Genomic DNA, 57,671 nt, shown 5'->3' with positions numbered 1-57,671 from the left:
TGATGAATTTGATATAAATGTTATAGATTTAAATAGTCCTAACTTATGGAGTTTCAGCCCAGAATACCAAAAGTGCACTGAGGCCGTATATCACCTTAAAACATTAAAAGAAATTATGGAGAACTCTAAAAAAAGCATGTCTATCATATTAATGCCTGCGAACACAAAAGTATCACTGCTTCGTTCTGGAGGCTTAACTGCTCAAACTATTTTAATTAAAGATATTATCAAGCAAATTAATTATGAACTATGCGAATTAACCTTGTCTTATGCGCGGCTAAGATATGAAATAAGTACAACAACCATAGACGAACAGGATTTTTATTCGGATTTTGTATTTGACGATGTAGATTACGAAACTATCAAGCGGTCTAATGGTGGTAAAAGCACAATAATAAAATATAATGAAAGACTATATTCTACTACCCTTCTCATAAAAAATACAGCCAACGATTTAGGAATTTTAATATCATTTATTCTTTCTAGATTTAAAAAATCCGATATTCCTGATTGGTTTAACAGTTTGGAATACTTTGATGATGCTGCGTTAAAAAATAAGCGTAGTGAATTATTGGATATGTATCGGCAAATTAAAAATATAGATAGGCAAATTGATGAAAATAATAAATTCAAATCAATCCTATATTCAACAGGAGATGAGCTAGTTGGTGTAGTGAAGGAAATCTTAGTAGATATTTTCAAACTAACAGACAGTCATTTTACAGATGTGAAAAAAGAAGATTTTAGATTCGAATTTGAAGATGTTAACTTTATGGTAGAGATAAAGGGAATAAATACAAACATCAAAAATAGCAATATAGCACAGTGCAAGAAACATGTAGCTGATTTAATAGCCGAAGACGATACCAAGTCTCCTGGCAATGTAAAAGGCCTGCTAATAGTTAACCCTCAACGCGACATAGAGCCTGGCAAAAGGGAGCCGATACATGCCAATCAAATAAGCTATGCAAAAAGTGAAGGTATATTAATAATAACGACTTTAGAATTACTAAAATTATATCAAGCATACACTAAAGACGAAGTTGTTAGTAATAAATGTTTTGAGACGTTTAAAAATAACGTCGGAGAGTTTAAATTTGATTTATAAAAAGGGCGCAAAGTGCACCCGAATCACGCAAATTTAAGCCATAAATTCGACTCAAATTTGCGCGTAAATAAAATTAGTTTTTGCGACTGTTTGCGTCAGGCGTGAAAAGCGGCTTATCTAGCAGCTTAAAGTCGCCTATAAATTTCTGACCCTCTTCGCTTGTAGCCCATTTTATAAATTTCTCTGCATTTTCGATGTCAGTTTTAGGGCAGTGTTTTGGATTTACTGCGATTAGAGAGTAGAAGTTTTTAAGATCGTTGTCGCCCTCGTTGATGATGACCATCTCAGGCGCGCCTTTTTTGGTGTCCTCGTACTTGATGTAGGTGCCGCGGTCGGTGAACGTCACGCCCTTTTGCTCGGCTGCTGCGTTGATAGTAGCTAGCATACCTTGACCTGTTTGCATATACCAGCCGTCTTTTTCAGGCACTTCGCCGATGATTTTTTTCCAGATACCTTTTTCTTTGTTGTCGGTGCCTGATTTATCGCCGCGAGAGAAAAATTTGATATTCTCTTTTTTGATCAGCTCAAAGCTCTCTTTGATGTCTTTGCCTTTAAATTTATCGGCGATAGATTTATCGGCGATGACGACGAAGTCATTGTACATTACGGGTTTTCTCTCGACGCCAAAGCCCTTTTCTACAAATTCTTTCTCAACTTTTGGCGAATGTACGAAAAGTATGTCCGCATCGCAGTTTTCGCCTAGTTTTAAAGCTGCTCCCGTGCCTACGGCAGTCCATTTGATATCGACGCCCGTTTTTGCCTTATACGCAGGGTAGATCGCGTCTAGTAGCCCCGTGTTATCGGTGCTGGTGGTGGTAGCCATGATGAGTTCGCTATCGCCCGCAAACGCCAAAACGCTCGCGATTAGCGAGCCTAATATTACTTTTTTCATTTTTCTCCTTTTTTAAAAGTATGCTATTATAGCATATTAAATTAACCATATAAACATACGGAGAAATAATATTTGGACTTTCTACTAAACGGATTCTTAGAGGCCTTTAGGCTGCTTTTTAGCGGCGATGAGGAAACGTATTCGGCGATCAGGGCGACGCTTTACACTTCGAGCGTTTCGATATTTTTTACGATTTTAGTCGGTTTTCCGCTAGGCTTTACGCTGGGATTTTACGATTTTAAAGGGCGCAGGATTTTGAGACTGCTCAGCGATACGGCGCTTGCGATGCCCACCGTTGCGATCGGACTTATTTTGTATGCATTTATCACGCGAAACGGCCCGTTTGGCGAGTTTGGGCTGCTTTTTACGCTAAAGGCCGTGATGCTGGGGCAGTTTGTGCTAGCACTACCTATCATCATCTCGCTAAGCGCTAGCGTCGTGGAAAATATGGACAAAAAACACTATCTAACCATCCTAAATTTACGCCTGAGCGCGCCGCGGCTAGTGGGCTGCGTGCTTTACGAGCTGAGGTATGCTCTGATGGTGGTCGTAGCGACGGCGTACGGGCGTATCGTGGCCGAGGTCGGCGTGGCGATGATGATCGGCGGAAATATCAAATATTTTACCCGCACGATCACGACTGCAGTGTCGCTGGAGACGAACAAAGGCGAGTTTGCCATGGGTATCGCGCTGGCTTTGGTGCTCATCTTTATCGCGTTTGCCGTAAATTTGGCGATACACGCGCTAAAAAGGCTTGACCGATGAAATTTGACAAATTTGAAAAATTTACGCTCGCAAAAAGCGCGCTAGGCGCGTCAAACTTGAGTCTTTTCGTAAATTTAACGAGAAAGGCGCAAAGTGATAAACGTTAGAAATTTACGCCTAAACTACGGCGCGAGCGAGATTTTAAACATCCCGCGCCTTGATATCGACGTTACCAAAATCACTGCGCTAACGGGCAGCAACGGCAGCGGCAAAAGCACGCTGATGCGTGTGATGTCGTTTTTACAAAAGCCAACTAGCGGCGAGGTGCGGCTGTGGGGAAGCAGCGCGCCTAGTCTAAATTTACTGCGCGACGTTAGCGTTTTGTTGCCAGAACCGGCACTTTTAAAACGCTCCGTGAGGGAAAATTTTAGGGCCGTTTTAAAAAGCCGCGGAGTGCTGGGGGAATTTGACGAGCGAGCGAGCGAGGCGTTAAATTTGGTCGGGCTTGACGAGAGTTTTTTAAACAAGCGTCACTTTGAGCTTAGCTCCGGACAGACGCAGCGCGTTAGTTTTGCGTTAAATTTGGCGCTTAGATCGCGTCTTTATCTACTCGACGAGCCGACAAATAGCGTGGACATTGGCACGTCAAAGCTGTTTGGCAAGGCGGTGCTTTACATGCGGCAAAGATACGGCTGCGGCTTTGTGATCGCTAGCCACGACGACAAATGGCTAACCGCCATCGCCGAAGAAAACGTTTTTTTGCACAAGGGGCGTGTGTGCGAATTCGAATACAAAAATATATTCGACGCGCGGGACGGGGTTTTAAAATTTAACGAAAAAGCGGTCGTAAATTTGCCGTCAAATTTGTGTAGCGCCGCAAAGATTGCCGTAAACCCGAGTAAAATCACGCTAAGCAAAACGCTGATAGAAGGCTATCTTGAAGGTATCTTGCACTCGGTTTCGCTCTATCTTGGCAAAGAGCTTTTGGTGAAAATCAAAGTCGGCGACTTTTTGATAAAAACGCTGGCGGAGAATTCGCAAAATTTTAACATCGGCGAGAGGATTTATTTTAAATTTGACGAGGAAGCGTTTTTGGGGCTTGAGTGAGCCCTGAAATTTTGCAAATTTCGCTTCAAATTTTAAATTTAGACTCGTTTAACGCCCGTTAAAAGAGCCTAGTTAAAAGTAAATATCAAAATGAAGCGTAAATGCAATATATATGCGGAAATTTCATATTTATTTTATCCCCTAAAATTCGCCGTAAGTAATATGCAACTAAGGCATATTTAAGCATATATTAATTTTTTTAATTTATTTTTTTTTAAGTATAAGAAATAAGCCAAAAAGTAGTATAGTTTCACGATCGAGAAAAATATCAAAAAATAGACAAAAATGATAAAGGAAGGCAATGACTAGCAAGGGCGAATTTGCGGCGGGACGGGGGCTTTACTACTCGCTGTTTTCGCGTTTTTTCGTTTTTAGCCAAGACGCCGATAGATTTGCAGGCGTAAACGCGATGCTAGGTCTTGCCGCAGCGCACGCTCTAAACGAAGAATCGGCCGCTGCCATAATGCGCATACAGGCAAAATTCGACGAGAAAAATCCGCAAAATTTAGTGGATGAATTCGATGAAATTTTCCACGCTCCGCCAAGTCCGCTTAGAAACTCGCTGTCGTACTACGACGAGGGTTACGAGGTCGGGCATGCTTGCGCTAAAGTGCGTAAAATTTTAGCCAGCACCGACCTTAGGCGAGACGAGGCTAAATTTAAAGAAAACGAAGACAACGTAGGATTCGTGTTTGCTCTGATGAGCGAATTTATCGCGCGTGCGAACGAGCTGGAGTTATACGGAGAGCTTGAAGAGCGGCTTTTTAAAGAGATCGTAAATCCAAACATCGACGAGTTTATAGAGAGTCTTTTTAATCACGAAAGTAGCGAAATTTACAAAGACGTCGCGGTACTACTGCAAGGATTTATCGAGTTTGAGCGTGTAGTTTTAAGCGCGCCGCGTCCTATAAATCACGGCAAAAATAAAAAGACTTTGGACGGAGTTTCAAGATCTGAGGCTATAAGAAGACAAAAAAATCGAGTGAGAAAGCTAAAAGCTATGGAGGAAGAAAATGCAAAAAAATAGGCGAGAATTTTTAAAAAAGGCGGGGCTAGTCGGAGCTGTAGCGGCTACGGCCGGAGTAGCGACAGCAGCGGCGTCAAACCTAAAATACGGTAAAAGCAAAAAGACCGAGGTGCTTTATAAAAGAAGCAAAAACTGGGATCTATACTACGAACAAGCAAAATAATAAAATTTAAGAAAGGATAAATATGTCTGAGGCAAATTTACGTCTTATGCCCCACTCAAACGCAGTCGGGCGAAGATCATTTTTAAAAATGGCCGCGCTAGCGGGCGTAGCGGGCGGCATGAGTGGACTGGCCGCTAGCGGCGTAACCAGAAGTGCGACTCAAGAAGAGATGGCAAATCCGTTTCCTAACTCTAAAATCGTAAAAACTATTTGTACGGTTTGCTCCGTTGGATGCGGAGTGCGGGCCGAGGTAGAAAACGGCGTTTGGGTGCGCCAAGAGGTAGCCCAAGATCACCCGGTAAGCGCGGGCGGCCACTGTTGTAAGGGCAGCGACGTCATCGATATGGTGCGCTCTCACTGCCGCGTAAAATACCCGATGAAAAAAGCAGGCGGCAAATGGAAACGCATCAGCTACAAAGAGGCTCTCGACGAGATCGGCGCCAAACTAAAGGCGTATCGCGAAAAAAATCCGGAGCAAGTAATGTTTCTAGGCTCTGCAAAAGATTGCAACGAACAAAGCTATTATATAAGCAAATTCGTAGCGATGTTCGGGACTAATAACCTAGATCACCAAGCACGTCTTTGACACAGCTCTACAGTCGCCGGTGTGGCGAATACTTGGGGTTACGGAGCTATGACAAATCATCTTGGAGATATCCAAAACGCGAAGTCTATCTTTATAGTGGGCGCAAATCCGGCGGTAAATCACCCGGTCGGCTTTAGACATTTTCTAAAAGCGAAGGAAAATAACGGCGCAAAGCTAATCGTGGTCGATCCAAGATACACGAGAACTGCGGCTAAGGCTGATTATTTTGCTCAAATTCGTACCGGCACGGATATACCTTTTATGTACGGCATGATGAATATCATATTTCAAAACGGCTGGGAAGATAAGGAATTTATAAACGACCGCGTCTACGGCATGGATCTGATCCGCGAAGAGGCTGCCAAATGGACGCCTGAAGTCGTAGCAGATGTTTGCGGGATCAAAAAAGAGACGCTTCTTGAGATAACCGAAGTTTACGCTAAAAATCGCCCGGGATCGGTCGTTTGGGCGATGGGTCTAACTCAACACACCATAGGCAGCTCAAATACCCGTATCGCTCCGATCCTACAACTAGTGCTAGGAAATATGGGCGTTAGCGGCGGCGGCTGTAACATCCTTCGCGGCCACGACAACGTTCAAGGTGCGACGGATATGGCGAATTTGCCGACCGAGTTGCCCGGATACTATCCAAAAAACGAAGCCAACTGGAAATACTTCGCTAAGATGTGGAAGGTTGATTTTGAATGGCTCCAAAAGAATTTCGTTAAGCCTGAAATGATGTTTAAGCCCGGATTTACGCTATCAAAATGGTGGGCGGGCGTGCTTGACGGTAAAAACGGCAACGAAGCCGTAGATAATGCCGGCGACAGTATAAAAGCCTTAGTAGTAATCGGCAACGGTATCACCTCTACCGCGCAACAAGTAAAAGTAAAAGAGGGCCTAGATGCGCTTGAGCTTTTGGTTCTAGTAGATCCTTTCGTAAATGATGCCGGCGTGATAACGGACAAAAAAGACGATGTCTATATACTGCCTGCGGCGACGCAGTTTGAAACCAGCGGCACCGTCGTAGCCACAAACCGCAGCGGCCAGTGGAGAAGCCAGGTCGTAGAGCCGCTTTTTGAGAGTATGCCCGATCACGAAATTTTATTCGAGCTTGCCAAAAGGCTAGGATACTATGACGAACTAACGCGCACGATCAGAGACGCTGAAGGCAAGATTGAGTGGCCTGAAGTCGCTACTCGCGAGATCGCAAATATAGTTAAAACTATCGGCATGACGGGTTGGACTCCGGAAAGGCTCAAAAAGCACCAAGAAAACTGGGATAAATTTGACGAAAAAACAAGCCTAGGAAAACCGGGCACCGTAGTTGAAGGCGAGTACTACGGTCTGCCGTGGCCTTGCTGGACGGAGGATCATCCGGGCAGCCCGATACTTTACGATATAAACAAATCCGTTAGGCAAGGCGGTATGGGTTTTAGAAACCGCTTCGGCTTAGAGCATAACGGAGTTAGCCAATTAGCCGCAGACGGTAGTGCGCCCGTAGATTCGTTTGTCAAGGGCGGATATCCGGAGATCAAAAAAGATAACATCGAAAAGGTGCTAGGCATCACGCTAACCGAGGATGAAAAGGCTAAAATAGGCGGCAGCTGGATACATGACGATAGTAATATCATCGCTAAAAAATGCATGGAGAAAAACATCGCTCCGTACGGCAACGCGCGAGCTAGGACGATCGTTTGGACTTTTGCGGATCAAATTCCTCTTCACAGAGAGCCGCTGCATACGCCTAGATTCGATCTGGCGCAGAAGTATCCGAGCTTTGAGGATAAGAAACTTCAAAACCGCGTCGATACAAAATTTAAATCCGTCCAGCTAGCAAAGGACTACTCAAAAGAGTTTCCTATTATCCTCACGACGGCTCGCCTCGTAAATTTTAGCGGCGCGGGCATGGAGACGAGAGCTAGTATGTATCTAAGCCGTCTAACGCCTGAGATGTTTGCGGATATCCACCCTGAGCTTGCGGCTAAACACGGCATTAAAAACTGGGATTTCATCTGGGTTTATTCGCCTGAGGGCACTAAGGTTAAGGTGCGCGCTAGAGTAGTACCGTCCGTTAAACCCGACACTATCTTTATGCCGTTTCATTATGCGGGTTATATGCAAGGCACCGATATGACGGGCAATTTCCCGGAAGGCACAAAGCCTTATGCGGTAGGCGAGAGCGCAAATACCGTCACTAACTACGGATATGATATAAACACTCAGATTCCTGAAACCAAAAGCGGTCTATGCCGCATAGAAAAGGCGTAAAATGAGCGAATTTAACGATAACAATAGACTTAAATTTTACTGCGACGACGATAGATGCATCGACTGTAACGGCTGTGCGGTAGCTTGCGACGAGGCTCACGAGCTGCCTCTTGGCATCCGCCGCCGCCGCGTCATCACGCTAAACGAAGGCGTACCCGGCAAGGAAATATCGACCTCGATAGCTTGCATGCACTGCGAGGATGCGCCGTGCTCGCTGGTTTGCCCGGTCGATTGCTTTTACATCAGAGCCGACGGCGTAGTACTACACGACAAAGATATCTGCATCGGCTGCGGATACTGCCTATACGCGTGTCCGTTCGGTGCACCACAATTCCCTAAAGATGGTGTATTTGGCGCAAGAGGCGTTATGGATAAATGTACGATGTGTGCAGGTGGTCCAGAGCCTACAAATAGCGAGCTAGAGCGTGAAGAGTATGGCCAAAACAGAATTTCTGAAGGTAAAGTACCAGTTTGTGCGGCGATGTGCTCAACAAAGGCGCTGCTAGTAGGAGAATCTACAATGATAGAGAAAATCTACGGTGATAGGGTTAAGGCTCGCGGCTACGGCTTTAAAGACCTAAAACAAACTCCGACCTGGAAGCTTGCTTATTATGCTGGCGATAGGCTTAAGATAAAATCTTAAAATTTAGCTCGCTCTCGCCGAGATTGCAGGGGCGAGTAATCTCATCAAATTTGACGCGGTTTGGCTGCGTCAAATTTAACTCGCGCTTCTTTTCGCTTCATTAAATTTACATAGATAGTTCGTCAAATTTGAATGCGGATAAATTTGAAATCAATATGTAGATAAAATTTAAGTAGAAAAGGGCGGTCTCCCGCCCTAAATTTAAGCCCTAACAGGCGACAAATACGGATTTGCCGAGTGCATCGACATCTCGTTTTGCTCTCTAAATTTGATAAACTCATCTTCGCTTAGACGCCTAATATTTGCTATCGTCATCTTTAGCGGTGTGATGCCTGAGAGCGGATCTGGGTCGCCGGCGTTTGCTAGCTCGTTACCGTCGGCCTCGCTATAGTGGAAGGTCGTAAATATCGTGCCTTCTTTTAAATCCGGATTTACGCGCAGTTTTGCTGCGATCTGGCCGCGCTTGTTTTGCACGAGCGCGTAGCAGCCTTCCTCTAGCTCTCTCTCGCGAGCGATATCCGGGCTCACCTCGATGAGTGCGCCTTCTACGCCCGCGCCGTATTCAAGAGCCGGACACTCTCTAGTCATCGTGCCGGTATGGTAGTGAAAGACCTTGCGTCCGGTCGTAAATAGGCACGGATATACCTCGTCTGGTACTTCGCTAAGCGCGCCGCTACCGACCGGATAGCCGTCCGGGATATTCATCTTGGCTCTAAATTCGGCTTCAGCTTTTGCACGTTCATTTTTATCCTCTACGTAAAGCACCGGCGCAAATCGGAATGTACCGCCCGGTAGCATAGACTTGTGATCTGCGTAAAGCACGGGCGTACCTGGATGCTCCTCGTCTGGGCAAGGCCAGCTGATACCTCCTAGTTTGCCTAGTCTATAGTAGCTGATACCGCCGAAAAATTTAGGCATAAGCTCCCTTAGCTCGTTCCAAATTTGCTCAGGGCTCGCAAAATCAAACCCCTCTAGCCCCATGCGGTTTGCGATGTTGCAAACGACCTTCCAATCAGGCTCCACGCCGTTAACGGGCTCGCTAGCTTTGCGAGTGCGTTGGACGCGGCGAGAGGTATTGATAAAGGTTCCGTCCTTTTCGCCCCAGCCCGCGGCAGGTAGCACCACGTCGGCCTTGTGCGCGCTCTCGGTAAAGAAAAGATCCTGCACGATAAAGCAGTCTAGGTGATGTACGGCGTGGACGAAGTGCTCAGTCCAAGGATCGCTCATTACGGGGTTTTCGCCGTAGACGTAGAGGACTTTTAGCTCGCCGCTATCCATTTTATCCGGTGCTTGCGTTAGCTTAAAGCCCGGAACCGGATTTAGCTCAAAGTGCCATACTTTGCGCGCTTGCTCCTGCGCATAAGGGCTGTTTACCGCTCCTGCCGGGATGACGTTAGGCAGCGCGCCCATGTCGCATGCGCCTTGGACGTTGTTTTGACCGCGTAGAGGATTTACGCCCGCACCCTTTTTGCCTAAATTTCCCGTTAAAACGGCTAAATTTGATAGCGAAAAGACGTTTGACGTACCGTCGCTAAACTGCGTGATACCCATCGTGTAGCAAATCGCCGCCGCGCCTGCTTTAGCATACATTCTAGCTGCCTCTATGATGAGCTCTTTTTTTATACCGGTTTCTCGCTCGAAACGCTCAGGCGTAAAGTCCTTAACCACTTCTTTTAGATATTCAAATCCCTCGGAGTACTTCTCGATAAACTCGCTATCTTGCAAATTTTCGGCGATGATTACGTGCATCATCGTATTTAGCGTTTTGATATTCGCTCCGATCGGGATTTGCAGATAGATATCGGCTTTTTTGGCCATATCGGTGCGTTTTGGATCTACGACGATCATCTTTGCGCCGCGCTGAAGTCCGCGCTGCATCTGCATAGCGATGATCGGGTGGCACTCGCTCGTGTTGGTACCGATCAGTAAAAATACGTCCGTATCGGTCGCAAATTCGACCAAGTCGTTCGTCATCGTTCCGTTTCCTAGCGTGCTGGCAAGACCTGCCACTGTAGGAGCGTGTCAAAGACGAGCACAGTGATCGACGTTGTTGCTACCCTGAGCGCGAAAAAATTTCTGAAAAACGTAGTTGTCTTCGTTATTTGAACGAGCAGAGCTAAAGCCCATGATCGAGCTTGGGCCGTATTTTGCGACGGTGGATTTAAATTTATCCGCTAGGAAATCATAAACCTCCTCAAAACTCACTTCTTCAAGCTCGCCGTGTTTGTCGTAGACGCCGTTTAGCTTTCTCATCATCGGTCGGCTTAAGCGTTTAGGAGAGTTTACGAACTCCCATCCGAACATTCCTTTTAAGCAAAGCTCGCCATCGTTTACGTGGTGGTCTTTGCTAGGTTTGGCATCTACGATTCTACCGTTTCGCACGATAAGATCGATGCCGCAGCCCGTGCCGCAATATGGACAGGTGGTCTTTACGATCTCTTCCATTTTTGCTCCTTTCTAGTATTACTGAAAATTATGAGATTATTATACAACTGCAAATATAAATTTAGTTTTAAAATTAGTATATTTTTTTAAGAATTATTTAAGTAATATGTAAATTTAGAATATTCCTTTTTTGGCTAAATTTGCCTTTAAAATCGTATTTTGAAAGCAAAAATCACATATTAGTCATTTTGATAAAATTTGTCCTACCGGTACCCACTCTATAACAATCTATTAAAGATTTCTTGCTGCCGATAACTTGCTTATATCTCCATCTAGCAGCTTATTAAAATTCGGTATTAAATTACTTATTTTTGAGATAAAACCAATGACCTTCATTTTAAAGTTTTCTAATATAGTTAACTTATCCTGTAATTTTTCTATCGTTTCGTCTTTAAGCTTTGCTTCTTCTTTCGGCTCCGATATTTTTCGGCATTATGTAGTATCCGCACAAATTCATTTTTTTATTAAATCTAAATAATGTTCGCAAATTTTAGTGTTTTTATGTAATTTTCCATAAAATCCCAATCTGGCTCAAACTCGGTTTCGTTTATTTTTATGGCTGGCAACAAAATGTTTGTTTTTAGGAGCCTATCGCCCGTCCAACTTCTACCGTATGAAAATTTATTTCTTTCTAAGTCTAATATAGTGGTTAAGAACAATCCATTATATTTATTTAGGCGTTCGCTGTATCCACAGGAAGTCTTTCCACTCATTCCGATAAAATCATATCCTTGATACAGCGAGTAGCCTGCACTTCCTTGCCCAAGTTGTATGAATAATACAATTGCCCCTTGAAATGTATTCTTTATTGTCATTAAGCAACCACATAAATTCGTATCCATTTGATTCTTTTTTGCGGCTATATACGCAACGTCTCCCCCCCCCTCCCTATTAAATTATTAGTATTATTTCCTTTTGTTGATTTAATTTTAAGTAAAGTTCCCAATTTAAAATACTTCCAATTAGAAATATTCAAATTTTTATTTATTTTTTGCATCTTAGGTGCAGTATTGCTCAGATTTGCTTTTCCTAATTTTACGACAAAAGACGCATATTCTCTTACGGTTTTTTCAAAATTCTTTATTGATATACTAGAATAGTTTGTTTTCATATATGCTTCAGCCAACCATTCGTCATTTGCATTTATTGTTTTTAAAACAGGGATTCCGTCTTTTTCAATTTTTTTACGATAGAGATTAAACCATTCTTTCTCCGTTTCAGCCCACGAGCCCTCAGCCTTCTCTACTCTACCTAATTTTTTTCTTTTTTGAAAAGCATCATCTTTATAATATCCAAAAAATATTTTATGGGTGTAAGAATACCTAACACCCAATTCAAAAACCATACAACACGCTACTGAAGAAGAGCCGGGATGAAAGACATCCAAAAGCAAAGAAAATACTGTTAAAAGAGTGTGTTCTTTCAGCATTTTTTCTTTATAATTTTTGGCCCTCTTTAACTTAAGCTCACGCAAAGGAGCATTAAGTTACGATGAGTTCGATGAAAAACAAATATATAATCCGTTCCCTAATTTCAGAGAAGAAATTTAGAGAAATTCTAAAGTACTTCGCGGAAGATATAGAAGCATCAAAGATATCGAATTTAACTAAAATTTCAGAAGCAACCCTATGTAAAATTTTTAGAGAAATAAGAAATCTTATGTCTAAAGAGCGTGAGAAGATATCTAAGTTTTCAGGCGAGATAGAGATTGACGAAAGCTACTTTGGAGCTAAGAGAGTAAGAGGTCTTGCACTTGCGCTCTCTTTGAGAAAAGAGGCAGAAGCGCGGCAAATAAAACACCGGTGTTCGAAATGTTAAAGCGTTACGGTAAGGTCTATACCCAAATAGTTAAAAACTGTTCTGCTAATGAACTGATATCGATATTATCGGAGTTTAGCGATCTGGACGAGAGCGTTATTTACTCTGATCGTTGGAAGGCTTATGATGGCTTGGTTGATTACGGAGCAAAAGCGCATCATAGAGTGAAGCACTCTAAAAATGAATTAGCAAATGGTAAAAATCATATCAACGGTATAGAAAACTTTTGAGGATATGTCAAACATAGATTATCTAAATTTAAAGGCATTAAGAAAGAGAATTTCTTGCTTCGTCTTAAAGAGTGCGAATTTAGATATAATACTAAAACTACACAGGAAAACTTATATCAAAAACTATTAAAATTGATAAGAGAGAATCCGCTTAAGTTTAATTGAGCTTTTAATTTTTTAGATCTTACTTGTCGTTAAACTCTTTTTCGTCTAGGTGCATTCTTATTAAATTCTTATGCTTTGCCTTGCTGCCTATTTCGCCTCTTAGAGCGACACCATCAAATGCTATACCGCCCATTTCTTGCATGCTTCTACCGAATTTTAGCGTTTCGCCTTTGCCGTTAAACCTAAGATTTTTATGGTTTTCAAATTGGTAATTCGTAAAAATCAGTTGATAGTGCTCAGTCTTTTCGTCGTTGTGCTCGCTAATCAATAAACACTTTACGCCGTATTTTGCGCAGTATGATCTCACAAATTTAAGGACTCTGTCAAGCGAAACTTGGGCGTTGATAAAATTTGTCTCGGTTTGGCTTAAACCTTCTTTGGGTTCTTTATTTCGATCAGTACCGAAACTTATGACTATTTCGGAAAACCCGACCATATTTTCTCGCCAACGATTCTTTACTACTCTACCGTTTTTATAAATTTTAGTTTGGGCTTCGTAGTCGACTTTCATCTTTTCGTGATACTTTCTCAAAAGCGCTTTTATATATTTCTTATCACTAAATTCTTTATCTCCGGCTGCGATCTCTCGCATGTGGCCGTTGTTGTTATACTCGCTAAGCACTATGTATCTATTATTTCGGCTGTTACCCCTAAGATATCCGATCTTAGAGGCGTGCTTAACCTCTCTAACATTGTGCTCATACCTTATAATAGCCTTTTTGAGCGTCAAGAATTCGCTTCTTACACAAAGAACTAGGCTGTGTCCGCCTATTTGAAGGGCATTACTCATTTTTAGTCCTTTTCTTTATTATCTACTATAGAAATTAAGAGCATGTTTTAACCCTTTTTTGAAAAATATAAGTCGCAATGTCAGTTATCGCAAACGCTATGTGAGAATTCTTTGCATCTCCCATTTTGATATAACGCGGAATATCCCTGCCCTGTGATATGCGAAGATCAAGAGTGGATATACCAATACCAAGAACCGCTGCGGTTTGCTTTCTGTCTAAAACCACCTTTCCTTTATATTGGCTAGATATGTGCTCAAGAAGCGTTTTGTACTCTACGTCGTTATATAGTTCATTAAGCATATTATTTTTCTCCTTTTGCTTAGTTCTTACATAACTAATTGCAGCAACTTTTCGTTTACTTTTGCATTTTTGAACGATTTTTAAGTAATTTTCGAAAAATTTTTAATACCCTATGGTTCCTTAGGGTATTTTAGAGTAATTGAGAGTAAAAAATTATTTTCGTATTTTTAAAAACAAAAATAAAGTATCTTAGATTAACTTAGAAAGCTTGGTAAGAAATTGGAATATTAAAAAATTTCGGGAACAAATAGGGAACAAATTTTATAAAACTAAAAAACTTAAAGTTCTTGAAATATCGGTAAAATTGGGGCTTAAAAGGGATTTTTGAGTATATATGGCTCCGGATGCTGGGTTCGAACCAGCGACCAAGTGATTAACAGTCACCTACTCTACCGCTGAGCTAATCCGGAACACTTGAAAAGAGCTCGTATTATAGACGAAAAGATATGTTTTGTCAATAAATTTTAGCTTAATTTAGAAAAAATCGCACAGAGCCCAATAAATTTTTATAAAAGGCTAAAACTAGCCTTTTATAAATCCACTTGCAATAACCTTATCGCCATCATACATAACACAAAGCTGACCTTGCGCCACACCAAGCGCATTTTGATTTAGCGTTAGTTTCGCCGTTTTATTCTCTTTATCAACCTCAACAAAAGTATCAAGTTTAGGGCTTCTATATCTTATCTTAGTTTCGCACTCAAATTTATCTTTATCTATAAACAAATTTACGTTTTCAAGCTCGACTACCTTTTGAGCCAAGTCATCTTTTGTCCCAACAACGATCTCGTTTTTATCGGCATTTATCTTTATAACGAAATGTGGCTCATGAGCACCAAAAACTTCAAAACCACGGCGTTTACCGATAGTATAGTGCATATAGCCTTGGTGGCGGCCGATTATTTTGCCGTCTTTATCAACTACATTTCCTGGCAAATTTGTATTGTAATGCTTATTTAAAACTTCGATATAAGTATCTTCCACAAAGCAAATTTCACTACTTTCTGCCTGCGTAGCAAATTCTTCAAGCACTTTTACACTTCTTGCAAGCTCTTTTATATCTTTTTTAAATTTATCCCCAAGCGGGAAAATAACATCTTTTAATATCTCTTTTGGCACTTGGGCTAAAAAGTAGCTTTGATCCTTGCTAGGATCTTTTGCGCATGTTATAAATCCATCAATAACTTGCACATAATGCCCAGTAGCAAGCTTCTCACAGCCATTTGCCTTTGCAAAATCAAGCAACGCACCAAGCTTTATAAATTTATTACACAAAGCACAAGGATTTGGCGTCTTGCCCTCTTTATAGAGCTTCACAAAAGGATCATAGACAAACTCGTTAAATTTATCTTGAAGATCCAAAATATGTACCTTTATGCCAAGATACTCGCCTACTTTTTTTACTTTTCTGATATTTTCTTCGTGATATCCTGGCTTTTGATGCAGCATCATATAGCAACCTTGCACTTCATGACCAGCTTCTTGCAGAAATTTAGCCGTCATAGTGCTATCTACACCACCGCTCATTGCGACCATTATTTTCATATTTTTACCTCTTTGAAATTTAAAAGGGGATATTTTATATCTTATTTTTAAATAGCCAAAATTTCATCTACAATAAGCTCTAAATCATCGGTGATTTTGTATAAATTTATATCTTCTTTTTTTATTGTTTTTTGGCTAACTAGCGTATTTTTTATAAACTCATCAAGCCCTTGCCAAAATTCACTCCCAAAAAGAAAAATTTTTACTTTTTTACTACCAACTTGAGCAAGTACTAAAATTTCAAAAAGTTCATCAAGAGTGCCAAAGCCACCTGGAAAGACGACAAATGCGACTGAACGATCGGTAAGTGCAAATTTTCTTGGGCTTAAATTTGAAAAGAGATATTTTGCTGTGACGTAAGGGTTTGTATTTTGTTCAAACGGAAGTCTCACATTTAGGGCTATGCTTGGCGATTTTGCACTATCAAATGCACCCTTGTTTGCGGCTCTCATTATGCCGTCTCCGCCACCAGTTAAGATGGCATATCCCAGCTCGTTTAGCTTATAAGCTAGTTCATAAGCCTTTTTGCAGTAGAAATTTTCTTCATCAAATCTAGCCGAGCCAAAGAAGGTAACATTTTTATTTTTATATTTTAAGACGTTTGGAAAATTTAAAAGATCACTAACTAATTCATTATTCATTATTTTAACTGTTGAAGCCTCTCGCGTTTTGAGCCTATCTGAGTGATCTGGATGCCAAAGTTTCCATCAATTATTACAACTTCGCCAAGGGCTATTACCTTATCGCCGATCAAAATTTCTAGTGGATCGTTTGCTAATTGATTTAGCTCAATAACTGAGCCAATATCCATGGTAAGCACATCTTTTAAGAGCATTCTTTTTGAGCCGATACGAACACGAATAGGTAGCCTAACATCCATTATAAGACCGATATTTCTCATCTCTTCAGCGCTAAAATCGCCCTTAGCTACGTGAGGGGTGCTCGCTGGTGTAGCTGGTGCTTCAGTCTTTGTTGGCTCAAAAAATTTCATCAACGAATGATCGCAAGCAAAACCGATATGTTCGCTTAAGTCTTCGATTTTGACATTAAATAAAAATAGCTTTTCATAAACACTAAAATCAAGCGAAGAATTTTCATCTAAAAAATTTACATTTATTACTTCAAAATTTATCTTTGGCATACCCTTTTGAGCGCCCAAAGATGTACTAAAAGCACTAAAAAGGTTTGAAAATATCTCTTTTGCAGCGTCAAGCTCATCACTGCCTAAATTTTCATTCTTTGAAATTTCCTCTTCGCCCATCATCCATTCGCTAATGGCACTTATTAAAACCGGAGTGCATACTATCTCTGTTTTAGCATTGATATCGCCACTTAAAGCAACGCTAGCCATTACCACTGGAGGCTTTATACCGTTTTGTGTTGGTGCATCAAATTCGTTTCTCTCACCAACCTCTGGAGCTCTACCTGTAAGCCCTTCGATAGTAGCTTTTAGTTCATTAGAAAATATATTAAAAAAATCATTCATCATCTTCGTCACTCTCTTCTTCTTCCATATTGCGTTCGTTGGCTTCATAGGCCATTAGTTTTGCTTTTCTCTCTTCTTCATATTTTTCTAGGATGTTTTTGATCTCATCTTTATCGGAGCGTATTAACTGCTCAATTCTTATAGATTTTCTAAATCTATGAAGTCCGACCTCAGCCAAGAAAACTTCTTTTTTATCTATACAAACGATCGCCTTATCATCAGCTCCTCTATCAAGCCTTAAAATATCGCCTTCTTTTAAATTTAAAAACTCATTTACGCTGATGATCGACTTGCCAAGTATGGCTTCATATAAAATTTCTGCTCGTCCGATAAGTGTTTTTAGCTCTTTGTTTCTGCTCTTTTTTGCACTTGTTTCACCAAGCATAATGTCCCTGTTTGCAAGGCGTGAGAGTATCGGTTCTAGGTAGATAACCGGATAGCATAAATTTATCATACCGCTTGAGCCACCAACTATGATCTCCATAACGACCATGATGACGATCTCATTTTGAGAGACGATCTGTACGACATTTGGACTGCTCTCTTTTGCTTCCACATTTGGGTACATATCAGTTATCATTGACCAGCTCTCTTTAAGACGCTGCATGATCATTCTAAGCACCGCATCAAGCAAATTTACTTCAATGTCGGTTAGTTCTCTATTTGCCTCAAAATTTTCACCAGTTCCGCCAAGCAAACGATCTATCATCGGAAAAGCAATGCTTGGATTTATCTCCAAAACGCAGTTTCCATCAAGCGGTTTTATAGAAAAGACATTAAAACTAGTTGGACTTGGCAAGCTCATCAAAAATTCGCCATAAGTCATCTGATCAACACTGTGAAGTCTGATCTCAACAATACTTCTCATAACACTAGAAATTTGACTAGCTAAATTTCTAGCAAGCTTATCATGGATACCTTTTATCGCACGAAGCTGCTCTTTACTAACGCGGTTTGGACGCTTAAAATCATAAATAATAATCTGCTTTTGTTCGCCTTGCGATCTCTCTTCAACCTCGATATTACTCGTATCGCCGTCTTCATCAACAACTTCAAGTAGCGCGTCTATCTCTTCTTGACTTAAAATATCAGCCATTAAACCCCCAAGCTACGCCTGATACGATCAAGCAAACGTTTATGAATTTGTGAAATTCTACTCTCGCTGATATTCATGATCTGGCTTATCTCTTTTAAATTTAGCTCTTCATAATAATAAAGCTGAACCAACATCTGATCTCTTTCGTCAAAATCTTTTAAAGCTTCTTCTATTTTTAAAATAAGATCTTCTCTTTCAATGCTCTTCTCGACATCGCTTTGACCAATTAGCTCCATTTGCTCGTCTATTGGCAAAATAGTTATGATACCGCTAACACCTCTTGCCTCTCTTATTTTTTCGATATCTTCATTTAATTTATCAGCTAAATACTCATCACTTGGTTCTTCTTCATGCTCATTAAAGTAGTTATCTATCTCGCTGTTTATGCTCTTTACTAGCTTTCTATCGCTTCTACTAACAACATCAAGCGTCCTTAGATAATCAAGCATAGATCCATAAATTCTCTTCTTACCATACCCCCAAAAAGAGTCATTTTGCTCTTTGTCATACTTCCTGCTAAGCTTTATCATCTCTTCAACGCCAATACTTATCAGATCATTTGCATCTATACTTGATGGCAAACGCTCCTTTAATCTAAACGCCATTGCACGCAATGCTGGCATGTATTTTAAGACAATCTCGTCTTGTTCTTTTTTTATCGTGTTTTTATAAGCGTTAAGCTGCTTTTGCTTTAACTCGTGCATTTCGTTTACCAGAATCAAAATTTTCAGCAGTCATTTTTACCATTATATTTTCCATACGCTTTTCTCTAGTATTTAGCTCAGAGATGAGATAGTCTGCGATCTCTTCGTGTTTTTGTTTGTCAAAAATTTTAGTTAAAGCCCTTTTCACATCGATGTAGTTCATGATAACAATGTGAATTATAAGATAAAAAAACAAAGTAATAACTAGTGTATAAACTAGCATTTCGATAGGCTCACTCACCTTTAACAAGGTAAAAACTATACCTACAAAAAAACCACAAACCGTAAAAAATGCTATAAAATTTTCTGCACGCAAAGCTTAATCTCCATCAAAATTGTTCTATCAAACGCTTAAAGAAGCCCCCAAAGCTCCTGCTTTGCTCATCGTTAAGCACTTTTCGTTCCAACCTATAAAGCAAATTCGAAGCTATCTGCTTGATCTGTACGCTAGGATCAGCATATGGAGCATCATCTGTAAAGAGCGTCCTTTGCTTTATACTCCTTGCTACGCTTCTATCAGAAGCTACGTAGCCTACGAGATCTAAAATTAAACTAGGTCCGATATTTGCGTTAGCCACTCGCTTTATATTTTCATAAATTCTTGTCGCCTCGGCCTCATTTTTTACCATATTTAACAGTAAAAGCTCGCTACTTTTAAACCTTGAAACGATCTTTATCACAGCATATGCATCAGTTATCGCCGCAGGATCAGGCACGGTTACCACCACGACCTCATCAGCTGCCTCTAAAAATAGCTGCGTGCTACCACCTATGCCAGCTCCAGTATCAATTATCAAAAAGTCAAGCTCATCAAGCTCGCTTGCCTCATCTAAAAATCTCTCAAATAAAAACTGATTGTTAAATTTTAAAATTTCATCACCACTCTCGCCAGGGATAAGGATCAAATTTTTATTTATAGGTATCAAGATATCTTTTAGGCTGCACTCGCCCTTTAGCACGTGAAGTAAATTTTTACCCATTTTTACATTTAGGATCACATCAAGGTTTGCAAGGCCGATGTCAGCATCAAATAGTCCTACTTTGTAGCCATTTTTTGATAAAACATTTGCTAAATTTGCGCTTATCGTACTCTTACCAACACCGCCTTTGCCGCTAGTTATCGCAATAAAATGCGTATTTTTGCTCTTACTTTGAGACTGGACTAAATTTTTTAGTTTTTGTGCTTGATTATTCATCGCTAGCCTTTTGTTTTGTAAAGCCATCAAACACGCACTCTACTAAAAATTCGCTCTTCGCCTCCACAAGATCATCAGGCACCTCTTGCCCCACGCTAAAGTAGCTAACAGGCGTGTTTGTCTCATATATCAGCGAAAAGACGTTACCAAAAATTTTTGTCTCATCAAATTTTGTGATTATGAGCGTGTCGATATCTAAAAATGAAAATCCATTATAAATTTCCATAAGGTCTTCGACTTTTGAGCCAGCCGAAAGGACCAAATTTACATCAATCTTTGCGCCGCTATGCTTTAAAAATTTATCAAGCCTTTCAAGCTTTTCTTTGTCATACTGAGAATTTCCAGTCGTATCAATAAGTATCACATCACAATAATTAAGCTGTTTGATAGCATTTTGAAAGTCATCTATCTCGATGACATCAAGTATAGGTAGCTTCATCATCTTTGCATACTGAAATAGCTGTTCAACCGCTCCGATACGGTACGTATCAAGCGTAATGATGCCTGTTTTATAGCGCTTTTCATTGCCATAAGCAAAACGAGCCGCTAGCTTTGCAAGAGTCGTAGTCTTACCAACTCCGGTTGGACCAACTAGCATCATGATACGTTGTTTTTTATCGCTTGGCTCTTTTCTGCATGGCAGCATATTTCGCAAAAGCGAGTAGAAGTATCTCTTTACTGCGGTTGGGTTGCTTTTCATAGAAACTGGCAAATTTTCAAGCGTCGTTTGCATGATCGCCTCTAGATGCTCCTCTTTCATTCCACTTTGTTTTGCGAGCTTGTAGATGCTAGCAAACTCTGGCGGGATCGATAGATTATTGCGATTTGGGGCTTTTTCGTCCCAGATCATGTCGGTTATGAGCCCTATTTTCTCGCTTAGTGCGCTTACTTGCTTTGCTACGTCGTCTATTTTTTTATTCATGCCGTTTGTATTTGGCTCTTTGATCTCGTTCATATCGACATTTGCAATTGTACTTATCTCTTTTGCAGCAGCCGAGATATTTAAAAGCACGCTCTCATTTGGATCATAAGGCTCGGGCGAAGCTGTCTTTGCCTCAAATTTAGCCGGCTCTTCTTTTATCTCAAATTTTGGCTTAGCAGGTTCATAGTTTTTATTAAATTTAGAGTAGGCATTTTCGTAATTTATGGCTTTTGTATTTGGTTTTGTGGGCTGCTTTACGTCGTCTTCTTCGACGCTTACTAAAATTTCATAAAGTGGTTTTTTGTTTATCGTTTTGGCTTGAATTTGTTTTGTAGTAACTAGTATGGCCTTTTCACCACACGTTTCTTGAGCCTTTTTTAAAGCCTCAATAGTGCTCTCGCCTGTAAAAGTATGAAATTTTGTAGCCATTTATATCCTTTTAACCTCTCATAAGCCCTAGTGGCACGATCACGCTAAGCCTCTTATCGGCTCCTGGGTGTGGAACGATAAGGCGCGGCGTTTTATAGACTTTTTTACTAAAATACAAAATATCCAGATCAAGCGTGCGCGGCGCATTTTTAAATGTCCTGATACGCTTAAATTTACTCTCATAGTGCCCCAAAATTTTTAGAGTTTCTCTAGGGCTCATAGATGTTTGTAAATTTATAACAGCGTTACTAAAATCATCCTGCGCTTCATAACCAAACGCCGCATTTATAAGGATCGGCGAGACTTCAACTACGTGAAAACGCCTATCTTCACTAACCACTCTTATAAATTTATCAAACCTCTTTGCGCTATTACCGATGTTGCCACCCATGCCAACTAGCGCCTCATACTTAAACTCATCTCTTTTTTGAAAAAAACTAGGGCAAAAACGGCTTTTTACGATCTTTCTTGCTCCAGCTAGCCTCATAAAATTTCGCACCCACCTTCTCTTGCGACCACTACGTCCTCGATGCGCACACCAAATTCATTTTCTAGATAAATTCCAGGCTCCACGCTAAAGACCATGCCCTCTTTTATGAGCGTTTCGCTCCTTGCTGAGATGACTGGAAGCTCGTGTATATCGACACCCACGCCGTGTCCTGTCGAGTGGAAAAAGGCCTTTTCATATCCAGCCTTTGCTATCACGTTTCTTGCTGCAAGGTCTATCTCGCACGCCCTAACGCCAGCTCTTGCGACCTTTATCGCAGCAGCCTGAGCCTCTTTTACGATCTCGTAAATTTCTTGCATTTTGGCATTTTTAAATTTTTGCTCCTTTGAGAAGTTAAAATTTTCATCAAAGCAAGCAGTTCTGGTGCGATCAGAGCAGTATCGCTTAAATTTAACTCCAGCATCAAGTAGTAGCAAATCGCCCCTTTTTAAAATTTTATCCCCAGGTAGCGCATGCGCCTTTGCGGCATTTTCGTTTATCGCCACGATCGGATCGAAGCTAAGACCTAGCTCGTTTTTTTGCCTAAAAATGAGCGAGGCGTTAAAATGAAGCTCTTTCTCACTCATTCTTTCGCCATTTTCACGCACAAATTTAGCAAATTCATCAAAGCATTTCGCCCCAAATTCGCTAGCTTTTTTTAAAATTTTTATCTCATCTTCGCTTTTGCAAATTCTCTTTAGCCTAGAAAAATTTACCTTTGGCTTGAAATTTATCTTAAAACCTTTGCTAAGTGCGTTAAACTCGCTGATACTTAGCTCATCAGGGTTAAAAACGAGGCTACTTGGCTTCATCTTTCTTAAAAATGCCCTGACCTCGCTTATTAAATTTCTCTGCACTAAAAGAACGACCACGCCTGCATTTACGCAGCTTTTTGCCTCAAAATAATACCTCGCATCCGTAAAAAAGTATTTCACGCCATCAACGCATAGCAAAAACTCATTATCACAGCTATAACCGCACTCGTAAAATACGGCGTTTTCGTCCTTTAAGATGAAATTCATTGTGCTTTTTGATTTGCTCTTACTGCTTTGATTTGCTCAAAAATTTGAAGCATGCCTATCATCGCTAAATGATAGCCAACTGGTCCAAAGCCTACGATCTGACCTGCCGCAACTGGTGCGATGAGGCTTTTGTGGCGGAACTCTTCTCTTCTATAAACGTTGCTGATATGCACCTCGATAACTGGCAGTGCAACCGCACTTAGCGCATCACGGATAGCAATAGAGGTGTGAGTGTAAGCGGCTGGGTTTATGATGATGCCGTCAGCATCGCCCAAGCACTCTTGGATCTTATCGACTAGCTCGCCCTCAAGGTTGCTTTGAAAAAACTCGATCTCAACGTCATTTTGATCGGCGACAATCTTCATTTGAGAGTGGATATCTTCCATCTTCATAACGCCATAAATTCCTGGCTCTCTAGCGCCAAGCATGTTGATATTTGGGCCTTGGATAACCATTATTTTTAGCTTCTTATCCATGTCACTCCTTTTTAATTAAATAGCCCAAATTATACATTTTCGTTCCTAAATTTTCGCTACAATAACAAAAATTTAAGGCTCAAATGTGGAAATTTTAAAAGCAAAAAAGATCATCACTGGCGGAGAAAATCCAAAAATTTTAAGGAATTCTTGTGTTGTTATTGAAAATGATAAAATTTTAGAAATTACAAGCGAAAAAGAGGCGCAAAAAAAATTTAAAGATGCAAAAATTTACGACTTTGGTGAGAGCGTAATCGCCCCAGCGTTCGTAAATACGCACGTTCATTTGGAGTTTAGCTCAAATGTTAGCACGCTAAAATATGGCGACTTTATAAAGTGGCTTGGCTCTATCGTCGATAAAGGCGGCGAGCTAGCTAAAATGGACGCCAAAAAAGCGATGAACGGGGCTATAAATTCACTGCTTAAAAGTGGAGTTTGCACTATTGGCGAGATCTCTAGCTTTGGCTCGGATCTTGAAATTTTAGCCAGCAGCCCATTAAAAGTCGTGCTTTTTAGTGAAATTTTAGGCTCAAGCGAGAAGATGTGCGAACAAAATTTGCAAAATTTCTTAGCCAAATTTGAAAAGACAAAGGGCTATAAAAACAAAAATTTCACCCCAGCCATCTCGCTGCACTCGCCCTACTCTGTGCACCCCAAGCTTGCCAAAGCTGCCCTTGAAATGGCTAAAAAAGATGAGCTACTTGTAAGCACACACTTTTTAGAGAGCAAGGCTGAAAAGCAGTGGCTAGAACGTGGCAGTGGTGGCTTTAAAAAACATCTTTTAAGATTTAGCCCAGATCCAAGGCCGATGTATGACGCTAAGAGCTATTTTGAGATGTTTCGTGAGATAAATACGCTATTTACGCACTGCGTTTATGTGAGTGATTTTGCTAAATTTAAGCCTCATCATAGCGTTACACACTGCGCCGTTTCAAACAGGCTACTTGGCAAAAAGGCGCTAAATTTAAAAGAAATTTTCAAAAACAATGTGAGCTTAAATATCGGCACAGACGGTCTTAGCTCAAATATCAGCCTAAATTTCTGGCATGAACTAAGAGCCGCCCTATTTACCCACGCTAGCCTTAATCTAAACGAGCTTGCCACCAGACTTTTTGTCGCTGCAACGCATGAAGGCGCAAAGGCACTTAGGACGAATAACGGCGAGATAAGAGCTGGACGTGCGGCCGATCTGGCCATCTATAACGACCTAGAGTGCGATGACAGTGAGCTAATATTACAGCTCATACTTCACACAAACGAGACTAAAAAACTATATATCGGAGGCAAAATTTGCAAATTTTAAGGCTTATTTTTAGGGGAATTTTGGGAATTTTTAAATTTATAAATAGCTACTTTAAGGCACTCATATTTTTACTGATCTTATTTTTAATATTTGCGCCAAATGGCAAGATGAAAGAGCCAAATTTAGCTCGCATAGACATCACTGGCACGATAGTAGATACTAGCGAAATTTTAGACGAGCTCGAAAAGGCAAGAGCTGATAGCAACATCAAAGGCGTGCTGCTCTACATCGACAGCCCAGGCGGCGCACTAAGCCCGAGCGTGGAGCTAGCCATGGCGGTCAAGCGACTAAAAGAGAGCAAAAAAGTGCTCGCATACGCTGCTGGCAACATGGCAAGTGGCAGCTACTACGCCGGCGTAAATGCCGACGCCATCATCGCAAACCCAGGCGCTTTCATCGGCTCTATCGGCGTCATCATGCAAGGGGCAAACATCGAAAATTTAGCCAAAAATTTAGGCGTGAGCGAGCAGGTGGTGAAGGCTGGCGAGTTTAAAGAGGCTGGCACTTTTATGAGGAGCTGGAGCAAACAGGAGCGCGAGAGCTTACAAGGGCTCGTAAATGACGCTTACATGCTCTTTGTAAGCGACGTGGCAGCGGCTAGAAATTTAGATATCAAGAAAAAAGACGAGTGGGCAAATGCAAGGGTCTTTTTAGCACAAAATGCCCTAAAAATAGGGCTAATAGATAGCCTTGGCAGCTACATAGACGCTCAAAATGAGCTAGCTAAAATGAGCCTCGTAGATGAGCCCGTCTGGCAAGAAAAACCGCAGCTCGAAAAGATAATGGAGAAATTTACAAAGCAAGGCATAAACTCGCTTTTTGGCACATTTTTTGAGACAAAACTTAGATAAAAAACCAGCCAAGTTAAATTTAACTGGCTGGTAAAGCTTTTTATAGCTAGTTTATCTGAAATTCCCTTCGCTATCCACAAAGAGTTCTCTCTCTGCTATTTTTATCAAAAAAGTAGTTTCATTTATCCTTTGAAGCACCTCAAATTCACCATAAATGCTATTTTTGACAACGACATTAAAGTTTTCATCCAAAAGTCCAAATTTATCATCTAGCCGCGATAAGTAGAAAATGTTATTTGACATGTCTATAGCCTTATCAAACACTTCTATCTCATTTTTGCTTTCGTCAAAAATGACAAAACATCCTTTGGTATTTATATAGCCCCATTTGCCGTCTTTTTGAACCCGAGCAAAGCCTTCGTTAAAATCGTCAGCATAATAAAATTTACACTCTACGATCTGCTCACCTTTAGTATTTATATAACCCCATTTGTCGTCTTTTTGAACCCGAGCAAAGCCTTCGTTAAAACCCCGAGCATCATCAAATTTACACTCTATGATCTGCTCACCTTTGGTGTTTATATATCCATACTTGCCGTCTTTTGCAACTATAGCAAAACCTTCGTTAAAATCGTCAACACCATCAAATTTACACTCTATGGCTTGCTCACCTTTGGTGTTTATATAACTCCATTTGCGATCTTTTTTAACCATAGCAAAGCCCTCTTTAAAGTCGCATGCTTCATCAAATTTACACTCTATGATCTGTTCGCCTTTGGTGTTTATATATCCGCACTTGCCGTCTTTTGCAACTATAGCAAAACCTTCGTTAAAATCACCAACACCATCAAATTTACACTCTATGGCTTGCTCACCTTTGGTGTTTATATATCCATACTTGCCATCTTTTTTAACCATAGCAAGACCTTCGTTAAAATCGTCAGCATAATAAAATTTACACTCTACGATCTGCTCACCTTTAGTATTTATATAACCCCATTTGTAATCTTTTCGAACCCGAGCAAAGCCTTCGTTAAAATCGTCAGCATAATCAAATCCCCAAAACATATCCCTCTCCTTTGTTTATATGAGTTGTGTTATTTTAGTTTATATTATTTTAAAAAGTAAGTAAATCTAAGAAAAATTTAAAGTAAGATGGTGGAAGCGAGGGGGATCGAACCCCTGTCCAAAAACAAAATCCGTACAGCCTCTACACGCTTAGCAAAAGTGAAAATTTCATCTAAAAAGGCTCACTTTCCAAAACCAAATTTTAGCCTTTTTGCAAGGTATCTTTGAGCTAGTGTGCAAGGCAGCAGATCTTCTCCTCTAATAACCAAATTTACGCCCATATCCTCGTCATCTATCACGCTTGCAAGGTTATAAGCCGGAATAAAATCCTTTTTATAAATCAAAAAATCACCCATCTGCACTGCGACAACCTTACCTAGCTCATCGTATTCATCAATGCTTAACCTAATGGCGGTTTTATCTTTTGTAAATTTAAGATTTTTATCTTTGCATATTTTAGTGTAAATGCCGTTTTTATAGGCACACTTTGTAGTTCTAGAACATTCGCAGATATAAATTTCATCCAGTTTTTCAAGTATATCTTCGTATCTTTTAGCTCTTACTTTAAAGCTAAAATTACGTTCAAAGTCACTTACGCTAATTGGCCCTTTATCATATTCAAGCCCTAAAAATTCTAAAACATCAAAGATATTTTGAACAAATTCTTGCCGGTATCTACTAAGATCATAATCATCGATACGTAAGCGTAAAACGCCACTTACCGAACGTGTCAAAAGATAGGTTAGGATAAAGTTATAAGCATTGCCAGCATGCAAAAACCCACTAGGCGTAGGAGCTATACGGGATGCTATGCCACCATTTGGTGGCAAATAGTCATTAATCTCTTGGTCTAGCCTCATTTACCCTTAAAGTACGTCCGCCTAGTTCTTTTTCATTTAGCGCGTCTATAGCCTTTTGTCCCTCATTTGCATCGTCCATTTCAACAAAGCCAAAGCCTTTTGAACGATCAGTTTCTCTATCTTTTACTATTTTTGCTCGCCTTACTTCACCAAATTGTGCAAAGGCTTCCTTTAATTCTGCCTCTGTCGTTCTATACGACAAATTTCCTACATAAATATTCACAGGAGTGTTCCTTAAAAAAATTACCGATTTATTCGGTTAGTGTGATAATAGCTAATTTTCGTCAAAAAGATGTAAAAAATCAAAAATTTATTATATTTTTTTGAAAAATATTCTTAAAAGCTACAAGCTCGTATATATAGAACTTTTATAACTATCACTAAACAAAATTTAATCTTAAGTTTAAAAAGAATAATTAAATAAAAAATTATTTTATCTTTATAAGCTATTTATAAAGTAAATCATTCTTTACTTTAAGATACGCTTCATCGCCAAGTAAATTTTTAACTATAAAAAGTGCAAATTCCATCGAAAAAGCAGGACCCTTTCCTGTGATGATGTTTTGATCTTTTAGCACGTTTTTATCGCTCACGTAGCCTCTTTTGTCGCTTCTTACATTTTCTTCGAATCCTGGATAACAAACAAAATGATCTTTTAGCACACCAGCACTCTCGAGTACCATAGGAGCAGCACAAATGGCACAAATAAGCTTATTGCTTTTATCAAAATTTTGCAAAATTGCTTTGAGCCTTGTATCATTTGCTAGATTGCTAGCTCCTGGAAGTCCACCAGGAAGGACGATCGCATCATAGTTTAGCTCTTTCATCTCGCGAAGTGTTACGTCGGCTTTTACGCATATATTGTGACACCCTTTGATGTTTACGTCATTTAGCCCAACAATAGAAGCTATCGCTCCAGCTCTACGTAAAACATCAACAGAAGTTAGTGCTTCTATCTCCTCAAATCCTTCAGCTAAAATCACAGCAACTTTTTTCATAAATTTATCCTTTCAAGTAATATGTTTTATTTGTTAAGTAAAATTTTATATAATATTGGCTTATTTCACAAGAAAGGACAGAGCATGCAAGTAAAAATTATTTACTGCAACTCTTGAAACTATCGTCCGGTAGCTTCTCGTGTAGAAGATGAAATAAAAGCGAACTTTAGTGATGCAAGAGTCGAAAAGGTTATAGGTGGTGGTGGAAATTTCATTGTCGAGGTTGATGGAGATGTTATATTTTCTAAGAAAGATCGCATCGGAAATGATGAAGCGAGATTTCCTCACGGTGAAGAGATCACAACTCTTATAAACAAATATCTTAAAGAAAAGTCGGCTTAATGCTAGCTACCGAGACGGGAAACCGTCTCGTTTTTTCCTATTTTTAACTTGCAATTCTACTATCTTGATATAAAAATTTTATAATTAAAATATTAGTCTATCTCGCTAAGAATTTTTATTTTTTTATATATTTTTTGATTCTTAAAGATTTTACTAGCTGATGTTTGGCCATATTTGATTTTTATCGAGCATAAAAATTTTATGCATTCTATACTAGTGCTACTTGAAATTTTACAATGTATGAAATGAAGTTTTTTGCTAAAGCCAATACTTTTTAAATAGTGACTTTAGCTAAGAATTAGGCTTACTAAACGTAAATTTAGTAAGAAAGATTAAACTGCTTTATTTATTCGCACGCTCGATATACTCGCCGCGAACAGTATCCACACGGATAACCTCGCCCTCAAGTACGTGAAATGGTATCTGAACTACCGCACCACTCTCAAGAGTAGCTGGCTTTTTACCGCCTTGCGTATCGCCCTTGAAATTTGGTGGAGTCTCAACTATCTTTAGCTCAACTACTTGTGGCACTTCAACGCCGATCGCGTTACCATTGTGAAATAAAATTTCAACCATCATGCCATCGATCATCCATTTTTTAACATCACCCACATCCTCATCGCTAATAGCAACTTGTTCATAAGTAACCGTATCCATAAATTGACAATATTCACCATCATCATAAAGATACTGCATCTCTTTTTCTTCAAGATGTGGTTGCTCGCATTTATCGCCTGCGTGAAAAGTCTTTTCAAGCACTTTTCCGTCGATAAAAGATTTGATTTTCGCACGAACAAAAGCTGCACCTTTGCCCGGTTTAACATGTTGATATTCTACGATTTTATAAGGAACGCCATCGATCTCGATCTTTAGCCCTTTTTTTAGATCACCCATTGAATATGAAGCCATTTTTTATCCTTTCAAAATTTTATATAACTGCGTATTGAGCCCAAACGCAAGCTTCAAGTGCGTTTAGTCTCTCTAACGTTTCTGCTTTTATATGTTCATCAACCAAGATGACAGCAAGTGCCATATTGTGATCATCTCTACCAAGGCGGAAGTCTGCGATATTAATTTTTTCATCAGCCAAAATTTTACTAATCTGAGCGATAACGCCTGGCACGTCGTGGTTTTTAAAGATGATCATCTTACCTTTTGGCTTAAAGTCGGTCTTAAATCCATTTATCGTTACGATGCGTTGCTGATTTTCACCAAACACCGTTCCACCTACGGTTACAATGCCATTTTCAGTAGTTAAGCGAACGGTAATTTTATTTTTAAAAATGCTATCTCCACCAAGGCTAGTTTCGGTCACTATACCTTTTTCATCGCATAAAAATTTAGCATTTACATAATTTATCGCATCACCAAGACTCTCTTTTAAAGCACCTACGATTGCAAAAGTTAGCATTGAATTTGCATATTCGCTGATTTGACCGTGAGTCTCGATACGAATGGCCTTGATAACGCTTTTATTTATCTGTGCAGCAAGAAATGCCATCTTGCTTGTAAGATCGATATAAGGCTCAACAAATGGCGGTAGATCTTCTGTTTTTATAGGTAAATTTAACGCATTTGGATAGCTTATACCGCGAGCTGCTAAAATAGCTTGCTCGACTGCCTCAACTGCGATATTTCGCTGTGATTCAAGTGTATTTGCTCCAAGGTGTGGGGTGACACTTACATTATTTAGATCAAGAAGCGGATGATCAGTTGCTGGCTCTCTTGTAAAAACATCAATACCAGCAAATGCTATCTTGCCACTTTTTAGTCCTTCATAAAGCGCTTCTTCGTTATAAAGACCACCTCTAGCGCAGTTTATAAGTCTTACGCCATCTTTCATTTTTGCGATCTCTTTAGCGCCTATCATATTGGTCGTCTCTTTAGTTTTTGGCGTATGTATTGTGATAAAATCACATGCTAAAATATCATCAAAATTTTTAGTATAAGTACCGCCCATGTCGATAACTTTAGATGGGTCAATATATGGATCATAAGCGATGATCTCCATACCAAAAGCTTTTGCACGAACAGCTACCCTTGAGCCAATATTTCCAAAGCCGATCACACCAAGCTTTTTCTTAAAAAGCTCAACCCCATACCATTTTTCACGCTTCCAGATTCTATCTAGCTTTAGATCATTATGAGCGTATTCAAGGGATCTAGCTGAAGCTAGCATATGCGCCATTGTTAGCTCAACTGCAGCAATAGTGTTTGCAGTTGGAACGTTCATAGCTATTATGCCACGCCTTGAGCATCCTTCTATATCGACATTATCTACACCAACACCAGCTCTAACAATAGCTTTTAGTTTTTTACCAGCGTTTAAAAAGGCATCGTTTACTTCAGTTGAGCTTCTTGTTATAGCAACATCAGCCTCGCCTAAAATTTTTAAAAGTTCATCTTTGGGAGTATTAACTGCATCTATTACGTTTATATCTTGCTCTTTTTTCAAAAGCTCAAAACCTACTGGGTGTATTGCATCGCAAACAATGATAGTTTTCATAATTTTACCTCTCTCACACTTGAGTGGATATCATAAACTCTTAGTTCCAAAATGATATTTTGTAGAAGTTTAGAGTCTTGAGTATTTAAAAATATCTGGCTTTTTGCACCATCTTTTACAACAGTAAAATCGACCTCGCTTTTTCTTAAAGTCTGCATCAAACAAAACATTGAATAGATATCATTTTTATCTATCAAAAGCTCATATGCAGTAATCTTTGGTTTTTCTATTTTGGGTCGGTTGTATTCTATAAAAATTTCATTTACGGGCAGCACATAATCTCTTTTTCTAATAGTTGCTAGCTCACTCATCCAGTTGGTATTACTGGTCGTGTTTTTAGTTAAATTTTGCTCATTTGTAATATTTTCTTCAGGTATTTGACTGAAATTTACACTTGCAAATTTAACAAGAGAAATTCCAACCAAACCCAATATAACAAATAGCAGGACAACTACTAATAAAAGTACGCGTCTGCCCATTTAAACTAAAGTAATTGTTCTTTTATAATATCGCCGAGTGTTACTTTATCATCATTATCATTGATCTCATTTAACACTTCACGCTCTTTTTGTTTTGCTAAACGGCGTATACTTAGGCGAATTCTATTTTTCTTCTCATCGATAAATGCGATAGCTGCTTCGATATCATCGCCAATCTTAAGTGTACTAACGTCTACACTACCTAAATCTTCTTTGCGGATCAGCGCATCAACGTTATCACCAAGCTCTACAAATACGCCAAAGTCTTTAATGTCGCGAATTGTTCCTTTTACGATATCACCTACATTAAATTTATCAGCGAATGCTTGAACTGGACTTTGTTTTAGGTCTTTTAGGCTAAGTGAAACTTTTTGTTCAGCACTATCGATTTTGATTATTTTTACTTCAAGCTCGTCACCAGCTTTAAACATATCTTTGCATTTATCGTTTCTATCCCAAGACGCGTCTTCATTATGTAGTAAGCCTTCAACGCAACCCACTCTAACAAATGCACCAAAATTTGTGATAGTTGTCACAACGCCTTTTACTACGTCACCCTCTTTGTGTTTTGCCTTAAACTCATCAAATGGCTTTGGAAGTAAATTTTTAAGACTTACTCTTAGGCGGTGTCCTTTAGCATCAATTTCAATAACTTCAACATCGATTTCTTGGCCTTCATTGATGTGATCTTTTGGATTTTTGATATTTTTATCCCATGAAATTTCAGATATATGTAAAAATCCTTCAATATCATTTCCAAGATCAACAAATGCGCCATAAGGCTCGATATTGCTAACTGTAACTTTGATAGTGTCACCAACCTCTAGTCCATCATTTATGATCTCTTCCCAAGGATCTGGAGTAGCTGCCTTGATAGATAAAGATAGGTGGCGTTTTTCGTTGTCATAACTGATAACTTTAACTAAAACTTTATCGCCTTCTTTATATAGTGAGCTAGGGTTCACTGGGCCTTTATAACTTATCTCACTATAATGTACAAGTCCATCGACTCCGCCAACATCAACGAACATACCATAAGTTGTAATTTTTTTAACTGTACCCTCTATAACGCTATCATTTTCTACTATGCTTGATAGAGCTTCTTTACGCTTTTTACGGTCGTCATCTAAAATTTTCTTTCTAGAGACAACTATGCTATTTTCTTCTTTATCAATTTTTATAACTCTTACTTTATATGTTTTACCAATTACGCCTTCAGCGTTTTTAAAGCCGCTGTGAGTTTTTGGTAAGAAAAATTCTACCCCATTTGCATCTTGAGTTATAAAGCCACCTTTATTTTTTCCAACTACTTTTACGTCGATTTCGCCAGAATTTTCAGGATCGTAAGCTTCGATGAAAGCTTTAACCTTCTCTTTTCTAAGTGCTTTTTTGTGCGACACTATAGGTCTTCCATTTCTTGATCCAGTTATTACAACTTTGATCGTATCGCCAACTTTATGCGTCAGGTTACCGTTTGCGTCAGTGATCTCAGAAACATTTAAAATGCCTTCTGACTTCTTGCCAACGTCGATTAAAACCTCATCGCCATTGATACTGACGATCTTTGCATCACTATCTTCTTCAGTCTTTTTAAAAGACTCCTCTAACATCGCAGCAAAATCGATATCTTCAATATCTTCGTCTTTTGCTTTTCCTAATTGAACACTTTTGTTCACAGCCATCTTGATCCTTTAAATTTTATTATGCCAGTAGAGGCAAATTGGCTTATTATAGTTAATTGTGGCTTTAGCTAGGATAAATTTTATACTTTTTTGATTCTGTCAACGACTTTTTGTATGATCCAGTCAGGCGTGCTAGCACCCGCACTTATGCCACACAAATTTTTGCCATCGAACCATGATTTTTCAAGCTCTTCTTCGCTTTCTATGAGATAGCTATCTTCGCAGAAATTTTTAGATATTAGATAGAGTTGTTTTGTGTTTGAGCTGTTTTTTCCGCCGATGATTATCATCACATCAGCTCTTTTTGCCAAATTTTTAGCAGCCTCTTGGTTTTCAAATGTTGCGTTGCAAATCGTATTAAAAACACGCACCTCTTTTACGTGAAGCATAAGGTAGTTTGCGATCTGCATAAATTTCTCGACTTTTCTAGTCGTTTGGCTAACAAGTGCGACCTTTTGCTTAAATTTAATGCCCTCCAGCTCGCTCTCTTCAAGCACGACATAGACGTTACCCTTGGCATATGACTTCACGCCCTTTACCTCAGGGTGGTGCATGTCACCATAGATCACCACATCGTAGCCCTCTTCACTCATTTTTTCACAAATTTGCTGTGGCTTTGTCACAAATGGGCAGGTTGCATCTATCACTTTTATATCGCTCTTTTTTAGCTCTGCAAGGTCGTTTTTGGTGATGCCATGAGTGCGGATGATCGCCTTTTTCTCATCTTTTAGCTCGTCTATGCCCTCAAGTGTTTTTACATTGTAGTTTTTCTCAAGCCTGTTTATCTCTTCGTTATTATGGATGAGTGGCCCGATGGTCGCAGCATCTCCTGCATTTTCAGCAATCTTTATCGCCCTTTTTACACCAAAGCAAAATCCATAACTACTAGCAAGCTCAATCTTCAATCTTAGCTCCCATTTTCTTTAAAATTTCAGCAAAATTTGGAAATGAAGTGGTGATAAATTCACTCTTCTCTATCTGCATGCCACACTTTAGCCCAAGCACAGCAAAACTCATCGCGATCCTGTGATCCCCGTGACTATCTATCGTGGCAAATTTAGCCTCTGAACCATTTATGATAAAGCCATCTTCAAGCTCGCTAGCATCAACGCCGCACTGCTTTAACGCATTTATCGTGACAGCTATCCTATCACTCTCTTTTACGCGAAGCTCTTTTGCATTTGCTAGCTTGCTTTGGCCTTTAGCGCAGGCAAATGCGATGGCTAAAGCTGGAGCTTCATCGATGAGCCATGAGATATTTTCACTAACCTCTACACCTTTTAAGTTTGGTGAGTATTTGACCTCGATATCACCGATATCTTCATATTTACTTGAGGTTTTGTGAAATTTTATCTCAGCTCCCATTTTTTCTAGAATTTTATAAGCTTCGATGCGAGTTTTATTTAGTAAGATATTTTTTAAAATAATGTGCGAGTCCGGAATGATAAGTGCTGCGACCGCAAAGAAAAATGCCGAGCTTGGGTCATTTGGCACGTCTATATCAAGTGGCGCAAGTGGGGCTTTCATCGGCTCTAGCTTGATCTCTAGGCCGTCACGCTTTATATCAGCTCCCATGCCAGCAAGCATACGCTCGGTGTGATCCCTGCTTAGCTCTGGTTCGCTAAATTTACAGCCATTTGAGTAAAGAGCTGCCAGCAAAAGCGCACTTTTTATCTGAGCTGAGGCAATCTTGCTATCAAAACTAAATCTTTCAAATTTCGTCCCTCTTATGCAAAGTGGAGCGTTGCTTGCGTTGTTTGCACCATCTATCTTTGCACCCATATCGTTTAGAGGTTTTGCTATTCTAGCCATTGGACGTGAGTTTAAATACCTATCGCCACTTAGCACGAAAAAGCCATCCTGTGCGGCTAATAGTCCCATAAAAAGCCTCATCGCTGTGCCTGAGTTGCCACACTCTAAAATTTCATTTGGCTCTTTTATCTTTTTAGGCGGAGTGATCATTATCTCAGAGCCGTTGTCCTCGATCTTTGCACCTAAGAGCTGGACTATCTTTAAAGTATTTAGCGTATCACCCGCTCTTAGGTAGTTTCTAATATAAGAAGGCTTGTCGCTTAAAAGCGAAAATATTGCACATCTATGCGAGATAGACTTATCCGAAGCAATATCATCTATGGTTAAATTTAAACTTTTGTCTAATGGATAAATTTTCATCTTATTCCGATATTTAGTTTATCTTTTAGCTCATTTAAAATTTTATCCATAAGTGCGTTTATATCATCATCTTCAAGCGTTTTTTCCATATCCTGAAATGTAAATTTCAAACTAAGACTGATCGAGCCATTTAGCTTCGCATCTTTATAAATATCAACTGGTAAAAATTCTTTTAGCTCTTTTAAATTTAATCCTCTTATGCACTCATAAATTCGTCCAGCCTCAAAATTTTCAGGCACAATAAGGCTAAGATCCCTTGTGGTGCTTTGAAACTTAGAATAAGGAATAGCCAAAATAGGTTCAAATTTGAGCTTTGTAAAATCTATCTCGCAAATATAAGTTCTTGGCAGATCTCTCTTTGCTTCGACTCTCGCATCGACTCTACCGATATAGCCGATATTTTCGCCATTTTGATAGATGTGTGCTTGCTCGTATGGGCTAAGATATGAGATGCCCTGGCAAGGTTTTAGCTCAAATTTACCTATGACATTTTGCACCATCGATGCAAATGCATAGAAATTTGCCTCCTCGCCCTTTGCGCCGTTTATTAGTGTAGGCTCTTTTAAAAGGCCAGACACAACAAAGCCTAAATTTAAGCCCTGATTTGCATTTTCATCAAAAATTTCTCCAAGCTCAAAAAGTCTAACTGAGCGTTTCGAGTTTTTGATATTTTTCTCGCTTGAGCTTAGAAGGTGATTAACAAGCGTCGGTCTAAGCGTGTTTAATTCGTTGTTTATAGGATTTAGTATCTTGACTTTGCAAGGTTTAAAATTTAGCTCACTAAGCTCGTCCTCACTATCAAAAACATAGTGTACGCTTTCAAAAAAGCCATTATCGGCTGCTCTACGCCTTAAATTTAGGGCGTTTTTATAGTCAAAATATGTCTTATTTAGCCTATTTTTCTCAGAGAAATTTAGTGGTTTTGAGGCGATATTGTCTATGCCTACTATCCTTACGATCTCCTCGCAAACATCGTGAGAATTTACTATATCATGGCGAAATAACGGCACTTTTACGTTAAAGCTTTCTTGCTCAACGTTTACCGCGATCTCAAAGCCAAGTTTCTTTAAAATTTTAACAACATCATTTCTAGCAATATCTTGACCGATCATATTTTTAATCTCAAAAAGAGAGATACTAAGCGTGATAGGTTCGGTATTTAAAAGCGACTGCTGTGAGCCGGCAAAGAGATTTAGGATATCCTTAAAATTAGCAAGTCTTTTGAATAAATAATCCGCGCCATAAGCTAAATTTGGCTCGCTGCCACGACTTGAGCGATAAATTTGATCACCCTTTGGTAAATTTTTATTTTCAAAAATAGCTTTTGAAACTACATCTGGCTTTACGTAGCTAGCTTCTACTAGGATCACTTTTGACTTCTCATCTATCCTTGCTACGTCACTTTGGTAAATTCCAGCAATGCCTAAATTTTTATCCCCGCAATAAACGACGCATTCGCCATTTTCACCATTTTTTATATCAAAAACAGCCTTTTCGCCTTCACTTACAAGTTTAGCGTGATCATAAGCCCTAAATAAAACACCCGTGCAAAATGTCGCGTATTCAAGCAGTCTCTCAACTAAATTTGTCTTTTGGCACTCTATTAATGCTAGACGCATGCGAGTTATTAGATTTTCATATAGTCCCTCTTTTAGTTCAAAAGCCTTATATAAAAATGACCCATTTACTTTATCCTCTGCTCGCACAGAAGCTATTCTACCAATACCTAGTAAATTTTCGCTCTCATCGTCTTCGTGACTATCTTTCATATTTAAATCAAGCGCTGTACAAATTTCTCTTGCGATGCCATGTAAATTTTGGCAATCGCCTCTGTTTGCTGTTACATCAACTTCGATTATCGTATCTTTAAATATCTCAAATTCACTAAGACTTGTACCAAGTTTTAGCTTGCCGATACTCTCATCAAGTGGCAAAATTCCATCATTTATTTTTGGAAGTCCAAGCTCGCTTGAAGAGCAGATCATACCACTTGACTCGATACCTCTTAGCTTTGCTTTTTTAATCTCAAGACCATTTGGCATAGTCGTGCCAATAAGTGCGACTGGCACAAACTGACCAGCTTCAACATTTTTAGCTCCACACACGATCTGAAGCGTCTCTCCACCAACATCCACTTGACAAATGCTTAGTTTATCGGCATCTGGGTGCTTCTCTCTACTTTTTATGTAGCCAACCACAATACTCTTTGGTAAATTTATCTCTTTATAGCTATCAACCTCTAGCCCGATAGAATTTAATGTCTTTGAAAGTGTCTCGCCGCTAACGTCGCTAAGGTCGATCCACTCGTTTAACCAATGCTTTGAAATTATCATTTAAACTGCTCCAACAATCTTAAATCTCCCTCAAAAAGCGACCTTAGATCAGGCACTCTATGAAGCAACATCGCAAATCTCTCAACGCCAAGGCCAAAGGCGTATCCACTTACATTTTTATAGCCAACCGCCTTAAATACATTTGGATCAACGACACCACATCCAAGTACCTCAAGCCAAGTAGTCTGCTTACACACTCTGCAGCCCTTGCCATGGCAGAATATACAACTAATATCAACCTCTGCGCTAGGCTCCGTAAATGGAAAGAAGCTAGGGCGAAAACGTACTTCAACATCGCCAAACATATGCTTTAAAAAGCCTTCTAGCATTGATTTTAAATTTGCAAAGCTAACTTTCTCAGCATCCTCCACCACAAGGGCCTCGACCTGGTGAAACATCGGTGTATGCGTTAAATCCATATCACGTCTAAAGACGGTGCCTGGCGCTATCATGCGAATAGGTGGCTTTTGATTTAGCATAGTTCGCACCTGAACTGGGCTTGTATGTGTCCTTAAAAGTCTAAAATCATCTAGGTAAAATGTATCTTGCATGTCCCTTGCTGGGTGGTATTTTGGTAAATTTAGCGCTTCAAAGTTGTGAAAATCATCTTCTATAAGCGGCCCAGTCTCAAGTGAGAAATTTAGAGCTAAAAAATATTCAATTATCTTATCCATCGTGGCCATTACAGGGTGCAGCGCCCCACTAGCAACAGGCTCGTTAAAGAGCGTGATATCAGCGGCTTCTTTTTTCATCTTGTTATCTATCTCTTGCTCGCTAAGCTCAGCCTTTTTGGCTTCTATAAGCGCGCCAAGCTCATCTCTTTGCTTGTTTAAATTTGCTGCAAATTCCTTTTTCTCATCTTCACCAAGCTCTTTTAGCTTTGCAAAGCCTTGCGCCAAGATGCCCTTTTTGCCAAAAATTTCTACCCTGACCTTCTCAAGATCGTCAAGCGTTGAAATTTCATTTTTGATTTTATTAACGAAATCTTGCAATTTTTTGCCTTTATAAATTTTTGAGTCGATTTTATAGAAAAAGAGTTAAAATCAAGATAAAGAGCACTAAATTTAAGCACACTTTGATATAATTTTGCAAAATTTCAAAGGAGCTAAAATGACCATATTTGAAAAGATCGTAGCTGGTGAAATCCCTTGCAACAAAGTGCTTGAAAGCGAGAAATTTCTAGCTTTTAACGACATAAACCCAAAAGCACCGATCCACATCCTAATCATCCCAAAAAAACACTATAAAAATTTCCAAGAGATGGATCCGGTTTTAATGGGAGAGATGACTAAATTTATCCAAGAAGTGGCGACCTTAATGGGCGTTGATAAGAGCGGATACCGCCTCATCACAAACTGCGGCGAAAACGGCGGTCAAGAAGTTATGCATCTACATTTTCACCTACTTGGCGGAGCGAAGCTTGGCTGGAGCGAAGGCGTAGCTGATCCACAAAGCACATTTTAATAACTTATAAATCTTAGACTCAAAGCATGAGTCTAAGATTTTATTTTCTTGCAGACTTAATAGCTTCAAGCAACTCTTCAAAACCTACTTTACTTGAGTTTTCAACATCTTTTAATATTTCAACGCCAGGTAGATTTCCTTTGTCTTTATCAGCAAAAATAACCATCGCTTTTTCTAGACCATGATGAACATTTTCATGATGAGCTGCGATACTTGAGAGAATTTTGGCATCTTTTACAAGAGTATTTTTCACATCTTTTTCATACCATTTGCCAAATCTACACTCGTGAACATCTTGAATCTTATTAAACTCATTTAAAAGTACGCCTCTATATCCATTTAGCTTCATATTTACATGATCTATTTTTCCATTGCTTACATAGACTTCATTTGTAACATTTAGAGCCTGATTTAGGATATTTTGCGTATTTGCATTTACACTTGAGATATTTCCTTCAAATCCACCTAAAATTTTCATAGCATTTGCAGAAATTTTTGAAAAATTCTCACTCATTTCGATCATTGTATTCGCACTTTGCTTAAGACCATTTATATTTACTTCTACTTCAAGTGTTGCTTTTTGAGTGCGCTCGGCTAGCTTTCTAACCTCATCTGCCACGACAGCAAAACCTCGTCCATGCTCACCAGCACGGGCCGCCTCGATAGCAGCATTTAGAGCTAGCAAATTTGTCTGATCTGAGATGTCTTTAATGAGATTTATAATCTCAACAATCGAATTTACGCTTCCGTCAAGTGAAGATGCGTCATTTGAAAGGTCATTACTCATCTGGCTTACTTGCTCGATCGAGTTTAAAATTTCAGCCGTTTGCGACTTGAGTTCGCCCGTCTCTTTGAAAGTCTTTTCATTTAGTCCGTTTATACTTTCAAGCATTTTTAGGTTTTCTTCCATTGTTAATTGTAAGAAATTTATACCATCTTGATAACTTGAAAGCAATAAATTTACAGCTTCTTGCTTATCCTTAGCTTGCTCTTTTGGCTCGCAAGTTTTAACGTTTTTTAGCTCATTTTTAAGTGCTAAAATTTCAGCCTTTAAAGCTTCATTTTCTCTTTGTAAAGCTTCATTTTTACTAGAAAGCTCTTTATTTTTGCCATCAAAAAACATTTTTCATCCTTTAAAATTTGTAGATTTTGCGTAATTATATTTAAATTTATTTCATAAAACTATAAATCTCCAAAATATTTTATATATTAGTCAACTCTTTTATTTTTTCGAACCACCCTTTTATTTCGTCAAAAGCATCAAGCTCTTCAAGCATTTCTTTTGTAAGTTGTTTCGAAAGCTTGCCGTTTAAAATGTCCTTGATTGCCTCTTCTGTTTTTGCTACATGCATCCTGCTTATTATAAAAGACGGAATGTCCTCAAGATTGTAATCGACTATACCGGATAAGTCTATCCCAAATTCCTCTTCAATTAAACTTTTATGTATGTAATTTTCCATCTCTCTTTTTTTAGTTTTTACGGCGCGCGACCCATCATTTCTTGAATTTATTTTATCTATTTCTTCTTGATATTTATTTGTATTTTTACCAGAATTTAAATCACTATCGTATATATGAAACTCAATTATGTTTGAATTTTTAAGATAATTCTTATCTACCCAGTTTTTTAAATTTCCTCCGTGCAATGGTATTATGCCAATTTGCTCTTCTTTTAAATTTATAATGTTTTTAAAATCTTCTATATTTTGATTGACATTTAAGAGAAAATTTATATCATTTTTACCCTCTACACAAACAACGATTTTATGATTGAAAAACGGATGGATACCTAAGGTGTTGGATATTATCTTAAGCTTATTGTCGGAATTATCTATAATGGCAACATCATTCGCTTTACTAACTAATATCAAATTTTCTTCATCAACCATTTTTGCTATTTCTGGAGTATGTGTTGTAAGTATAAGTTGGTAGTTATCTTTATAAGATAGTTCTTTCAATGCTTCTATAAGCATTTTTTGATGATTTGGATGCTGCGCGGTTTCTGGTTCCTCTATCGCATAAATTATATCCTTATCCTTGTTTTCATCACTATCTAGCTTTCTTTCAGCCTCGGCCCTGAAATAATTTAATAACACCATTCTTCTAAAACCGCTTCCTCTTTTATTCAAGGCAATCCCATTGTCACTTTCCAAACTAAATGAAAATAGGGTATCTAAACTTTTATTACTGATTTGTGGTTTTAAAGAATTTGTATTTTCTAGCCCCATTTCCCTCATTTTATCTATTGTTTCGTTGCCTATTCTTGTCAGCTCCTCTTCTAATTGACTTTTTATTGTATTAAATTGCTCTTCAAATCTCGCTACGGCTATTTTTGTTGCGCTTTTTAAGGGGTTTTGTATATCGGCATCGCTATCTTTATTTGCTCTATCGCTCTGAAATAAAAAATATAAAGGCAACCATTTTTTTAACTGCTCCCATATGGCTTTGGCATCCTCTTTCGTTATATCAATTTTTATTTCTTCGAATTCATCGCTTGTCTTCTCGTACAATGCCTTTCTTATTTCAGCATTAGTTCGCTTGTCTATATCGTTAATCTCTTCTTTGCTAAATTTACTATTCAATCTCTTTTTTAAATCAGAAATTTTTATGTTAATTAACGGCTCGCTGGAATATTCTTTCGGATATTTTGCTTTTATAAATACTTTTTCCTTTTGTAGTTTTTCATTTTTTATTTCAAATTCTTTTAATATCTCTAAAAGATTATTGTTAATTAAAAGATATTCATCTGATAACTTTGTTTTATTGGAGGCATCTATTAAAATTTCCTTTTCACCATCAACTATAAATTCTGCACCTATAGTAATTTTATTATCCCCAGCATTTTTGCTGAAATCGGTTGTATCTATTTTTATTGTACCGCTTTCAAAAAAAATATCTAAAGCTTCTAATATAGTAGATTTTCCTACATCATTTTGCCCAATAATAACATTCATATTTCTATGAAAAGGTATTTTTTCATCTTTGTATGACCTAAAATTTTTTAATATTAAACTTTTTAATTTCATTTTATAACCCCACAAATTTAGCTTTTTAGCCACTCATTTAAAATTTCTATTTGTTCCTCCACACTTTTATTTGCCGTACCGCCCTGCGAACAACGCGCCTCTTTTGAAGCGTGAAGATCTAAAAATTTAATAGCATTTGCGTCTAAATTTTTATCCACACTTTTTAGCTGCTCTTCGTTTAATTCACTCAAATCAAATCCCAAGCTTTCAGCCTTTGCGACAGCTTTGCCTGTGATAAAGTGCGCCGTTCTAAATGGAATATTTTTTTCACGCACTAGATAATCAGCCAGATCAGTGGCACTTAGATGCCCAGTTTTTGTTGCTTTTAGCATGTTTTTTTCGTTAAATTTAGCTGTTTTTATCATCTCGTTTAGGATGGTAGCCGAGCTTAAAATGGTCGAGACGCTGTCAAATACGCCCTCTTTATCTTCTTGCATATCTTTGTTATAAGCAAGTGGCAAGCCTTTCATCGTTGTCAGAAGCGCCACTAAATTTCCATTTACACGTCCAGTTTTGCCACGGATGAGTTCGGCAACGTCAGGGTTTTTCTTTTGTGGCATGATGGAGCTGCCTGTGCTGTAAGCATCGCTAATGTTTACAAAGCCAAATTCTTGCGAGCTCCAAAGTATGAGCTCCTCGCAAAGCCTAGAAGCGTGCGTCATAAAAACGCTAATGTTAAATAAAATTTCCAGCGCAAAATCACGGTCGCTCACGCTATCCATCGCATTTTGCGTGCAACCTGCAAAGCCAAGCTCACTTGCAACCACGCTTCTATCTATCTTATGCGGTGTGCCAGCAAGGGCTGCTGAACCAAGCGGACTTAGGTTGTTTCGCTCATACGAGCTAACAAAACGCTCAAAATCTCTTTTAAACATAAATGCATATGCTAGCAAGTGATAGCTAAGACTTACTGGCTGAGCGTGCTGAAGATGTGTGTAGCCTGGCATTAACGTATCTTTGTGGTTTTTTGCCAAATTTGTAAGCGTGGAGATGAGCTCTTTTATACATAAAGAAATTTCTAAATTTTTCTTCAATACGTAAAATTTAAAATCAAGCGCAACTTGGTCATTTCTACTTCTAGCTGTGTGCAGTCTGCCTCCAAGCTCAGCTCCAATGATCTGGCTAAGGCGCTTCTCAACTGCCATGTGTATATCTTCATCTTCTAACTTAAACTCAAATTTACCTGCTCTTATCTCAGATAAAACCTCATCAAGCCCCATTATGATCGCCTCTGACTCATCTTTTTTCAAAATTCCGCAAACCCCAAGCATCTTTGCGTGAGCTTTACTACCAGCGATATCTTCTTCAAAAAGATTTTTATCAAAATTTATAGAGGCATTAAATTCCTCAAGTAGCTTCGAGCTAGCCTCGCTAAATCTTCCCTCCCACATCTTTTTATGTGCGTTTTTATCTTCTTTCATAGCTTTACCTTTAATTGGTTTTGCGTGATTTTAACAAAATAGCACTTAACTGGGTATTTTAACTATAAAGTTGCAAAAAGTTATAAATATAATTTATCTTTAAGGATATAGAAATATAATTCAAAATATAACTTTTTAAAAACTATTTTAATTTTCTATTGAATATAGTTTAAAATAAAAATAATCTATAAGAGGAAAGATGATATGCAAATAGATGCGAATATGAACTCAAACATTTTCTATCATGATGGCTATACATCTATCTCTTCAAATAGCTCAAAAACAAGCATACTAGTATCTTCTGGCTATGACAAGAAAGATATTATTAGAAGCAATGAAGTACATGTAGAACAAAGAGAAGATGCTAAAATTTCCTCTATAATTATTAATAAAGCAAGCGCTATACAGTTACAACAGGACTTAGAAAAATTACAAGATCAAAAGCTAGATATTTCGCATCAAATTTCAAGCATCCAAAGCCTAAAGGATCGTAATTCTATGCAAATGCTTCATTACTTAAATTTAGAGCAGTCAGCCATTCAAAATAACATTTTAAGCATTAAAACTCAAATGATAGAAATGGCACAGGCTTAAAACTAAGCCTTACCAATAATAGTTTCTAAAACTAGGCAAAAATCCTCTAAAAAATATCCCATTGATTTATAAAAATTGCTAGTTGCGTCTTTTTGGATATCTTTTGAAAGCTGTTTAGCATAAGGCAAGAAAAATGAGACACTAAAAGCTGCAAGAAGTTTCATAGACTCCTTAGATGCTTTGCTTTTTAAAATATTTGCTATTAAAATTAGCTGATTTGAGATGCTATCAACCTCGCCAATTTTTGGCTGAAAATTTATAGCCTTATAAAATTGAACTAGATCATCTTTTGCAGAAGAAAAATAGTAGCTTGCCTCAAATTTTGACTTTAAAATGACAAAATCGTCACATAAAGCAGCACTACTTTCATCTTTGATAAATTTGGCATAAAGCTCGTTACCTTTTTTATTTGTTTCGTTATTTGTCTGCGTTATCCACGCATTTGTCTTTTTGATACGCATAAAAGATGAAACATCCAAAATACCACTAAAATTTGCAGCAAGCGCAGCCGCTACAACGCTATAAAGTTCTCCAAGTTTCAAATTTTAATCCTTAAGTCGTAGATATCTAAGTCTAAGTGCGTTTAAAACAACAGTAACAGAGCTAAGACACATCGCCATTGAGCCATAAACTGGGCTTAAAAGTAGCCCAAAGACTGGATAAAATACGCCTGCAGCCACCGGGATACAAATCGCGTTATACATAAACGCCCAAAATAAATTTTCTTTTATGTTTGCCATAGTAGCATTTGCTAATCTAACTAGTCCAGTCACTCCACGCAAATCATTTTTAATAAGCACGATATCTCCAGCACCTTTTGCTATATCTGAGCCCGAGTTCATAGCGATACCAACACTTGCTTCTTTAAGTGATGGTGAGTCGTTTACGCCATCTCCAACAAAGATAACGCCACCATGATTTGTAAGCTCTTTTATCTCATTAAATTTATCTTCAGGCAGCATATTTGCGTGATATTTACTCACATTTAGCTTCTTGGCAATACTTGCAACCACCTTCTCATCATCGCCTGAAAGGATCACACTTTGTAAATTTAGACTTGTAAGCTCGTTTATAACATCGCTTGCCTCGTCTTTTAGCTCATCACTAAGCGTTAAAAAACCAACAAATTTTTTATTTATAGCACAAAGTATGACGCCGCTTCCATCGTTTGTAGCCTCTTTTATAGCGTTACTTTCATCCGGATTTAAACTTACTTCATTTTCCAAAAGCAGCTTTTCGTTTCCGATTATTATCTGATTATTCTCATCCTCATAGATGATGCCTTGCCCGACAACATTTTGAAATTTTCCATTTAGCTTTTGTAAATCTATACATTTTTGCTTTGCATATCTAACGATAGCTTTTGAGATGAGATGCTCACTTAAATTTTCAGCAGAAGCGATAAGAGCTAAATCTTGCTCGCTTAAATTTGAGCTTTTGACGCTGATTTGCCCTTTACTAAGTGTGCCGGTTTTATCAAAAGCTACAAATTTAGCATCTTTTATTAGCTCTAAAACTTCTGGATTTTTTACTAAAATTCCAGCTTTTGCACCGCGTGCAAGCGAGCTTACTATTGCTATTGGCGTAGCAAGTCCAAGAGCGCATGGACATGAGATTATTAAAACGCAGATCGCGCTAGAGATCGCATAGGCGAAATTTCCACTAAAAATTATCCATATTAAAAATGTAAGAACTGAGGTCGCCACGACACTTGGCACAAAGATGTTTGCTATCTTGTCAGCCAGCCGTCCGATAGGCATCTTTTTAGAGCTAGCGTCGCTTAGTAGGTTTAAAATTTGAGATAGCAAGCTCTCGTAAGAGCTCTTTGTCACCTTGACGCTTATGTAGCCATTTGTGTTTAGAGTGCCGGCAAATACGCCATCTCCCACCTCTTTATAAACTGGCAAGCTCTCTCCTGTAAGCATAGAAGCATCTATCTCAGCGCCACCTTGAACTATCACGCCATCACTTGGGATGTTGTAGCCATTTTTTACGATGACGATGTCGCCTACTTTTAGCTCATTTACATTTACCTCTTTACTATGTCCATCTGGCATGACCAAAAAGGCGGTCTTTGGCGAAATTTTAAGTAGCGTCTTTAGGTAGTCGCCTGCCTTTGCCTTTGAGCGCTCTTCAAGATACTTACCTAGCAAAACAAAGGCTATTATCATCGCTGCGCCCGAGACATAGACATTTTTTAGATCATCTGGGATGAAATCTGAAAAGATCACAGCAAAAAGCGAGTATAAAAATGCACTGCCGCTTCCAAGAGCTACAAGCACGTTCATATCGTAGTTTTTGTTTTTAACAGCCTCTATGGCGTGAGCAAAGAAGTCTTTGCCACTAAAAGCTAGCACCAAAAAGCCAAGCGCTAAAATGGCTAAATTTACAACCACGCTAGGCCTTACAAACATCTCAAGCGCCATGATGACCATGCTCGCTAGAAATGCAAATATAAATTTATTTCTGATCGCAGTTATATGCTCGTCTCTTTTGGCTTCAAATTCATCAATATTTGTCGCCACAAAATAGCCAAGCTTCTTTATCTTTTGCTCTAAAACTTCACGCACGCTAGCGTCTTTTAGGACAAATTCGCCGCTTGCATTTGCAAAATTTACATTTGCTTCAAGTACTCCATCTATCTTTTTAGAAACCTTCTCGATAGCATTTGAGCAGTTTACGCAGCTCATTCCTGCTATATTTAGTTTGACTTTTAAAGACATATCAGAGCTCTTTTATTATGTCAAATCCCAAATCAGCCATTTCAGACTTAAATTTCTCAACATCACCATCTTTTATATCAAGACTAACTTGTCTTGGCTCTTTGCTAAGATCAACTTCTATCTTGCCAAAGTCATCTTCAAGTGCGTTTTTTATAGTGTTTGCACAATTTTGGCAGTGGATATTGTTTGCTTCAAATGTTTTCATATTATCTCCTTTATCATGTGGTCGTATTCGTGTAAATTTACAATTTTCTTGACATTAAATTTAAAGCCCAAACTCTCGTAAAATTTACGAACTTTTGGCTTATTTGTATCTACTATTAATGAAACCTTTTTATGCCCTAACTCTTTTGCCTTGACAAACGAATGCCTTATGAGCTCTTTTGCTAGTCCCTGCCCTCTAAAATTTTCATCAACAGCGATGCTATCTATATAAAACTCATCATCAAAACACTCTTTTTCTACCTTGTCATCTTTGCCAAGAGCCATTAAATGCTGTGAAATTTCTCTATCAAGCTGCTCCACGTCGCCACCAAAGTAAGCACACATAGCAGCTATAATTTCCTCGTTATGCTTATAGACAAAGACATTTTTATAGCTTAGTCTATTTGTCTCACTTTTAAAAAAAATTTCTAAAATTTCATCGCTTTTTGCAGGATCGTCGTAGCCACTTAGCTTGTAGGCGATGTCCTCCATCGCTAAATTTAGTAGTTTTATGCAGATTTTTGCATCTTGTTTTTGAGCATTTTTTATCATGGCATGATTATATGCCTTTAGCTTAAATTTTTACCAAATATTTTTTTTAAATTTACAAAGTTAGGCGCTTTGGCTAGCAAACTAAAAATGTTTTAAAAAAGTATAAAATTTTTTTAGTTATAATCCGTAAAAAATTTATTTAAGGATATTTATGGGACGAGCATTTGAGTACCGAAGAGCTGCAAAAGAAGCCAGATGGGATAAGATGAGCAAGGTATTTCCAAAACTTGCAAAAGCTATAACAGTAGCTGCAAAAGATGGTGGTTGTGATCCAGATATGAACCCTAAACTTCGCGCAGCTATCGCAGCGGCAAAAGCTGAAAATATGCCAAAAGATAACATCGATGCAGCTATAAAAAGAGCAAATGGCAAAGATAGCGCCGATATTAAGACTATTTTTTATGATGGCAAAGCAGCTCACGGCGTACAGATCATCGTTGAGTGTGCGACTGACAATCCAACTAGAACGGTTGCCAATGTTAAAGCGATATTTAGCAAAAATGGTGGAGAAATTTTGCCAAGTGGTAGCCTTAGCTTTATGTTTACAAGAAAGAGCGTTTTTGAGCTTGAAAAGCCAAGCGCAGACATCGAAGAGATCGAACTTGAGCTGATTGATTATGGACTAAGTGATATCGAGGCTGACGATGAGACGCTATTTGTATACGGTGATTATGCAAATTTTGGCACACTTCATGAAGGTATCGAAAAGCTAAATTTAGTGGTTAAAAAAGCTTCACTTCAATACTTACCAAATCAAACTGTGAATCTAAGCGAAGAGCAAATGCTTGAGGTTGAAAGGCTTCTTGATAAGCTAGAAGACGATGATGACGTTCAAGCAGTTTATACAAATATCGAATAAAAAGGAAATATATGCGTTTTGATGAATTAAAAGTTTATGACATAAATTTAGATGAGCTTAAAAAAGATAAATTTGCAGTTTTAGAGACAGACAAAGGCGAGATCAGACTTGAACTTTTTGCCGAGGAAGCCCCACAAGCTGTCGCAAATTTTATCCATTTGATAAAATCAGGCTTTTATAATGGCCTAAATTTTCACAGAGTTATACCAAATTTTGTCATCCAAGGTGGCTGCCCAAATGGAACAGGCACGGGCGGTCCTGGCTGGAGGATAAAATGCGAATGCGATAAGCAAAAGGTAAAACACGAGCGCGGTAGCCTAAGCATGGCTCACGCAGGACGTGATACTGGCGGATCGCAGTTTTTCATCTGTCATAGCAAGCAACCTCATCTTGATGGCGTGCATACAGTCTTTGGAAAATGTGTTGATGATGAGAGCCTAAAGGTGCTTGACGCTATAAGACAAGGCGATAAGATCATCTCTGCTAAGGTCAGAGAAAGCCTATAAAGGGGAAATTTATGAATAATACTAAAAAGCAAGGAAGCCTTGCCGTAAGATTATTTACCAATCTTGCCTTTTGGGTTGTGATCGGTATTGTTGGTGGCGTTATCGTTGGCATGGTCGCACCTGAGCTTGGTATAGCAAGCAAGCCAGGCATTGATTATTTTATAAAAGCACTTAAAATTTTAATCGGCCCTATTATCTTTTTAACGATCGTTTCAGGCATCGTTGGACTTGAGAGTCTAAAAGATCTTGGGTCTATTGGATTAAAGGCATTTATCTATTTTGAGATAGTTAGCACACTTGCGCTTGCTGTTGGTATCATCTTTGGCGAGACACTTCGTCCAGGACATGGCATGAATCTTGACTACACTCAGCTTGATGCCTCAAGTGTGGCTAAATTTACATCTCAAGCTGCAAATATGGACGCAAATAGTGGGTTTGTAGCACATACACTTCATCTTTTAAGAGGTGCTGTGCCAGTAGATGACATTTTTCCTTACGTGCATATACTTGATCCATTTATAAAATCAAACACACTTCAAGTACTTTTCATGGCTATTATCGTTGCCATCGTACTTTCGCTGCTAGCTCATGATAAAAAACAAGCTTGCCTAAAGCCACTTGAATTTATTCAGCACTATGTCTTAAAACTTCTTAGTTGGCTTATGCTCTTTAGCCCGGTGGCTGCATTTTCAGCTATGGCTTATCTAATCGGTAAATTTGGTATCGGAACGCTTCTTGGCATGATGGAGCTTTTGGTTGTTATGGCACTTGCAAGTTGCTTTTTTATCTTTGTGGTGCTTGGCGTTATCTGCTATTTTGCGAAAATCAATGTCTTTAAATTTATGCGCTTTATCTCAAAAGAGGTATTGGTAGTCTTTGCAACAAGCTCGAGTGAAACAGCTCTTGCGCCACTTATGCAAAAACTAGAATCAGCTGGTATAAATAGAGGCGCTGTTGGACTTATCATTCCAACTGGCTACTCATTTAACCTCGACTGCACCAACATCTATCTAAGTTTAAGCGTTATTTTCCTAGCTCAAGCTTTCAACATCCCGCTAAGCTTTGAGCATCTAATAAGTATACTAATCGTACTAATGATCACAAGCAAAGGCGCTGTTGGCGTGACAGGATCAGGCTTTGTCGTCCTTGCTGGAACACTAAGCGCACTTCCAAGCACTGGCATACCAGTCGTCACCGTAGCCGTGCTACTTGGCGTTGATAAATTTATGTCAGAAATGCGTGCTGTTGGCAATCTCTGCGGTAATGCCGTTGGCTGCATGATAGTTTCTATCTGGGATAAAAAAGTAGATATGGATAAATTTAGATACGCACTAGATCATCCAGAGGAATTTCACTTTCACTCATAAATATACATTTATAACTATAAGGGCAACTTTGCCCTTATTTTTTTATTCTAAATTTATGCGATCTTCCTTCTCCTCAAACCTATAAAAATTTTAAAAACAGCATCGCAATAAATGATATTTGATAACTGGTTCAAGCACAGAAAAACTAGACTAAGTGTAATAGGAAAATTTTATTAGTAACTCATATATTTGGCAATATCTAATATTTTGTTATTTACTAGAATAAATTTACAAATGTAACAATTGAACTTGGAATTTAGAAGAAAGATACTTTAATATCAAAAATGCCAACTAAAAAAACTAGCCTTGCAAGAAGCTTTGCAAGGCCATATAAATTAAGCTTTTGGACCAGCTTTAGCGTACTCAACGCCCTCTTTTACATCTTCGTAACGTTTGAAATTTTCAACAAACATTTTAGCTAGCTTGTCACGTGAAGCGTTATACTCAGCCGGATGCGTCCATGTGTTTATAGGATTTAGTAGCTTTGTCTCGACGCCATCGAGCTCTTTTGGGATAGCGAAGTTAAATTTATCAAAATTTTCAAATTCACATTTCGTGATGCTACCATCAAGGATCGCATTTATGCAAGCACGAGTTGCTTTTATGCTCATACGCTTGCCAACGCCGTAAGCACCGCCACTCCAGCCTGTATTTACAAGATAGACATTAACGCCGTGTTTATCGATCTTCTCACCTAGTAGTTTTGCATAGACAGTCGGGTGAAGTGGCATAAATGGCTCGCCAAAGCAAGCGCTAAAAGTAGCGACTGGCTCAGTTATACCGCGCTCTGTGCCAGCAACTTTTGCTGTGTAGCCACTTAAAAAATAATACATCGCCTGCTCTTTTGTCAGCTTTGCAACTGGAGGAAGCACACCAAAAGCGTCAGCGCTTAAAAAGATGATATTTTTTGGATGACCAGCACTTGAGCTTGGCTCGTAGTTGTCGATGTGATAGATCGGATAGCTAACGCGTGTATTTTCAGTCTTTGAGCCATCTTTGTAATCAACCACACCCTTTTCGTCAGCCACAACGTTTTCAAGTAGCGCATCACGCCTAATCGCTGCGTAAATTTCTGGCTCACTGTTTGGATCAAGATTGATACATTTTGCATAGCAGCCACCCTCAAAGTTAAACACGCCATCATCATCCCAGCCGTGCTCGTCATCACCTATTAGTTTGCGTTTTGGATCTGTTGAAAGTGTCGTTTTGCCAGTGCCAGATAGGCCAAAAAATAGCGCCGTATCGCCATTCTCGCCTACGTTTGCAGAGCAGTGCATGCTTAGCTTGCCTTCAAGTGGCAACCAGTAGTTCATCATAGAAAAAATGCCCTTTTTCATCTCGCCACCATACCATGTGCCACCGATTACTGCAACGTTTTCCTCAACGTTGAAGATAACAAAAACGTCTGAATTTAGCCCATCAGCCTTGTAGTCATCATTTTTTGTTTTACAAGCGTTATAGACTACAAAATCAGGCTCAAATTTAGCCAGCTCCGCTTCACTTGGACGGATGAACATATTTTTTACAAAGTGCGCTTGCCACGCTACTTCAGTGACAAAGCGGACTGATTTTTGGCTCTTTTTACTAGCTCCACAAAATGCGTCTTGGATGAAAATTTCCTTGCCGCTTAGCTGCTCTTTTGCTTTTTTAAGAAGCTTGTCAAAAAGCTCTTTTGTGATAGGCTGATTTATCTTACCCCAAGCGATATACTTCTGACTCGGATCTTGCTTGACAAAGTACTTATCTTTTGGGCTTCTTCCAGTAAAAATTCCCGTATCAACCATAAATGTACCGTTGCTTGAAACCCTGCCCTCGTTGTTTGCCTTTTCAAGCTCAAAAAGCTCGTCGTAACTTAGATTGTGATTTATCTTTTTGATCTCTTTTAGACCTAGCTCGTCTAGTTTATTTATCATGTTGTTTCCTTTTAAAATTTTCATTTTTTATAAATTCTGACCTAAAAGTCATCAAAATGTTAATCAAATTTCGCTTAACACTATCTTTTTAAAAGTGGCAAATTTATTTAAATCTAGCTACCACTTGATTGTTTGCGACGCTTTGACCTTTGCTAACCTCGATAGAGCCTATGACGCCGTCTTTTGGGGCTTTGACCTCTATCTCCATCTTCATAGCTTCAAGCACAACTATAGCCTGACCTTTTTTGACATGGTCTCCTGCGCTTACTAAAATTTTATGCACAGCGCCTGGCAAGCTTGCAACGATGTCATTTTCTGTTGCGCCTGCTACTGCACTTTTGGCATTTTTCACGCTTTTACCTTCAACTTCGGTGATTGATTTTACTTGGATGCCATCGTTAAAGCCTTCACTTACTTCGACATTGTAACGGCTACCATTTACGACGACACTATATCTGCCACTTTGAGTTTGTCTGCATTCATTTGCCTTAGCATTTGGATCGATTTTTCTTACATTTACTTTGGCTTCGCCTTTTAAAAATGCGATGCCCTTTTCTTTACAAGCTGCTGCTATAAATATATTTTCTTCAGTAACTTTGATCTTATTTTGTTTTAAAATTTCTTTTACGTGGGTAAGTGATTTGCTCTCATCTTTATCAGCTATATCAACTGCGTGTTTTGTAGTTGGTTTTAAGCCTAGTTGCTCGCTAGCAAGCTTGATGATCTCTTTATCAGGCGTAACTGGCGTCTTGCCAAAGTAGCCAAGCACCATTTTGCCGTATCCCTCAGCAATCTTCTTCCACTTGCCAAACATTACATTATTAAATGCTTGTTGGAAGTAAAACTGACTAACCGGGGTCACTGAAGTACCGTATCCACCCTTTTGCACTACTTCACGCATCGCAAGGATGACCTCTGGGAATTTATCTAAAATGTTGTTATCTCTCATCATTTGCGTATTTGCAGTGAGCGCACCACCTGGCATTGGTGAAAATGGTATAAGCGGACTTACTTGTACGGCTTCAGGTGGTAAGAAGTACTCTTTTAAACAATCATTCAAAACGCTTTCGTATTTTAAAATTTTCTCCACGTCAAGCCCACCAAGATCGTAGTTTTTGCCCTTAACTGCATGAAGCATAGTTAAGATATCTGGCTGGCTAGTACCGCCACTTACCGGACTTGCAGCAAGGTCAATTCCGTCAGCTCCAGCCTCAAGCACTGCAAGATAGCAGGCCACACTTACGCCTGCGGTTTCATGTGTATGAAGTCTGATGTGAGTTTTTTCTGGCAACAATTTTCTAGCCATTTTTATGGTCTCATATACTTTTTGAGGACTACTTGTACCACTTGCGTCTTTAAAGCAAACGCTATGATATGGGATATCTGCGTCTAAAATTTCTCGTAAAATTTTCTCGTAAAATTTAACGTTATGAGCGCCCACACAGCCATTTGGCAGATCCATCATCGTAACAACAACTTCATGTTTTAGGCCGTGATAAGCGATCCTCTCGCCTGAATATTTTAAATTTTCAACATCATTTAGTGCATCAAAATTTCTAATAGTAGTTGTTCCATGTTTTTTAAAAAGTTTTGCGTGAAGGTCTATTAGCTCGCGGCTGCCTGTGTCAAGGGTAACAGTATTTACACCTCGGCTTAGAGTTTGAAGATTTGCTTTTGGTCCTACGATGCTTCTAAATTTATCCATCATGGCAAAAGCGTCTTCATTTAGATAAAAATAAAGGCTTTGAAATCTAGCTCCGCCACCAAATTCAAAATGCTCTATGCCAGCCTCTTTGGCTGCTTCAAGCGCAGGCAAAAAGTCATTCATAAGCACTCTAGCGCCATAAACTGACTGAAAGCCATCTCTAAAGGTCGTATCCATAACATCGATAAATTTCTTCGCCATCACCCACCTCATTAATTTTATAAATTTATTTAAAGAATTCATAGAAAATGGCTAAATTGGTTAGAAACTCAAATTAGCCATTTTGCTTGTTTTTTGGTATTTTACAACCAAAAACTTTTATATCATTTAAAAAGTGAGAGTAAGAAGTTTAATAATCCGCCGTGGCTCGCATCAAGCATTGGCTTTAATTCCATTAGAAAGACGCAGAAAAATACAAGTACAGCAAGCTGAATAAAAATATAAGGCACAACGCCTTTATAAATAGCAGTCGTTTTTATCTCAGCTGGTGCGACTGATCTTAGGAAAAATAAGCTAAAACCAAATGGCGGCGTTAGGAATGAAGTTTGCAAATTCATCGCAACTAAGATTGCTAGATAAATTGGATTTATACCAAGCTTTGCAGCTATTGGCACCAAGATAGGAAGTACAATGTATGAAATTTCAACAAAGTCGATAAAAAAGCCAAGCACAAAGATGACAACCATACTAAAAATGATAAATCCCCACTTCTCGCCTGGTAAATTTGTCATAAATTTTTCAACAATCTCATCGCCGCCAGTGTAACTAAATACCATAGAAAAGGCTGTCGCACCAACAAGTATGGCAAAGACAAGTACTGTAGTTTTTACGCTTTCTGCCAATGCCTCTTTTATCATAGAAAATGAAAATGTCCTATAAAAAATAGCTAAAATAATGGCTCCAACGCAGCCAAAAGCTGAACTTTCAGTTGGTGTAGCGATACCTGCAAATATAGAGCCCAATACACAAATAACAAGTAAAAGCGGCGGAAAGATAGCGATTAGTGCTCTCATGATCTGCTTAAATTTACTAACACCACTCTCATCTTTTACTACAGGTGCGGTATCTGGTTTCAAATAAGCAACAATCAAAATATAAATGATATAAACTGCTACTAGTGTGAGTCCTGGGATGATGGCTTGATGAAAAAGCTCACCAACTGGCACTGAAAATATATCACCCAAAATAATCAGCACGATAGAAGGTGGAATGATCTGTCCAAGCGTACCAGCGGCACATATAGTGCCACAACCTAGCGCTTGGTCGTATTTATACTTTAACATAACAGGCAAGCTTATAACGCCCATTGCAACGACACTTGCACCAACAACACCAGTTGAAGCTGCAAGAAGTGCTCCAACCAAGATAGTGCTAATAGCAATGCCTCCGCGAATTTCTCCAAAAAGCATACCCATGCTCTCAAGCAGCCTCTCAGCTAGTTTTGACTTTTGAAGAACAACACCCATAAAGACAAAAAGTGGAACTGCTATAAAAATTCTACTCTCCATGATAGAGAAAATTCTATAAGGCATGAAGTTAAACATATCTTTGAAAACTTCGATACTTCCAAGCAGACCATCTCCGTCTCCAATGCTCTCAACAATACTGCCAATCATGCCAAATATCATCGAAACCGCACCAAAGGTAAAGGCTACCGGAAAGCCAATACCTAGCATCAAAAGTGCAGCTATAAACATTATCAAGCCAGCCATTATTCCCCCTTTTTAGCTTTTTTGTAAAGATTAAAATTTCTTATAAAAAAGCCGATCGCAAAAAATACAAGTAGATAAAAAGAAAAAGGAATAAGTGCTTTTATGATCCATCTGTGAGTAAGACCGCCTGGATCCGCACTAGCTTCAGCTGAAGTATAAGCATCGCTCACAAATTCAAATGATAAATTTGAAACCAGAAGTGCAAATGGGATTACAAAAATAACAGTTCCTATCATATTTACAAGAGCTTTGTTCTTTGGTGAAAATTTAGCATAAAATATATCAACTCTAACGTGTGCATCTTCTTTTAACGCATAGCTCATACCAAGCAAAAATATCACAGCAAAAAAATGCCACTCCAGCTCCTGAAAAGCGACATTACCGTAAGAAAAAAAGTATCTTGCTACGACGTTAAAAAAGACGTCTATTATCATCAAAGCCATGACAAACATACAAATATAGCCGACTATGTTGCCAGCTTTATCAAAAAATTTCTCAACCTTATGCATTAAAAACCTTCAATAACTCATTTACCATGATGATAAGCACGCAAACTGGCGCTACATATCTTAGTAAAAAATACCACGCATTAAACACAAAATCGCTCATATAAGGACTAAATAGCACATAAAGCGCATCTCTTTTCATAAAGTACCCAACAAAGATCGCGCCACCGATACCGCTAATTGGAAGTAATATGTTTGAAGCGGTAAAGTCAAGGAAGTCAAAGAAATTTTTGCCAAAGAGTGTAAGTTTATCGCCGAAGTTTTCTATATTTGATAAAAGGCATAAAAATCCTAATATAAATATCCCTGCACAAACTATACAAAGTGCTTTTCTTCTGCTCATGCCATATTCTCTGATCAAGAAAAAGACAAATGGCTCAACGATAGAAATAGCCGAAGTGATACCAGCAAAGATAAGTGCTGCAAAAAATGCCGCAGCTAAAATTTGACCTATCACGCCAAGCTTTGCAAATAGCGTTGGAAGTGAGATAAAGACTAGGCCTGGTCCTTGAGACGGCTCTGCACCAAATTCAAATATAAATGTAAAGATAACAAGACCCATCATGATGGCTAGTACGATATTTATAAAAACGATACTTAGCGTTGAAGTAGCCAAGTTTGTATCATCGCTTAGGCTAGCTGAATATGTAATGATCGCTGCCATACCAAGTGAGAGTGTCCAAAACGCAAGGCCAAGAGCTAGCAAAAGTGAGTTAAATGAAATTTTACTAAAGTCAGGGATCAGCAAAAATTCAGCCGATTTTACAAAGCCGTTCATCGTCATAGAGTAAAAAAGCATGATCAAAACCATGATAAATAGGCTTGGCATCATCCAAACATTTAGTTTTTCTATGCCACTTTTTACACCTTTTGATAGGATGAAAAAGCAGGCTGCAAATGCTATAACAAAGTAAAGTGTCTGCTCGCCAAGGCCGTGTGTAAGCAGCTCGTTAAATATCGCCTTTGAGCTA

General features: G+C 38.8%; 56 protein-coding genes, 1 tRNA gene and 2 pseudogenes (2 of these 59 running past the window's edge). 16 read left to right on the top strand and 43 right to left on the bottom strand.

Annotated elements, in window-relative coordinates; all coding sequences use genetic code 11:
- Positions 1-1,108 carry the 3' portion of a hypothetical protein gene (locus tag CVS84_RS01475; RefSeq protein WP_107690867.1) on the top strand. Its footprint begins 95 nt before the window's first position, so only the last 1,108 of its 1,203 coding nucleotides appear in the window; the start codon falls outside the window, past its left edge; the stop codon is at positions 1,106-1,108.
- 73 nt (positions 1,109-1,181) lie between these two features.
- Here CVS84_RS01475 and tupA read toward each other — a convergent pair whose 3' ends face one another.
- A complete protein-coding gene (gene tupA / locus CVS84_RS01470) occupies positions 1,182-2,000 on the bottom strand; it encodes a tungstate ABC transporter substrate-binding protein TupA (protein ID WP_107690866.1) in 819 nt (272 codons plus the stop codon).
- A gap of 72 nt (positions 2,001-2,072) precedes the next feature.
- Between tupA and tupB the strand changes: the two genes are divergently transcribed.
- The 6 genes from tupB (at position 2,073) to fdh3B (ending at position 8,502) form a co-directional block, all read left to right on the top strand.
- Positions 2,073-2,765: a tungstate ABC transporter permease TupB gene (tupB, locus tag CVS84_RS01465; RefSeq protein ID WP_103582478.1), complete on the top strand. Its 693-nt coding sequence runs from the start codon at positions 2,073-2,075 to the stop codon at positions 2,763-2,765.
- A 93-nt stretch (positions 2,766-2,858) separates the two neighbouring features.
- Positions 2,859-3,812 (top strand): tungstate ABC transporter ATP-binding protein TupC, encoded by a 954-nt coding sequence (gene tupC, locus CVS84_RS01460; RefSeq protein ID WP_107690865.1) that lies wholly within the window; start codon positions 2,859-2,861, stop codon positions 3,810-3,812.
- A gap of 301 nt (positions 3,813-4,113) precedes the next feature.
- Positions 4,114-4,839: a molecular chaperone gene (locus CVS84_RS01455; RefSeq protein ID WP_107690864.1), complete on the top strand. Its 726-nt coding sequence runs from the start codon at positions 4,114-4,116 to the stop codon at positions 4,837-4,839.
- Positions 4,826-5,002 carry a twin-arginine translocation signal domain-containing protein gene (locus tag CVS84_RS01450; RefSeq protein ID WP_009496297.1) on the top strand — a complete coding sequence of 59 codons (177 nt, stop codon included), beginning with the start codon at positions 4,826-4,828 and terminating at the stop codon, positions 5,000-5,002. The genes CVS84_RS01455 and CVS84_RS01450 overlap by 14 nt, the downstream gene beginning before the upstream one ends.
- Positions 5,003-5,048: 46 nt before the next feature.
- Entirely contained in the window at positions 5,049-7,859 is a 2,811-nt protein-coding gene (locus CVS84_RS01445) for a molybdopterin-dependent oxidoreductase (protein WP_107690981.1), read from the top strand.
- A gap of 1 nt (position 7,860) precedes the next feature.
- Positions 7,861-8,502, top strand: coding sequence for a formate dehydrogenase FDH3 subunit beta (gene fdh3B, locus CVS84_RS01440; protein ID WP_087584695.1), 642 nt, complete (start codon positions 7,861-7,863; stop codon positions 8,500-8,502).
- Between the two features lie 201 nt (positions 8,503-8,703).
- Here fdh3B and CVS84_RS09770 read toward each other — a convergent pair whose 3' ends face one another.
- The 3 genes from CVS84_RS09770 to CVS84_RS01420 form a co-directional block, all read right to left on the bottom strand.
- Positions 8,704-10,947 carry a molybdopterin oxidoreductase family protein gene (locus CVS84_RS09770; protein WP_413784317.1) on the bottom strand — a complete coding sequence of 748 codons (2,244 nt, stop codon included), beginning with the start codon at positions 10,945-10,947 and terminating at the stop codon, positions 8,704-8,706.
- 470 nt (positions 10,948-11,417) lie between these two features.
- On the bottom strand, positions 11,418-11,762 hold the full coding sequence (locus tag CVS84_RS01425) for a hypothetical protein (protein WP_159070060.1): 345 nt from the start codon (positions 11,760-11,762) through the stop codon (positions 11,418-11,420).
- A gap of 44 nt (positions 11,763-11,806) precedes the next feature.
- Entirely contained in the window at positions 11,807-12,421 is a 615-nt protein-coding gene (locus CVS84_RS01420; RefSeq protein WP_159070059.1) for a hypothetical protein, read from the bottom strand.
- A gap of 26 nt (positions 12,422-12,447) precedes the next feature.
- Here CVS84_RS01420 and CVS84_RS01415 point away from each other — a divergent pair.
- Positions 12,448-13,160: pseudogene (locus CVS84_RS01415) on the top strand (IS1595 family transposase).
- 19 nt (positions 13,161-13,179) lie between these two features.
- Here CVS84_RS01415 and CVS84_RS01410 read toward each other — a convergent pair.
- The 14 genes from CVS84_RS01410 to aroQ all read right to left on the bottom strand — a co-directional run bounded on the left by CVS84_RS01410 (position 13,180) and on the right by aroQ (position 23,614).
- Complete coding sequence (locus CVS84_RS01410) at positions 13,180-13,950, bottom strand: hypothetical protein (RefSeq protein WP_234411880.1); 771 nt, start codon at positions 13,948-13,950, stop codon at positions 13,180-13,182.
- Between the two features lie 34 nt (positions 13,951-13,984).
- Complete coding sequence (locus tag CVS84_RS01405) at positions 13,985-14,251, bottom strand: helix-turn-helix transcriptional regulator (protein WP_107690860.1); 267 nt, start codon at positions 14,249-14,251, stop codon at positions 13,985-13,987.
- 335 nt (positions 14,252-14,586) lie between these two features.
- Positions 14,587-14,661: transfer RNA gene (locus CVS84_RS01400), tRNA-Asn, on the bottom strand.
- A gap of 112 nt (positions 14,662-14,773) precedes the next feature.
- A complete protein-coding gene (gene mnmA, locus CVS84_RS01395; RefSeq protein WP_107690859.1) occupies positions 14,774-15,796 on the bottom strand; it encodes a tRNA 2-thiouridine(34) synthase MnmA in 1,023 nt (340 codons plus the stop codon).
- A 47-nt stretch (positions 15,797-15,843) separates the two neighbouring features.
- Positions 15,844-16,437 (bottom strand): TIGR00730 family Rossman fold protein, encoded by a 594-nt coding sequence (locus CVS84_RS01390; protein ID WP_087585564.1) that lies wholly within the window; start codon positions 16,435-16,437, stop codon positions 15,844-15,846.
- Positions 16,437-17,285 carry a flagellar motor switch protein FliY gene (gene fliY, locus CVS84_RS01385; RefSeq protein WP_107690858.1) on the bottom strand — a complete coding sequence of 283 codons (849 nt, stop codon included), beginning with the start codon at positions 17,283-17,285 and terminating at the stop codon, positions 16,437-16,439. The genes CVS84_RS01390 and fliY overlap by 1 nt, the downstream gene beginning before the upstream one ends.
- A complete protein-coding gene (gene fliM, locus CVS84_RS01380; RefSeq protein ID WP_103629103.1) occupies positions 17,275-18,378 on the bottom strand; it encodes a flagellar motor switch protein FliM in 1,104 nt (367 codons plus the stop codon). The genes fliY and fliM overlap by 11 nt, the downstream gene beginning before the upstream one ends.
- A complete protein-coding gene (locus CVS84_RS01375) occupies positions 18,378-19,082 on the bottom strand; it encodes an RNA polymerase sigma factor FliA (RefSeq protein WP_107690857.1) in 705 nt (234 codons plus the stop codon). The genes fliM and CVS84_RS01375 overlap by 1 nt, the downstream gene beginning before the upstream one ends.
- A complete protein-coding gene (locus tag CVS84_RS01370) occupies positions 19,054-19,398 on the bottom strand; it encodes a hypothetical protein (protein WP_021090750.1) in 345 nt (114 codons plus the stop codon). The genes CVS84_RS01375 and CVS84_RS01370 overlap by 29 nt, the downstream gene beginning before the upstream one ends.
- A 13-nt stretch (positions 19,399-19,411) precedes the next feature.
- Positions 19,412-20,278, bottom strand: a complete 867-nt coding sequence (locus CVS84_RS01365) for a P-loop NTPase (protein ID WP_107690856.1) — start codon at positions 20,276-20,278, stop codon at positions 19,412-19,414.
- The gene (flhF, locus tag CVS84_RS01360) at positions 20,271-21,629 is read right to left on the bottom strand and encodes a flagellar biosynthesis protein FlhF (RefSeq protein ID WP_107690855.1); all 1,359 of its coding nucleotides are present in this window, start codon (positions 21,627-21,629) and stop codon (positions 20,271-20,273) included. The genes CVS84_RS01365 and flhF overlap by 8 nt, the downstream gene beginning before the upstream one ends.
- Before the next feature lie 10 nt (positions 21,630-21,639).
- Positions 21,640-22,116 (bottom strand): 2-amino-4-hydroxy-6-hydroxymethyldihydropteridine diphosphokinase, encoded by a 477-nt coding sequence (gene folK, locus CVS84_RS01355; protein WP_107690854.1) that lies wholly within the window; start codon positions 22,114-22,116, stop codon positions 21,640-21,642.
- Positions 22,113-23,138 (bottom strand): aminopeptidase P family protein, encoded by a 1,026-nt coding sequence (locus CVS84_RS01350; RefSeq protein ID WP_107690853.1) that lies wholly within the window; start codon positions 23,136-23,138, stop codon positions 22,113-22,115. Before CVS84_RS01350 ends, folK begins: the two co-directional genes overlap by 4 nt.
- On the bottom strand, positions 23,135-23,614 hold the full coding sequence (gene aroQ / locus CVS84_RS01345; protein WP_004317604.1) for a type II 3-dehydroquinate dehydratase: 480 nt from the start codon (positions 23,612-23,614) through the stop codon (positions 23,135-23,137). Before aroQ ends, CVS84_RS01350 begins: the two co-directional genes overlap by 4 nt.
- 85 nt (positions 23,615-23,699) lie before the next feature.
- Here aroQ and CVS84_RS01340 point away from each other — a divergent pair, with 85 nt between their 5' ends.
- Both CVS84_RS01340 and sppA read left to right on the top strand, forming a co-directional pair.
- Positions 23,700-24,917 (top strand): metal-dependent hydrolase, encoded by a 1,218-nt coding sequence (locus tag CVS84_RS01340; protein WP_107690852.1) that lies wholly within the window; start codon positions 23,700-23,702, stop codon positions 24,915-24,917.
- Positions 24,905-25,768 carry a signal peptide peptidase SppA gene (sppA, locus tag CVS84_RS01335; protein WP_107690851.1) on the top strand — a complete coding sequence of 288 codons (864 nt, stop codon included), beginning with the start codon at positions 24,905-24,907 and terminating at the stop codon, positions 25,766-25,768. Before CVS84_RS01340 ends, sppA begins: the two co-directional genes overlap by 13 nt.
- Before the next feature lie 51 nt (positions 25,769-25,819).
- Here the strand turns inward: sppA and CVS84_RS01330 are convergent, their stop codons facing one another.
- The 4 genes from CVS84_RS01330 to CVS84_RS01315 form a co-directional block, all read right to left on the bottom strand.
- Positions 25,820-26,776 carry a WG repeat-containing protein gene (locus tag CVS84_RS01330; RefSeq protein WP_107690850.1) on the bottom strand — a complete coding sequence of 319 codons (957 nt, stop codon included), beginning with the start codon at positions 26,774-26,776 and terminating at the stop codon, positions 25,820-25,822.
- A 182-nt stretch (positions 26,777-26,958) separates the two neighbouring features.
- Positions 26,959-27,636, bottom strand: a complete 678-nt coding sequence (locus CVS84_RS01325) for a glutamate--tRNA ligase family protein (protein ID WP_234411879.1) — start codon at positions 27,634-27,636, stop codon at positions 26,959-26,961.
- Positions 27,614-27,859: an RNA recognition motif domain-containing protein gene (locus CVS84_RS01320; RefSeq protein ID WP_009294719.1), complete on the bottom strand. Its 246-nt coding sequence runs from the start codon at positions 27,857-27,859 to the stop codon at positions 27,614-27,616. The genes CVS84_RS01325 and CVS84_RS01320 overlap by 23 nt, the downstream gene beginning before the upstream one ends.
- 223 nt (positions 27,860-28,082) lie before the next feature.
- On the bottom strand, positions 28,083-28,634 hold the full coding sequence (locus CVS84_RS01315) for a DJ-1 family glyoxalase III (protein ID WP_107690849.1): 552 nt from the start codon (positions 28,632-28,634) through the stop codon (positions 28,083-28,085).
- An 84-nt stretch (positions 28,635-28,718) separates the two neighbouring features.
- On the opposite strand from CVS84_RS01315, the gene CVS84_RS09710 reads away from it, so the two are divergent.
- Positions 28,719-28,976: a SelT/SelW/SelH family (seleno)protein gene (locus CVS84_RS09710; RefSeq protein ID WP_265094306.1), complete on the top strand. Its 258-nt coding sequence runs from the start codon at positions 28,719-28,721 to the stop codon at positions 28,974-28,976.
- Positions 28,977-29,318: 342 nt separating this feature from the next.
- On the opposite strand, the gene efp is transcribed toward CVS84_RS09710, so the two are convergent.
- From efp to pheS, 8 genes are all read right to left on the bottom strand, one after another.
- Positions 29,319-29,885, bottom strand: a complete 567-nt coding sequence (efp, locus tag CVS84_RS01305) for an elongation factor P (RefSeq protein WP_021090997.1) — start codon at positions 29,883-29,885, stop codon at positions 29,319-29,321.
- A 19-nt stretch (positions 29,886-29,904) separates the two neighbouring features.
- Positions 29,905-31,485, bottom strand: a complete 1,581-nt coding sequence (gene serA / locus CVS84_RS01300) for a phosphoglycerate dehydrogenase (protein ID WP_234411886.1) — start codon at positions 31,483-31,485, stop codon at positions 29,905-29,907.
- On the bottom strand, positions 31,479-31,961 hold the full coding sequence (locus CVS84_RS01295) for a hypothetical protein (RefSeq protein ID WP_107690847.1): 483 nt from the start codon (positions 31,959-31,961) through the stop codon (positions 31,479-31,481). The genes serA and CVS84_RS01295 overlap by 7 nt, the downstream gene beginning before the upstream one ends.
- A 5-nt stretch (positions 31,962-31,966) precedes the next feature.
- Entirely contained in the window at positions 31,967-33,643 is a 1,677-nt protein-coding gene (locus CVS84_RS01290) for a 30S ribosomal protein S1 (RefSeq protein ID WP_103576878.1), read from the bottom strand.
- An 80-nt stretch (positions 33,644-33,723) separates the two neighbouring features.
- Complete coding sequence (locus CVS84_RS01285) at positions 33,724-34,548, bottom strand: 4-hydroxy-3-methylbut-2-enyl diphosphate reductase (RefSeq protein WP_087585551.1); 825 nt, start codon at positions 34,546-34,548, stop codon at positions 33,724-33,726.
- Positions 34,538-35,815 (bottom strand): 3-phosphoshikimate 1-carboxyvinyltransferase, encoded by a 1,278-nt coding sequence (gene aroA / locus CVS84_RS01280; RefSeq protein WP_107690846.1) that lies wholly within the window; start codon positions 35,813-35,815, stop codon positions 34,538-34,540. Before aroA ends, CVS84_RS01285 begins: the two co-directional genes overlap by 11 nt.
- The gene (gene pheT, locus CVS84_RS01275; RefSeq protein WP_107690845.1) at positions 35,812-38,148 is read right to left on the bottom strand and encodes a phenylalanine--tRNA ligase subunit beta; all 2,337 of its coding nucleotides are present in this window, start codon (positions 38,146-38,148) and stop codon (positions 35,812-35,814) included. The genes aroA and pheT overlap by 4 nt, the downstream gene beginning before the upstream one ends.
- Complete coding sequence (pheS, locus tag CVS84_RS01270; RefSeq protein ID WP_087579706.1) at positions 38,145-39,140, bottom strand: phenylalanine--tRNA ligase subunit alpha; 996 nt, start codon at positions 39,138-39,140, stop codon at positions 38,145-38,147. Before pheS ends, pheT begins: the two co-directional genes overlap by 4 nt.
- A 118-nt stretch (positions 39,141-39,258) precedes the next feature.
- Here pheS and CVS84_RS01265 point away from each other — a divergent pair, with 118 nt between their 5' ends.
- Entirely contained in the window at positions 39,259-39,612 is a 354-nt protein-coding gene (locus CVS84_RS01265) for a histidine triad nucleotide-binding protein (protein ID WP_021091047.1), read from the top strand.
- A 40-nt stretch (positions 39,613-39,652) separates the two neighbouring features.
- On the opposite strand, the gene CVS84_RS09765 is transcribed toward CVS84_RS01265, so the two are convergent.
- The 4 genes and pseudogenes from CVS84_RS09765 to argH form a co-directional block, all read right to left on the bottom strand.
- Positions 39,653-39,961, bottom strand: a complete 309-nt coding sequence (locus CVS84_RS09765; RefSeq protein ID WP_374048490.1) for a CZB domain-containing protein — start codon at positions 39,959-39,961, stop codon at positions 39,653-39,655.
- A gap of 63 nt (positions 39,962-40,024) precedes the next feature.
- Positions 40,025-40,324 (bottom strand): annotated as a pseudogene (locus CVS84_RS09760) (methyl-accepting chemotaxis protein); the annotation flags it as partial.
- A 490-nt stretch (positions 40,325-40,814) separates the two neighbouring features.
- Positions 40,815-42,638 carry an ATP-binding protein gene (locus CVS84_RS01255; protein ID WP_107690980.1) on the bottom strand — a complete coding sequence of 608 codons (1,824 nt, stop codon included), beginning with the start codon at positions 42,636-42,638 and terminating at the stop codon, positions 40,815-40,817.
- 17 nt (positions 42,639-42,655) lie between these two features.
- Positions 42,656-44,059, bottom strand: coding sequence for an argininosuccinate lyase (gene argH / locus CVS84_RS01250; RefSeq protein ID WP_107690843.1), 1,404 nt, complete (start codon positions 44,057-44,059; stop codon positions 42,656-42,658).
- A 204-nt stretch (positions 44,060-44,263) separates the two neighbouring features.
- Between argH and CVS84_RS01245 the strand changes: the two genes are divergently transcribed.
- Positions 44,264-44,653: a hypothetical protein gene (locus CVS84_RS01245; protein WP_107690842.1), complete on the top strand. Its 390-nt coding sequence runs from the start codon at positions 44,264-44,266 to the stop codon at positions 44,651-44,653.
- A 2-nt stretch (positions 44,654-44,655) separates the two neighbouring features.
- Here CVS84_RS01245 and CVS84_RS01240 read toward each other — a convergent pair whose 3' ends face one another.
- Genes CVS84_RS01240 through CVS84_RS01225 form a run of 4 tightly spaced genes read right to left on the bottom strand, consistent with a single transcriptional unit; the run spans position 44,656 to position 48,132 of the window.
- Positions 44,656-45,195, bottom strand: a complete 540-nt coding sequence (locus CVS84_RS01240) for an oxidoreductase (protein WP_103629120.1) — start codon at positions 45,193-45,195, stop codon at positions 44,656-44,658.
- 3 nt (positions 45,196-45,198) lie between these two features.
- Complete coding sequence (locus CVS84_RS01235) at positions 45,199-47,376, bottom strand: heavy metal translocating P-type ATPase (protein ID WP_107690841.1); 2,178 nt, start codon at positions 47,374-47,376, stop codon at positions 45,199-45,201.
- A 1-nt stretch (position 47,377) separates the two neighbouring features.
- Positions 47,378-47,581, bottom strand: a complete 204-nt coding sequence (locus tag CVS84_RS01230; protein WP_084040980.1) for a heavy-metal-associated domain-containing protein — start codon at positions 47,579-47,581, stop codon at positions 47,378-47,380.
- Positions 47,578-48,132, bottom strand: a complete 555-nt coding sequence (locus CVS84_RS01225) for a GNAT family N-acetyltransferase (RefSeq protein ID WP_107690840.1) — start codon at positions 48,130-48,132, stop codon at positions 47,578-47,580. The genes CVS84_RS01230 and CVS84_RS01225 overlap by 4 nt, the downstream gene beginning before the upstream one ends.
- 151 nt (positions 48,133-48,283) lie before the next feature.
- On the opposite strand from CVS84_RS01225, the gene CVS84_RS01220 reads away from it, so the two are divergent.
- Genes CVS84_RS01220 through CVS84_RS01210 form a run of 3 tightly spaced genes read left to right on the top strand, consistent with a single transcriptional unit; the run spans position 48,284 to position 50,864 of the window.
- Positions 48,284-48,991 carry a YebC/PmpR family DNA-binding transcriptional regulator gene (locus tag CVS84_RS01220; RefSeq protein WP_021090734.1) on the top strand — a complete coding sequence of 236 codons (708 nt, stop codon included), beginning with the start codon at positions 48,284-48,286 and terminating at the stop codon, positions 48,989-48,991.
- Positions 48,992-49,002: 11 nt separating this feature from the next.
- Positions 49,003-49,497, top strand: a complete 495-nt coding sequence (locus CVS84_RS01215) for a peptidylprolyl isomerase (RefSeq protein WP_107690839.1) — start codon at positions 49,003-49,005, stop codon at positions 49,495-49,497.
- 11 nt (positions 49,498-49,508) lie between these two features.
- Positions 49,509-50,864 (top strand): cation:dicarboxylate symporter family transporter, encoded by a 1,356-nt coding sequence (locus tag CVS84_RS01210; protein ID WP_107690838.1) that lies wholly within the window; start codon positions 49,509-49,511, stop codon positions 50,862-50,864.
- 335 nt (positions 50,865-51,199) lie between these two features.
- On the opposite strand, the gene pckA is transcribed toward CVS84_RS01210, so the two are convergent.
- The 5 genes from pckA to CVS84_RS01185 form a co-directional block, all read right to left on the bottom strand.
- On the bottom strand, positions 51,200-52,774 hold the full coding sequence (pckA, locus tag CVS84_RS01205) for a phosphoenolpyruvate carboxykinase (ATP) (protein WP_199906094.1): 1,575 nt from the start codon (positions 52,772-52,774) through the stop codon (positions 51,200-51,202).
- A 106-nt stretch (positions 52,775-52,880) separates the two neighbouring features.
- On the bottom strand, positions 52,881-54,683 hold the full coding sequence (locus CVS84_RS01200) for a biotin/lipoyl-containing protein (protein WP_107690836.1): 1,803 nt from the start codon (positions 54,681-54,683) through the stop codon (positions 52,881-52,883).
- A 122-nt stretch (positions 54,684-54,805) separates the two neighbouring features.
- Complete coding sequence (locus CVS84_RS01195; RefSeq protein WP_107690835.1) at positions 54,806-56,194, bottom strand: TRAP transporter large permease; 1,389 nt, start codon at positions 56,192-56,194, stop codon at positions 54,806-54,808.
- Entirely contained in the window at positions 56,194-56,703 is a 510-nt protein-coding gene (locus CVS84_RS01190; protein WP_107690834.1) for a TRAP transporter small permease subunit, read from the bottom strand. Before CVS84_RS01190 ends, CVS84_RS01195 begins: the two co-directional genes overlap by 1 nt.
- Positions 56,696-57,671, bottom strand: the 3' portion of a protein-coding gene (locus CVS84_RS01185; RefSeq protein ID WP_107690833.1) for a sodium-dependent transporter. The gene runs 377 nt beyond the window's last position; only the last 976 of its 1,353 coding nucleotides appear in the window; its start codon lies beyond the right edge, outside the window; it ends in the stop codon at positions 56,696-56,698. Before CVS84_RS01185 ends, CVS84_RS01190 begins: the two co-directional genes overlap by 8 nt.

This window comes from Campylobacter concisus (assembly GCF_003048575.1).
GTDB lineage: Bacteria > Campylobacterota > Campylobacteria > Campylobacterales > Campylobacteraceae > Campylobacter_A > Campylobacter_A concisus_U.
Note: the sequence above shows the minus strand (reverse complement) of the source record. Positions and strands in the feature narration are given on the sequence as shown.

Bases quoted from the DNA above. Each gene is read 5' to 3' on its own strand.
- aroA (WP_107690846.1), bottom strand. From the start codon at position 35,815: ATGAAAATTTATCCATTAGACAAAAGTTTAAATTTAACCATAGATGAT.
- CVS84_RS01225 (WP_107690840.1), bottom strand. From the start codon at position 48,132: ATGATAAAAAATGCTCAAAAACAAGATGCAAAAATCTGCATAAAACTA.
- CVS84_RS01315 (WP_107690849.1), bottom strand. From the start codon at position 28,634: ATGAAAAAAGTTGCTGTGATTTTAGCTGAAGGATTTGAGGAGATAGAA.
- CVS84_RS01455 (WP_107690864.1), top strand. From the start codon at position 4,114: ATGACTAGCAAGGGCGAATTTGCGGCGGGACGGGGGCTTTACTACTCG.
- CVS84_RS01255 (WP_107690980.1), bottom strand. From the start codon at position 42,638: ATGAAATTAAAAAGTTTAATATTAAAAAATTTTAGGTCATACAAAGAT.
- CVS84_RS01195 (WP_107690835.1), bottom strand. From the start codon at position 56,194: ATGGCTGGCTTGATAATGTTTATAGCTGCACTTTTGATGCTAGGTATT.
- folK (WP_107690854.1), bottom strand. From the start codon at position 22,116: ATGAGGCTAGCTGGAGCAAGAAAGATCGTAAAAAGCCGTTTTTGCCCT.
- CVS84_RS01410 (WP_234411880.1), bottom strand. From the start codon at position 13,950: ATGAGTAATGCCCTTCAAATAGGCGGACACAGCCTAGTTCTTTGTGTA.
- CVS84_RS01390 (WP_087585564.1), bottom strand. From the start codon at position 16,437: ATGAATAATGAATTAGTTAGTGATCTTTTAAATTTTCCAAACGTCTTA.
- CVS84_RS01405 (WP_107690860.1), bottom strand. From the start codon at position 14,251: ATGCTTAATGAACTATATAACGACGTAGAGTACAAAACGCTTCTTGAG.
- CVS84_RS09765 (WP_374048490.1), bottom strand. From the start codon at position 39,961: ATGAAGCTAAATGGATATAGAGGCGTACTTTTAAATGAGTTTAATAAG.
- CVS84_RS01220 (WP_021090734.1), top strand. From the start codon at position 48,284: ATGGGACGAGCATTTGAGTACCGAAGAGCTGCAAAAGAAGCCAGATGG.
- CVS84_RS01450 (WP_009496297.1), top strand. From the start codon at position 4,826: ATGCAAAAAAATAGGCGAGAATTTTTAAAAAAGGCGGGGCTAGTCGGA.
- aroQ (WP_004317604.1), bottom strand. From the start codon at position 23,614: ATGGATAAGAAGCTAAAAATAATGGTTATCCAAGGCCCAAATATCAAC.
- fliM (WP_103629103.1), bottom strand. From the start codon at position 18,378: ATGGCTGATATTTTAAGTCAAGAAGAGATAGACGCGCTACTTGAAGTT.
- CVS84_RS01375 (WP_107690857.1), bottom strand. From the start codon at position 19,082: ATGCACGAGTTAAAGCAAAAGCAGCTTAACGCTTATAAAAACACGATA.
- fdh3B (WP_087584695.1), top strand. From the start codon at position 7,861: ATGAGCGAATTTAACGATAACAATAGACTTAAATTTTACTGCGACGAC.
- argH (WP_107690843.1), bottom strand. From the start codon at position 44,059: ATGAAAGAAGATAAAAACGCACATAAAAAGATGTGGGAGGGAAGATTT.
- CVS84_RS01330 (WP_107690850.1), bottom strand. From the start codon at position 26,776: ATGTTTTGGGGATTTGATTATGCTGACGATTTTAACGAAGGCTTTGCT.
- CVS84_RS01230 (WP_084040980.1), bottom strand. From the start codon at position 47,581: ATGAAAACATTTGAAGCAAACAATATCCACTGCCAAAATTGTGCAAAC.
- CVS84_RS01235 (WP_107690841.1), bottom strand. From the start codon at position 47,376: ATGTCTTTAAAAGTCAAACTAAATATAGCAGGAATGAGCTGCGTAAAC.
- CVS84_RS01325 (WP_234411879.1), bottom strand. From the start codon at position 27,636: ATGAGGCTAGACCAAGAGATTAATGACTATTTGCCACCAAATGGTGGC.
- CVS84_RS01245 (WP_107690842.1), top strand. From the start codon at position 44,264: ATGCAAATAGATGCGAATATGAACTCAAACATTTTCTATCATGATGGC.
- CVS84_RS01365 (WP_107690856.1), bottom strand. From the start codon at position 20,278: ATGAATAATCAAGCACAAAAACTAAAAAATTTAGTCCAGTCTCAAAGT.
- CVS84_RS01425 (WP_159070060.1), bottom strand. From the start codon at position 11,762: ATGACAATAAAGAATACATTTCAAGGGGCAATTGTATTATTCATACAA.
- fliY (WP_107690858.1), bottom strand. From the start codon at position 17,285: ATGATGAATGATTTTTTTAATATATTTTCTAATGAACTAAAAGCTACT.
- CVS84_RS01295 (WP_107690847.1), bottom strand. From the start codon at position 31,961: ATGGGCAGACGCGTACTTTTATTAGTAGTTGTCCTGCTATTTGTTATA.
- CVS84_RS01200 (WP_107690836.1), bottom strand. From the start codon at position 54,683: ATGGCGAAGAAATTTATCGATGTTATGGATACGACCTTTAGAGATGGC.
- pheT (WP_107690845.1), bottom strand. From the start codon at position 38,148: ATGATAATTTCAAAGCATTGGTTAAACGAGTGGATCGACCTTAGCGAC.
- flhF (WP_107690855.1), bottom strand. From the start codon at position 21,629: ATGGCTACAAAATTTCATACTTTTACAGGCGAGAGCACTATTGAGGCT.
- CVS84_RS01215 (WP_107690839.1), top strand. From the start codon at position 49,003: ATGCGTTTTGATGAATTAAAAGTTTATGACATAAATTTAGATGAGCTT.
- CVS84_RS01210 (WP_107690838.1), top strand. From the start codon at position 49,509: ATGAATAATACTAAAAAGCAAGGAAGCCTTGCCGTAAGATTATTTACC.
- CVS84_RS01290 (WP_103576878.1), bottom strand. From the start codon at position 33,643: ATGGCTGTGAACAAAAGTGTTCAATTAGGAAAAGCAAAAGACGAAGAT.
- mnmA (WP_107690859.1), bottom strand. From the start codon at position 15,796: ATGAAAATAATGGTCGCAATGAGCGGTGGTGTAGATAGCACTATGACG.
- CVS84_RS01265 (WP_021091047.1), top strand. From the start codon at position 39,259: ATGACCATATTTGAAAAGATCGTAGCTGGTGAAATCCCTTGCAACAAA.
- CVS84_RS01190 (WP_107690834.1), bottom strand. From the start codon at position 56,703: ATGCATAAGGTTGAGAAATTTTTTGATAAAGCTGGCAACATAGTCGGC.
- tupA (WP_107690866.1), bottom strand. From the start codon at position 2,000: ATGAAAAAAGTAATATTAGGCTCGCTAATCGCGAGCGTTTTGGCGTTT.
- CVS84_RS01350 (WP_107690853.1), bottom strand. From the start codon at position 23,138: ATGAATTTCATCTTAAAGGACGAAAACGCCGTATTTTACGAGTGCGGT.
- efp (WP_021090997.1), bottom strand. From the start codon at position 29,885: ATGGCTTCATATTCAATGGGTGATCTAAAAAAAGGGCTAAAGATCGAG.